This window comes from Pseudomonas sp. 1L-E-NC-VB-C3, assembly GCF_057291535.1.
This window is the reverse complement of record NZ_JBXAWD010000015.1, coordinates 57,274-114,944: the sequence shown is the minus strand read 5'-3', so window position 1 is coordinate 114,944 and position 57,671 is coordinate 57,274. Positions and strand designations below refer to the sequence as shown.

At 55.1% G+C, this 57,671-nt stretch carries 38 protein-coding genes and 1 pseudogene (1 of these 39 running past the window's edge); 14 read left to right on the top strand and 25 right to left on the bottom strand.

Annotated elements, in window-relative coordinates; all coding sequences use genetic code 11:
- The 9 genes from AC0Z5Z_RS22375 to AC0Z5Z_RS22335 form a co-directional block, all read right to left on the bottom strand.
- Positions 1-468, bottom strand: the 5' end (the start) of a protein-coding gene (locus AC0Z5Z_RS22375; RefSeq protein WP_016773788.1) for an alpha-E domain-containing protein. It extends 483 nt beyond the left edge of the window; 468 of the gene's 951 nt are visible here — the first part of the coding sequence; the start codon lies at positions 466-468; its stop codon lies beyond the left edge, outside the window.
- A gap of 12 nt (positions 469-480) precedes the next feature.
- Positions 481-1,890 (bottom strand): circularly permuted type 2 ATP-grasp protein, encoded by a 1,410-nt coding sequence (locus AC0Z5Z_RS22370; RefSeq protein ID WP_485611662.1) that lies wholly within the window; start codon positions 1,888-1,890, stop codon positions 481-483.
- 477 nt (positions 1,891-2,367) lie between these two features.
- Entirely contained in the window at positions 2,368-2,715 is a 348-nt protein-coding gene (locus tag AC0Z5Z_RS22365; protein WP_003223226.1) for a ribonuclease E inhibitor RraB, read from the bottom strand.
- Positions 2,716-2,924: 209 nt separating this feature from the next.
- Complete coding sequence (locus AC0Z5Z_RS22360; RefSeq protein ID WP_056784063.1) at positions 2,925-3,158, bottom strand: hypothetical protein; 234 nt, start codon at positions 3,156-3,158, stop codon at positions 2,925-2,927.
- A 288-nt stretch (positions 3,159-3,446) separates the two neighbouring features.
- Entirely contained in the window at positions 3,447-4,322 is an 876-nt protein-coding gene (gene speE / locus AC0Z5Z_RS22355; RefSeq protein ID WP_016773785.1) for a polyamine aminopropyltransferase, read from the bottom strand.
- Between the two features lie 241 nt (positions 4,323-4,563).
- Complete coding sequence (locus AC0Z5Z_RS22350) at positions 4,564-4,755, bottom strand: PLDc N-terminal domain-containing protein (RefSeq protein WP_016773784.1); 192 nt, start codon at positions 4,753-4,755, stop codon at positions 4,564-4,566.
- A gap of 71 nt (positions 4,756-4,826) precedes the next feature.
- Positions 4,827-5,357 carry a hypothetical protein gene (locus AC0Z5Z_RS22345; protein WP_056784060.1) on the bottom strand — a complete coding sequence of 177 codons (531 nt, stop codon included), beginning with the start codon at positions 5,355-5,357 and terminating at the stop codon, positions 4,827-4,829.
- 158 nt (positions 5,358-5,515) lie between these two features.
- Complete coding sequence (locus tag AC0Z5Z_RS22340; RefSeq protein ID WP_056784059.1) at positions 5,516-6,034, bottom strand: ankyrin repeat domain-containing protein; 519 nt, start codon at positions 6,032-6,034, stop codon at positions 5,516-5,518.
- A gap of 94 nt (positions 6,035-6,128) precedes the next feature.
- Positions 6,129-7,967, bottom strand: coding sequence for a long-chain-acyl-CoA synthetase (locus AC0Z5Z_RS22335; RefSeq protein WP_485611661.1), 1,839 nt, complete (start codon positions 7,965-7,967; stop codon positions 6,129-6,131).
- 385 nt (positions 7,968-8,352) lie between these two features.
- Between AC0Z5Z_RS22335 and AC0Z5Z_RS22330 the strand changes: the two genes are divergently transcribed.
- The gene (locus AC0Z5Z_RS22330) at positions 8,353-8,631 is read left to right on the top strand and encodes a DUF3509 domain-containing protein (RefSeq protein ID WP_016773780.1); all 279 of its coding nucleotides are present in this window, start codon (positions 8,353-8,355) and stop codon (positions 8,629-8,631) included.
- A 175-nt stretch (positions 8,632-8,806) separates the two neighbouring features.
- Here the strand turns inward: AC0Z5Z_RS22330 and mtnC are convergent, their stop codons facing one another.
- The 5 genes from mtnC to aroC form a co-directional block, all read right to left on the bottom strand.
- Entirely contained in the window at positions 8,807-9,490 is a 684-nt protein-coding gene (mtnC, locus tag AC0Z5Z_RS22325) for an acireductone synthase (RefSeq protein ID WP_056784055.1), read from the bottom strand.
- A 4-nt stretch (positions 9,491-9,494) separates the two neighbouring features.
- Positions 9,495-10,040, bottom strand: coding sequence for a 1,2-dihydroxy-3-keto-5-methylthiopentene dioxygenase (locus AC0Z5Z_RS22320; RefSeq protein WP_038861971.1), 546 nt, complete (start codon positions 10,038-10,040; stop codon positions 9,495-9,497).
- Between the two features lie 92 nt (positions 10,041-10,132).
- A complete protein-coding gene (locus tag AC0Z5Z_RS22315; protein WP_024012225.1) occupies positions 10,133-10,759 on the bottom strand; it encodes a methylthioribulose 1-phosphate dehydratase in 627 nt (208 codons plus the stop codon).
- Complete coding sequence (locus AC0Z5Z_RS22310; protein WP_485611660.1) at positions 10,756-11,901, bottom strand: MFS transporter; 1,146 nt, start codon at positions 11,899-11,901, stop codon at positions 10,756-10,758. The genes AC0Z5Z_RS22315 and AC0Z5Z_RS22310 overlap by 4 nt, the downstream gene beginning before the upstream one ends.
- Positions 11,902-11,935: 34 nt before the next feature.
- Positions 11,936-13,027 carry a chorismate synthase gene (aroC, locus tag AC0Z5Z_RS22305; RefSeq protein ID WP_095180813.1) on the bottom strand — a complete coding sequence of 364 codons (1,092 nt, stop codon included), beginning with the start codon at positions 13,025-13,027 and terminating at the stop codon, positions 11,936-11,938.
- Positions 13,028-13,157: 130 nt separating this feature from the next.
- Here aroC and AC0Z5Z_RS22300 point away from each other — a divergent pair, with 130 nt between their 5' ends.
- Both AC0Z5Z_RS22300 and AC0Z5Z_RS22295 read left to right on the top strand, forming a co-directional pair.
- Positions 13,158-14,111, top strand: a complete 954-nt coding sequence (locus tag AC0Z5Z_RS22300; RefSeq protein ID WP_485611668.1) for an alpha/beta hydrolase — start codon at positions 13,158-13,160, stop codon at positions 14,109-14,111.
- Between the two features lie 99 nt (positions 14,112-14,210).
- Positions 14,211-15,002 (top strand): hypothetical protein, encoded by a 792-nt coding sequence (locus AC0Z5Z_RS22295; protein ID WP_125918579.1) that lies wholly within the window; start codon positions 14,211-14,213, stop codon positions 15,000-15,002.
- Between the two features lie 134 nt (positions 15,003-15,136).
- On the opposite strand, the gene prmB is transcribed toward AC0Z5Z_RS22295, so the two are convergent.
- On the bottom strand, positions 15,137-16,045 hold the full coding sequence (gene prmB / locus AC0Z5Z_RS22290) for a 50S ribosomal protein L3 N(5)-glutamine methyltransferase (RefSeq protein ID WP_016773773.1): 909 nt from the start codon (positions 16,043-16,045) through the stop codon (positions 15,137-15,139).
- A gap of 239 nt (positions 16,046-16,284) precedes the next feature.
- Between prmB and AC0Z5Z_RS22285 the strand changes: the two genes are divergently transcribed.
- From AC0Z5Z_RS22285 to AC0Z5Z_RS22275, 3 genes are all read left to right on the top strand, one after another.
- Positions 16,285-16,875 carry a cysteine hydrolase family protein gene (locus AC0Z5Z_RS22285; RefSeq protein ID WP_016773772.1) on the top strand — a complete coding sequence of 197 codons (591 nt, stop codon included), beginning with the start codon at positions 16,285-16,287 and terminating at the stop codon, positions 16,873-16,875.
- 131 nt (positions 16,876-17,006) lie between these two features.
- Positions 17,007-17,327 (top strand): hypothetical protein, encoded by a 321-nt coding sequence (locus AC0Z5Z_RS22280; RefSeq protein ID WP_041479344.1) that lies wholly within the window; start codon positions 17,007-17,009, stop codon positions 17,325-17,327.
- A 74-nt stretch (positions 17,328-17,401) separates the two neighbouring features.
- Entirely contained in the window at positions 17,402-17,959 is a 558-nt protein-coding gene (locus tag AC0Z5Z_RS22275) for a Smr/MutS family protein (RefSeq protein ID WP_016773770.1), read from the top strand.
- A gap of 142 nt (positions 17,960-18,101) precedes the next feature.
- On the opposite strand, the gene AC0Z5Z_RS22270 is transcribed toward AC0Z5Z_RS22275, so the two are convergent.
- The gene (locus AC0Z5Z_RS22270; RefSeq protein ID WP_095180811.1) at positions 18,102-20,147 is read right to left on the bottom strand and encodes an acyltransferase family protein; all 2,046 of its coding nucleotides are present in this window, start codon (positions 20,145-20,147) and stop codon (positions 18,102-18,104) included.
- Between the two features lie 659 nt (positions 20,148-20,806).
- Here AC0Z5Z_RS22270 and AC0Z5Z_RS22265 point away from each other — a divergent pair.
- The 7 genes from AC0Z5Z_RS22265 to AC0Z5Z_RS22235 all read left to right on the top strand — a co-directional run bounded on the left by AC0Z5Z_RS22265 (position 20,807) and on the right by AC0Z5Z_RS22235 (position 32,622).
- Positions 20,807-22,261 (top strand): hypothetical protein, encoded by a 1,455-nt coding sequence (locus AC0Z5Z_RS22265; RefSeq protein WP_095180810.1) that lies wholly within the window; start codon positions 20,807-20,809, stop codon positions 22,259-22,261.
- 1,236 nt (positions 22,262-23,497) lie between these two features.
- The gene (locus AC0Z5Z_RS22260; protein ID WP_485611659.1) at positions 23,498-24,610 is read left to right on the top strand and encodes a hypothetical protein; all 1,113 of its coding nucleotides are present in this window, start codon (positions 23,498-23,500) and stop codon (positions 24,608-24,610) included.
- 542 nt (positions 24,611-25,152) lie between these two features.
- Entirely contained in the window at positions 25,153-25,383 is a 231-nt protein-coding gene (locus tag AC0Z5Z_RS22255) for a hypothetical protein (protein WP_485611658.1), read from the top strand.
- A gap of 460 nt (positions 25,384-25,843) precedes the next feature.
- On the top strand, positions 25,844-26,731 hold the full coding sequence (locus tag AC0Z5Z_RS22250; protein ID WP_485611657.1) for a hypothetical protein: 888 nt from the start codon (positions 25,844-25,846) through the stop codon (positions 26,729-26,731).
- 543 nt (positions 26,732-27,274) lie between these two features.
- Complete coding sequence (locus AC0Z5Z_RS22245) at positions 27,275-29,422, top strand: hypothetical protein (protein WP_485611656.1); 2,148 nt, start codon at positions 27,275-27,277, stop codon at positions 29,420-29,422.
- A gap of 219 nt (positions 29,423-29,641) precedes the next feature.
- Positions 29,642-30,823, top strand: a complete 1,182-nt coding sequence (locus AC0Z5Z_RS22240) for a hypothetical protein (RefSeq protein WP_485611655.1) — start codon at positions 29,642-29,644, stop codon at positions 30,821-30,823.
- Complete coding sequence (locus tag AC0Z5Z_RS22235; RefSeq protein WP_485611654.1) at positions 30,820-32,622, top strand: ATP-binding protein; 1,803 nt, start codon at positions 30,820-30,822, stop codon at positions 32,620-32,622. Before AC0Z5Z_RS22240 ends, AC0Z5Z_RS22235 begins: the two co-directional genes overlap by 4 nt.
- Positions 32,623-33,262: 640 nt before the next feature.
- Here AC0Z5Z_RS22235 and AC0Z5Z_RS22230 read toward each other — a convergent pair.
- From AC0Z5Z_RS22230 to AC0Z5Z_RS22195, 8 genes are all read right to left on the bottom strand, one after another.
- On the bottom strand, positions 33,263-34,951 hold the full coding sequence (locus AC0Z5Z_RS22230; RefSeq protein ID WP_485611653.1) for a nuclease-related domain-containing DEAD/DEAH box helicase: 1,689 nt from the start codon (positions 34,949-34,951) through the stop codon (positions 33,263-33,265).
- The gene (drmB, locus tag AC0Z5Z_RS22225) at positions 34,951-36,804 is read right to left on the bottom strand and encodes a DrmB family protein (protein WP_485611652.1); all 1,854 of its coding nucleotides are present in this window, start codon (positions 36,802-36,804) and stop codon (positions 34,951-34,953) included. Before drmB ends, AC0Z5Z_RS22230 begins: the two co-directional genes overlap by 1 nt.
- Positions 36,794-39,985 (bottom strand): helicase-related protein, encoded by a 3,192-nt coding sequence (locus AC0Z5Z_RS22220; RefSeq protein ID WP_485611651.1) that lies wholly within the window; start codon positions 39,983-39,985, stop codon positions 36,794-36,796. The genes drmB and AC0Z5Z_RS22220 overlap by 11 nt, the downstream gene beginning before the upstream one ends.
- 5 nt (positions 39,986-39,990) lie before the next feature.
- Positions 39,991-41,865: a UvrD-helicase domain-containing protein gene (locus tag AC0Z5Z_RS22215; protein ID WP_485611650.1), complete on the bottom strand. Its 1,875-nt coding sequence runs from the start codon at positions 41,863-41,865 to the stop codon at positions 39,991-39,993.
- 567 nt (positions 41,866-42,432) lie between these two features.
- Positions 42,433-52,737, bottom strand: coding sequence for a hypothetical protein (locus tag AC0Z5Z_RS22210; RefSeq protein ID WP_485611649.1), 10,305 nt, complete (start codon positions 52,735-52,737; stop codon positions 42,433-42,435).
- A complete protein-coding gene (locus tag AC0Z5Z_RS22205) occupies positions 52,725-54,248 on the bottom strand; it encodes a hypothetical protein (RefSeq protein WP_485611648.1) in 1,524 nt (507 codons plus the stop codon). Before AC0Z5Z_RS22205 ends, AC0Z5Z_RS22210 begins: the two co-directional genes overlap by 13 nt.
- Positions 54,249-54,728: 480 nt before the next feature.
- Positions 54,729-55,637 carry a hypothetical protein gene (locus AC0Z5Z_RS22200; protein WP_485611647.1) on the bottom strand — a complete coding sequence of 303 codons (909 nt, stop codon included), beginning with the start codon at positions 55,635-55,637 and terminating at the stop codon, positions 54,729-54,731.
- Between the two features lie 353 nt (positions 55,638-55,990).
- On the bottom strand, positions 55,991-56,593 hold the full coding sequence (locus tag AC0Z5Z_RS22195; protein ID WP_485611646.1) for a terminase small subunit: 603 nt from the start codon (positions 56,591-56,593) through the stop codon (positions 55,991-55,993).
- Between the two features lie 220 nt (positions 56,594-56,813).
- Here AC0Z5Z_RS22195 and AC0Z5Z_RS22190 point away from each other — a divergent pair, with 220 nt between their 5' ends.
- Entirely contained in the window at positions 56,814-57,014 is a 201-nt protein-coding gene (locus AC0Z5Z_RS22190) for a KTSC domain-containing protein (RefSeq protein WP_145598464.1), read from the top strand.
- A gap of 138 nt (positions 57,015-57,152) precedes the next feature.
- Here AC0Z5Z_RS22190 and AC0Z5Z_RS22185 read toward each other — a convergent pair.
- Positions 57,153-57,485 (bottom strand): annotated as a pseudogene (locus AC0Z5Z_RS22185) (phage holin family protein).
- Positions 57,486-57,671: the final 186 nt, after the last annotated feature.

Here is a 57,671-nt window from a genome sequence, read left to right as displayed (position 1 = left end):
GCGCATGATCGTGCCGTATGAGGCGCCACGAAACAGGTGCGAACGCTCCTTGATCCATTCGCAGAACCGGCTCATGCCATAACGACTCAGGCCCTGCTCGGCGATGCCACGAATTTCCAGCCAGGTCGCATTGATGTTTTCCCACATGTCGGCAGTGATTCGCCCGCGCACGGCATGGGCACTGGCCCGCGCTGCACCAAGGCAGCTGTAGATACTGGCCGGGTTGGCCGCGTCCAGTGCGAAGAAATGCAGCAAGCGTTCAGCGTGCAGGTCACCGTGGCGTTCAAGGTAATCGTCCAAGGTGCCGGTGATCAGCAACGGCATGGCGAGTTCATGCAGACCATCGCCGCGCCCGTCCTGCGGCATCAGCGACAGCGAATAGCTGATGTCGAGCATGCGCGCGAGATTCTCCGCACGCTCCAGGTAACGCGACATCCAGTACAGATCCGAGGCAGTTCTACTTAACATGGCAAGCTTCCTTCAATCCTCGACTACCCAGGTGTCCTTGGTCCCGCCGCCCTGGGAGGAGTTCACCACCAGGGAGCCTTCACGCAACGCGACACGGGTCAAACCGCCAGGCACCACACGGGTTTCGCGGCCGGACAGCACGAACGGACGCAAGTCGATATGGCGCGGCGCGATGCCGTTTTCGACAAAGGTCGGACAGGTCGACAGCGATAGTGTCGGTTGCGCAATGTAGGCATGGGGTTTGGCTTTGATGCGCTCGCGAAAGGCATCGATTTCCGCCGTCGTCGCGGCCGGTCCGACCAGCATCCCGTAACCGCCGGAGCCCTGGGTTTCCTTGACGACCAAATCCGCAAGATTGGCCAGTACGTGGGACAGCTCGGACGGGTTGCGGCATTGCCAGGTCGGCACGTTTTTCAGGATCGGCTCTTCGTCGAGGTAAAAACGGATCATGTCGGTGACAAACGGGTAAACCGATTTATCGTCCGCGACCCCGGTGCCGATGGCATTGGCCAGCACCACGTTGCCGGAGCGATAGGACGACAGCAGCCCCGGCACACCGAGCATCGAATCCGGGTTGAATGCCAGAGGATCGAGGAATGCGTCGTCGAGGCGCCGATAGATCACGTCGACCGCTTTCGGGCCATCGGTGGTGCGCATGAACACCTTGTCGTCACGCACGAACAGATCTGCGCCTTCCACCAGTTCAACGCCCATTTCCCGCGCCAGAAACGCATGTTCGAAGAACGCGCTGTTGAAGCGTCCCGGCGTCAGCACCACCACGCTGGGATTGTCGATCGGGCTCGAGCTTTTGAGAGTGTCGAGCAGAAGATTGGGATAGTGATCGATCGGGGCGATGCGCTGGGCGGAGAACAGTTCGGGGAACAGACGCATCATCATCTTGCGATCTTCGAGCATGTAGCTGACGCCGCTGGGTGTGCGCAGGTTGTCTTCGAGAACGTAATAAGTGCCATCGCCATCGCGCACCAGATCGACGCCGGAGATGTGCGAATAGATATCGCGGTGCAGATCCAGACCTTGCATCGCCAATTGGTATTGCTCGTTGGCCAGCACCTGTTCGGCGGGAATAATCCCGGCCTTGATGATGCGTTGCTCGTGGTAGAGGTCGGCGAGAAACATATTCAACGCTTTGACCCGCTGGATGCAGCCGCGCTCGACAATCCGCCATTCACTGGCCGGAATGCTGCGGGGAATGGTGTCGAACGGAATCAGGCGCTCGGTGCCCTGCTCGTCGCCATAGAGCGTGAAGGTGATCCCGGCACGGTGGAACAGCAGATCGGCCTCGCGGCGGCGCTGCGCGAGCAGCTCGTCGGGCGTCTCGGCCAGCCAGCGGGCAAATTCCCGGTAATGCGGGCGGACCACGCCGCCGGCATCGTACATCTCATCAAAATAGGTGCGGATCATGCCGTACTCCTTGTCACTCCGGACATACAGGCCTTCGCAAGGCCCGTGCCATCGGCATAAACGCTTTGATTTCAATCGGTTGTAGATCCACGCCGGAGGCTGCGCACCATTCCTGTGCGGCAAATGCCCCGGCCCGATTGCCCCCGCTTCATTGCGACGCACTGCATCGCCTATCACCAGCATAGTCAGAGTTGATTTCACTGCCCGACCGCGACTGCGGATAATCCGCGCATTCGCTGCAAAACTTCCCCGGCAAGCCGCCGCGAAGGAGACAGCTCAACTGATCTGAACTGCCTTGGCAGCCCCGTCCCGACAGGACTTTATTGCATACCCGTCTTCCCTTTTAGCCACCCTCTCCGGTGGCTTTTTTTTGCCCTGGATTCTTGTTTCAGGATTTTGCCACTGCGATGTGCAGAAGCCAGAAACGACAACGGCCGACCAGAAGGTCAGCCGTTGCCCGACAAACAATGCGCAATATCAATTCAACCGGTAACGATTGCGCACCTCCTGCTTCACGCCCCAACCCTCGATAATGCCGCCCAGCGGTTCGACCACGGCTGAAAAGCCTTGCTCGAAATCGCCGATGTCGTCATAGGTTGCGTACATCACTTTGCTCAATTCCAGCGACCAGGCGCCGTCGTCGCGCGCACTGACCTGGGCATTGATGGATTCACCGCGAAATTTGCCTGCTGCCCTGCGCGCCCGCTCCTCGTCCGGGAAAATTGCGTAGAACTCGATGGGATGGAACCGGGAAAAATCGAAGCCGCCTTCTTTCATGCGGCGCAGAACGTTGCTGCTGATGTCTTCTTGATAGGCTGTGCTCATGAATCGTCCCCCTCGATTGATGGATAGACTTTCCGTATTCCCGCCCCGGGCCTTTTGGCCTAAGTACTACGGCAACGTGGTTGCGCGCGGGAAACAAGCATGTAGCTGACAAGACCAGACCTTAGCGATCCATTCGCTGATCTCGCTTGCAGAGTAGCCCCAAGAGAGCGCCGCTGCCAAGGCCTGGTTTACGAGATGACAGGAAGTGTTCAGACAGGGGTGATGCTGAGGATTTCGATGCCGTTCTGGGTCTTGAGGTTTTTCACCTCGGCATCGGTGGTGCGCCCTTGCAGGTCGTTGAGATCCAGCTGGGCGGCGACCGGAAGAAGCCGCTCCTTGATCAGCCGCGCGGCTTCATCATCGGACGGGCATTCCTCACGTTCGAAGACTTCATCAACAATTTCGCCGTGATCATCCACGAAAGTGACTTTCCACTTTTGCATCAGTGCCTCCTCGATCAACCCGTAAATGGGCTTACCTCTATCTCGACTTTTTTCCGCGATAGTTGGTTCAAAAGGATTACAGCCGCCAACGGTGAAAATAACCATCCGATCGATAGGGCGGACTCTGTGGCGAGGGGATTTATCCCCGTTCGGCTGCGCAGCAGTCGTAATGCCGTCCATTGCGGTTTAACGGAGACACCGCGCAGGCCGGTTCACGGATGCTGCGCATCCCAACGGGGATAGATCCCCTCGCCACAAAAGCTCCCTTGCAGAGCGACTTCAGAGTGATCAGTCGTTGCTTGGCTTGTTGACCGCTTGCAGCACGTATTGCGGCAAGGCGAACGCGCCGATGTGGATTTCCGGATTGTAGTAACGGGTGACGATGCCGCTGCCGATGAAGCGCTGTTGCAGGGTTTCACGGCTGAGCTTGCGGTAGGCCGGGTTGGTCGAGCCCCAGGCGAAGGTCATCGAGCCGCCGATGTAGGTCGGCACGGCGGCCTGGTAGAAGTGCCAGTCCGGGAACAGGCTGCGCAGGCGACCGGCGGTGGTTTTGACTTCGTCGATTTGCATGAACGGCGTGCCGTTCTGAGTCACGAGGATGCCGCCTTCGTTCAGGCAGCGGTGGCACGCCTGGTAGAAGTTCTCCGAGAACAGCACTTCGCCCGGGCCGATCGGGTCGGTGGAGTCGGAGATGATCACGTCGAATTTTTCAGTGGTGGTGGCGACGAAACGCATGCCGTCATCGATCACCAGGTTCAGGCGCGGATCGTCGTAGGCTCCGGCGGAATGGTTCGGCAGGAATTCCTTGCACATGTCGACCACGGTGCCGTCGATTTCGACCATGGTGATGTGTTCGACGCCGGCGTGCTTGGTCACTTCGCGCAACATGCCGCCGTCACCGCCGCCGATGATCAGCACGCGCTTGGCAGTGCCGTGGGCGAGGATCGGCACGTGGGTGAGCATTTCGTGGTAGATGAATTCGTCGGCTTCGGTGGTCTGGATCACGCCGTCCAGCGCCATCACCCGGCCCATGCGCGGGTTCTGGAAGATCACCAGATGCTGGTGTTCGGTGCGCACTTCGTGCAGCAGTTTTTCCATGCGAAAACGCTGGCCGTAGCCTTCGTAGAGGGTTTCCAGGTACTCGCTGGTCTTGGTGACGGTCATGGTCAAGTGCTCCGATAAATGCGCGGGCGCCATCGTGGGGACGATTGCCCGGGAAAGGCGCGCATTCTACGTTGCCGAAGATGACAGGTCGAACCTCCGGTTGTTTTTTACCAGCGCAAACCACTGTGGGAGCGAGCCTGCTCGCGAAAGCGCAGCATCAGTTGCCGGTGATGGCGACTGACACAACGTCTTCGCGAGCAGGCTCGCTCCCACAGGGATAACAGTGTGATCGAAAATCAGCTCAGATCCGGACGTTACCCCGTGGCCCGGCAATCGCCCAGATGATCAGGCCCAGCACCGGCAGGAGGATAATCAGCAACACCCAGACGATTTTCATCCCGGTGGAGGCGCCGCTTTTGAGCACATTGATGATGGCCCAGATATCGAGGGCAAGGATGATCAGGCCAATCAGACCGTTGAACGTGGAACCCATGGTGTCGCTCCAGAATAGTGGCATGCACTTTTAGGATAGACGGTCGCGCGCAGGGTTCCCTTTTATTGCGTTCAGACGTGAACAGCGACCTTCAAGGCTTCCAGTGCCGGCGCAGCGGCGATGCCGACCTCGGCGCACAACTCCAGCACGCGGGGTACGTCGTTGCCGTAGACCAGGACCATTTGCAATTCATCGTCGAGCAACTGGCTGAAGTTCATCAACGTGTAACCGCCGTTTTCCTTGTTCAGGCTGCTCATCTGCACCTGGATGCGGTTGAGTGCGGTCAGTGCTTCGGTCTTGGCCAGTTGCTTGGGCTTGAGGTTGAAATCCACACCGGGGCCAAACGAAGCAACGATTTGTGCGAACAGATCGACATAGGTATCGGCCTGGAACAGCACAGTTTCCGGCAGGCTGCCGACCACTACCCACTCACCCAGCGGGATCGGGAATGTGTCGTCGTAGTTGATGTCCGGATTGGCGGCCAGAAAAGCATTGGCATCGGCGTAGGCCTGCGCGGCTTCGTCGGCCACTTTCAGGATCTCGTCCTCGCCCATGCAGCCGGAGCTGATTTTGCTGATGAGTTCGACGAGTGCGGCTTTCATGAGGGCGGATCCTGTAGTGACAGTAGAATTTCGGGCGCGAAGAATAGCGCAGAAAAGCAAAAGATCGCAGCCTTCGGCAGCTCCTACAGGTCCTGCGTTCACTTGGCGAACGCATCAAGTGTAGGAGCTGCCGCAGGCTGCGATCTTTTGATCGTTTATCAGGCCAACAACTTTTCCAGCTGCGCAGTGGTATCGACTGCACCCATGGTCCGCGCCGCATCCAGCGCGGTCACGCCATTGGCGTCCTTGGCTCTCGGGTCAGCACCCTGGCCGATCAGGTAATCGACGATTTCAACGCGATTGAACATCGCCGCCATCATCAGCGCCGTGCGGCCGTCGAAGGAAGAACCTTCAATCTCGGCGCCCGCCTCAACCAGCGCCTTGACCACCGCCAGATCGCCTTTGAACGCGGCGCCGGCAATCGGGCTCTGGCCGTTGCCATTGCGCATTTCCGGATCGGCTTTGTGTTTAAGCAGAACCTTCACCGCATCAACATGGCCGTAGTAGCTGGCGAGCATCAACAAGGTGTCGCCCTTGCTGTTTTTCAGGTTCACCGGCAGCCCGGCGGTGACCAGGCGATCAAGCATCTCGGCATCACCGTCGCGCGCCTTGTTGAAAACCTGCTCGGTGAATTCGGCAGCTTCTTCAGGGGTCATCTGGCGGCTTTGGTCAGACATGTGGCACTCCATTTCGGTCTATCGGAAGCCGACAGTTTCCCGAGCGCGACGGTGCCTGTCACTCGGTTTTTTCCGAGCGTCCCGATAGCCACGCTCAATACCGATGTTTGCCTTGTTGAATTTCAGCGAGGATTTGCTCACTGACATGCACATAAGTTTCGCTGCCCGGCAGCCAGGCGAAGATCGGGTCATCGCCCGTGAGGCCGGGATCGAAGCCTTCTGTTTTCAGGCGAGTCTTCTGGTACTTGAACGTGCCGGTGGTTTCCATTTTCACTTTCACCCGCAGGAACAACGGCACGGCATAAGCCGGCATACGTTGCCGGACGAAACTCAGCAATTCAGCGAAATCCAGCGTGGCCAAGGATTCCGCAGGAGTGATGGCGGCCATTCCGGCGCGCCCGTTGGTGTTGGGGATTTCGACACCGTAGGCCACGGCTTCAGCAATCAATGGATGTTGCAGCAACAGGTTCTCGACTTCGGTGGTCGACACGTTTTCACCCTTCCAGCGATACGTATCGCCGAGGCGATCAACAAATTGAGCATGGCCGAAACCGATGTTGCGCAGCAGGTCGCCGGTGTTGAAAAAGCGATCGCCCTTGTTGAACACATCGTGCAATACGACGCGGGCGGTTTTCTGCGGATCGGTGTAACCGTCCAGCGGCGCTTTTTCGTCGATCCGCGCCAGCAGCAGGCCTTGCTCGCCCTTGCCGACCTTGCGCATGAAACCATCTTCGCCGCGCAACGGCTCGCCACTGTCATGGTCGTAAGCGACCAGTTCCCAGGCCATCAGGGAAAACCCGACGGTGTTGTCGAAATTGAGGATGTTGGTGAAACCGATGTTGCCGTCGCTGGCCGCGTACAGCTCACAGATATGCTCCACCGCAAAACGTGATTTGAACTCGGCCCAAGCACCAGGACGCAGGCCATTGCCGATCATCTTGCGCACATCGTGACGGCTGTCATCGACGCTGACCGGTTGCTCGACCAGGTAGCGGCACAATTCGCCAACATAGCCGATGGTGGTCGCGCGATAGCGGCGCACATCATTCCAGAACTGGCTGGCGCTGAATTTGCGGCGGATGGCGAAACCCGAGGCGCCGTTGATCGCCGATCCCCAACACACGCACAGACCTGTGGCGTGATACAGCGGCAAGGTGCAGTAAACGACATCATCCGGGCGCATATCGAGGGCGATCATGCCGAAGCTCGCCGAACTGCGCATCCACCGTCCGTGCTTGAAAACCCCGGCCTTGGGCAGACCGGTGGTGCCGGAGGTGTAGATGTAGAAACACGGATCGTCGAAGAATACTTGCGCGCTGCTCGGCGGGTTATCGCTGCTGGCGTCAGCACTGGCGCTGATCAGATTGACGTAATCCTCGGGCGCGATGCCCGGGTGGCTGTATGTGTCCTGATCAGCGACAAACCAGGTGCGGGGCGCTGCGATCGCTACCTGATCACGCACGCCGGCATAGGCAGCGGTCAGTTCTTCCCCGACCACGATGGCCGCAGGCGCAACCAGATTGATGCTGTGAACAAGCGTGTCGCGCATCAATGAGGTGTTGAGCAGCGCACTGACCGCGCCGAGCTTGGCCAGCGCCAGGATTGTCACCAGTAATTCCGCACGGTTCTCGATGAACACCGCGACCACATCGCTTTTGCCGATACCTTGCTCGCTCAGATAATGCGCAATGCGATTGGCCCACTGGTTGACCTGTGTGTAGGTCAACGCCACGTCGCCCTGCAATAACGCCACACCATCGGGATTGCGCAGCGTCGCCTGCTCGAACGTCCAGCCCAGGCCACACGTTTGGGTCGGATCCGTAACGTTGGCCACTTTCATGCCTTTGACCACCCGGGGGATGGCCTTGGCGATCATCGGCAGTTTGCGGAGCATCATGCCCCAGGTAATCGTGTCGCTTGGTGCGTGACGCATGAAAGCTCCCCGTTCGATCTTGACGTGCAGACCGCTGTTCTTGTTATCGGGTAATGACTGCGACCGACGCGTTTACGCCATGGGTCGAGAAGGAAAGTACGTCAGTGCTCGCGGGGCTGTACACGCGGTTTTTGCAATGATTTGTATCCCGTCGCGCCTCCGGGGAAGAGCGGATTCTGGTACGGACGTTTGGTTCCGTTGTACGGAGAAAAATCACGCAAAATGCAGGATGCACGATGGCCATTCATGCAGATTGCACGACGCCTGCAAAATGCACTACTTTCAACTCGTTGATTTTAAAGGGAATTTATTCGCATCAATACTGGCACAAACGCTGCAACTACCTCCGCATGCTTGCCATTCAAGTACATACGGAGCTGATGACATGAGCCTGATTCAAGAAAAATTTACATCGCTGTTCTCCAACTACGAAGTCAGCACTGCCCCGCGTCCTGACGGTGGCATCCTGCTCACACTGCGTAGCAGCGACGGCAAAGTCTTCAAACGCGCCCTCTCGTATCAGCAACTGCATGCCGGTGACCAACTGTCGTGGGCGATCAGCGCGATCCGCCGCGACCTGGCCGAACAAGCCAGCGAGCTGCCGCAAATTGCGATGCTGCAGAGCCAGCAGCGTTTTGCTCTGCCGACCTATCACTCGCTGTAATTGGCTTTAAACAAAAACAGGCCGTGGAGCATGCGCTTCACGGCCTGTTTTTATGTGCGCATGATTTTTGTAGGAGCTGCGGCACGCTGCGATCTTTTGATCTTGATTTCATGCGTAAATCGAAAGATTGCAGCCTCGTTTCACTCGACAGCTCCTACAGGGATGTGTGCAATGGTCAGAACGCTTCCGGTTCGATCCCGGTAAAGCTGTCCACCGTCACGTGTCCTGCCAACTCACCGCCTTCACGCGCCAGGCCACAGGTTTTCATGCCGGCTGACTGGGCAGCGTCGAGCTCTTCGACGATATCCGAGAGGAACAGGATTTCATCGGCTTCAACACCCACCGCCTGTTGAATGTTGCGGTAGGACTGCGCCTCACGCTTCGGCCCTGATGTGGTGTCGAAATAGCCGCTGAACAGCGGTGTCAGATCCCCCGCCTCCGAGCAACCGAAAATCAGTTTCTGCGCCTGGATCGAGCCGGATGAGTAAACAAACAGTTGATAACCGGCCGCATGCCAACGTTGCAGCGCTTCAACAGCATCCGGATAAACATGCCCTTTCAGCTGCCCGGCCTGATAGCCCTGCGCCCAGACCATGCCTTGCAACGCCTTGAGCGGCGTGGCTTTGCGGTCTTCAGCGATCCAGCTCAAGAGGATTTCAACAACCCGCTCGACATCGGCCTGCGGCTCGTTGCTGTCTCGGCGCACGGCGTCGAGCTGTTCGGCGACATCAGCACGCGAAGCGTTCTGGCGCACAAAGTCGGGCAAATGTTCGGCGGCGTAGGGAAACAGCACGTCGAAGACGAAACTCACCGCGCTGGTGGTGCCTTCGATGTCGGTGAGGATGGCTTTGATCGACACGGTTTCAGTCCTCCAGACGCGGGAAACGACCGGCGATGTCTTCGCCGGTGAAATTGGCAACCCAGCCTTCCGGGTTGTTGAACAGACGAATCGCTACGAAATGCGGATGCTCGCCCATGTCGAACCAGTGCTTGGTGCCGGCGGGAACCGAGATCAGATCATTTTTCTCGCAAAGCACGGCATAGACGTAATCGTCGATATGCAGGGTAAACAAGCCACGACCGGCGACGAAAAATCGCACTTCGTCTTCGCCATGGCGGTGCTCTTCGAGGAACTTGGCGCGCAGCTCGGCTTTTTGCGGATGATCACTGTTGAGGCTGATCACATCGACCGTAATGTAACCGCGCTCAGTCATCAGTTTGTCGATCTGCTCTTTATAAGCGCTGATGACCTCTTCCTGACTGGCGCCGGGCTGAATCTTCGCGGCGGCCTGCCAGCGGTCGAAACGCACGCCCTGCTCGGCCAGCGTCGAGGCGATATCTTCGAAATGGGTCAGCACCTTATTGGGAATCTCAGGGCTGGAAACGTGATAAACGGACAGGCTGCTCATGGGCAATTCCTCGGTAGCGGCGGCGCCGTCCGGCTCTTGAAGACCGGTCGGGCGCCGCATGGCATCAGGCAAACAGGCTGTTTCAGATGAACTCAGCCTTGGCGGTTCATGACGCTGCGGGTTTTCAACTCGCATTCAAACAGGAATTCAAAAGCCTCGATCTGCCGCAGCGCGTCGCTCATCTGCGCGCCCCATGTGTAGAGACCATGGCCGCGAATCAGATAACCGACGCAATCGGGATGGGCGTCGAGCCAAGGCTGCACCTTGGCGGCGAGGCGCGCAATGTCCTGATCGTTGTCGAAAATCGGCACACGCACCCGTGATTCATGGGTGGAAATACCGCTGAAGGCTTTTTGCAGTTCGTAGTCTTCGAACTCGATGAAATCTTCCGGGGTCAGGCGCGACAGCACCGTGGCATTCACCGAATGGGTGTGCAGCACCGCACCGATTTCCGCGCGCCAACTGTAGAGCTGGGTGTGCAGCAAGGTTTCGGCGGAGGGTTTCTTGCCCGGCTCCAGGCTATTGCCGGACAGATCGGTAGCGAGCACGTCATCCACACCCAACTGGCCCTTGTGCTTGCCCGATACGGTCAACAGCGCTTCGCTCGGCGACAGGCGTGTCGAATAGTTGCTGCTGGTAGCTGGCGACCAGCCACGGCCATATAGAAAACGCCCGGCGTCAACGATCTGCTGGGCGAGCTGTTCACGACTAAGGCTCATGGCCTGTCCTCTTGCATACATGTGGCAATGATAACGGCAGCGGCAAGCGCTGCGAGACTGGCAATACTAAAGGTCAATGTTGCGCCGAGGGCATTCCAGCTGTAGCCGGAATACAGCGCGCCGAGCGCCCCGCCGGTGCCGGCCAGTGCCGCATACAGCGCCTGGCCCTGGCCTTGCTGGCGGGCGCCGAAACTACGTTGCACTAAAGCGATGGCAGCCGCATGAAAGCTGCCGAATGTCGCTGCATGCAACACCTGGGCGAACAACAACACCCAGAGAAACTCCGCAAACGAACCGAGCAGCACCCAACGCAACGCCGCCAGCAGGAAGCTCGCCAGCAGCACCCGGCGCAGGGAAAAGCGCGCCAGAATGCGACTCATGGCCATGAACATCAGCACTTCCGCCACCACACCCACGGCCCAGAGCATACCGATGACGCCACGGCTGTAACCGAGGCGTTCAAGGTGCAGAGTCAGAAAGGTGTAGTACGGCCCGTGGCTGACCTGCATCAGCGCGACGCAAGCATAAAACGCCAGCACGCCGGGATGACGCAATTGCTTGAGGAAGCCCTCACCCGTCGGCCGATTGCCTTGCGCGGGCTGCGCATTCGGCACCCACAGGCTGCTGAGAACGATACCGGCCATGATCAGCACCAGCGCAGCCGGGTAGATGTCCAGACTCAGCCATTCGAACAGCCGCCCCAGCACTACCACTGTGATGATGAAACCGATGGAGCCCCACAGGCGAATCTGGCTGTAGCGCGATGTTTGCCCCTGCAGATGCGCGAGGGTAATGACTTCGAACTGCGGCAGCACTGCATGCCAGAAGAACGCATGCAGGGCCATGACCATCGCCAGCCAGGCGTAGGTCTGGCTGACGAAGATCAGCGAAAAGGTCAGCAACGTGCACACCGCACCGAAGCGCACGATGGCCAGACGCCTGCCGGTGTAATCGCCGAGCCAGCCCCAGATGTTCGGCGCCACGCAGCGCATCAGCATCGGAATCGCCACCAGCTCGCCGATGCGTGCGGCGCTGAAGCCGAGGTGATCGAAGTACAGCGCCAGAAATGGCGCTGTCGATCCGAGCAAGGCGAAATAGAACAGATAGAAACTGGACAACCGCCAGTAAGGAAGCGCCGCCACGCCGGTTATGCCGCGACGGCTTTGAGCGCGGCCATCAGAGCTGGCCCAGCACCGGCGTGCTCACGCGCACATCGGCGTTCTGCCCACGGTGGCGCAGCAGGTGATCCATCAGCACGATGGCCATCATCGCTTCGGCGATCGGCGTCGCGCGGATGCCGACACAAGGATCGTGACGCCCCTTGGTGATCACATCGACCGGGTTGCCATTCACGTCGATCGAATGCCCCGGGGTGGTGATGCTCGAGGTCGGTTTCAATGCCAGATGCGCAACGATTGGCTGGCCGGACGAGATGCCACCGAGGATGCCGCCGGCGTTGTTGCTGAGGAAACCCTCCGGCGTCAGTTCATCGCGGTGTTCGGTACCACGCTGGGCGACACAGGTGAACCCGGCGCCGATCTCCACGCCTTTGACCGCGTTGATGCTCATCAGCGCGTGGGCCAGTTCGGCGTCGAGGCGGTCGAAAATCGGTTCGCCAAGACCCGGCATCACGCCTTCGGCGACCACGGTGATCTTCGCCCCGACCGAGTCCTGATCGCGGCGCAACTGATCCATGTAGGCTTCCAGCTCCGGCACCTTGTCCGGGTCAGGACTGAAGAAAGCGTTTTCTTCGACACAATCCCAGGTCTTGAACGGAATTTCGATCGGGCCGAGCTGGCTCATGTAACCGCGAATGACGATGCCCTGACTGGCCAGATACTTCTTGGCGATCGCACCGGCCGCCACGCGCATGGCGGTTTCCCGTGCCGAACTGCGGCCACCGCCGCGATAATCGCGTTCGCCGTATTTGTGGTGATAGGTGTAGTCGGCGTGAGCCGGGCGGAACAGGTCCTTGATCGCCGAGTAGTCCTTGGACTTCTGGTCGGTATTGCGAATCAGCAGGCCGATCGAGCAACCGGTGGTGCGACCCTCGAACACGCCGGAGAGGATTTCGACTTCATCGGCTTCCTGGCGCTGGGTGGTGTGGCGGCTGGTGCCAGGCTTGCGGCGATCGAGGTCGCGCTGCAGATCTTCCAGGGAAATCTCCAGGCCCGGCGGGCAGCCGTCGACAATGGCGACCAACGCCGGACCATGGCTTTCGCCAGCGGTGGTGACAGTGAACAACTTGCCGTAGGTATTGCCGGACATGCAGGACGCTCCGTGAAATCAAACCCGAATTCTTGATGCGCGCCAGTATACGCAGGCTAACCGAGTAGTTCATCCTCGAACCTTAGTGGTGCTGGCGAGTCCAACCGGCACCTTGACCAATGATGGCGTGATGATGCTGCGAGTTCTGATCTTGAGTCTTACCCTCTTTACCGGCTTTGCCCAAGCGACAGTCCTACAGCGCCCGGTCACTCTGGACACCGGCAGCGGCGAACTTTTCGGTTCGCTGTTGCTGCCCAAGTCCGACAGCCCGGTGCCGATTGTTCTGATGATTTCTGGCTCAGGTCCTACAGATCGCGATGGAAACAACCCCGACGGCGGACGCAATGACAGCCTCAAGCGCTTGGCCTGGGTGCTGGCCAAACACAACATCGCCAGCGTGCGCTACGACAAGCGTGGCGTTGCGGCAAGCCTGGCGACCGCTCCCGATGAACGTGATTTGTCTGTAGAAGGCTATGCGGCGGACGCCGTGGCGTGGGGGCAGAAGCTCAAGGCCGATCCGCGTTTCGGCAAACTGATTCTGCTCGGCCACAGCGAAGGCGCGCTGATTGCCAGCCTCGCCGCGCCGAAGCTGGACGCAGCGGCGGTGATCTCGCTGTCCGGCAGCGCGCGCCCGGTCGACCAGGTCATCCGCGAACAGTTGGCGCGCAGCCTGCCGCCACCACTGATGCTGCGCAGCAACGAACTGCTCGACAGCCTCAAGGCCGGCCACACCGATGACAACGTGCCGCAACCGTTGCAGGTGATCTTTCGCCCGAGCGTGCAGCCGTACCTGATTTCGCTGTTCCGTCAGGACCCGGCGCAAGCCTTTGCCCAGCTGAAAATGCCGGCGCTGATTGTCCAGGGCAGCAACGACATTCAGGTCGGCACCGAGGACGCGAAGCTGCTCAAGGCGGCGAAACCGGACGCGCAACTGACAGTGATCGACGGTATGAATCACGTGCTGCGCATCGTCCACAACGACATGAAGCGGCAATTGGCCTCCTACAAGGACCCGAATTTGCCCCTGGCCGCCGAACTGGGCGCCGCCGTCATCGAATTTATTGACGGAATTCGTGCAAGTTAACTGCGTTTTACCCTCCAGCCTCACAGAAAACGGCCGATAAGCCTTTGTCGCCAGCGCAACGTCTGACGGCAAGCAGGGCTTGGACAGGATCTCGCCGTTATGACTGAAACCCAGACTTCACCCGACACCAGCGCTGAAAAAGACGCACCGCCAGCGGTCGAACTGCCGTGGGCGGACGTTCAGGCCGAGCACCACAAGATGCTCCGCCTGGCGCCGCTGCAGACCGACCGCAATACCGGCGGCCGGCCGTTGCGCTTTGTCGAATTCGGTTACGCCGAGCGCAACAGCAAAGAGCGCAGCCTGATGCGCATGGCGATCAAGCTGCCCAACCAGCGCGTGCGCAAAGAGCAGAATCATCTGGATGTGTGGGTCGACCACGCGAGCAAACGGGTGAGCTTCGGTCCCGATAGCGGCTTGCAGATTGAACCGCTGAATCGCGGTATCGGCCGCTTCATGGCTGCGCAAGGCATCAATTGGGCGAAAAAACGCTGGCCCGGCTACACCGTCGACGGCATGGACCTGAACAACAAGGACGCGCTCAACGAAGACACTCGCTTGCGCCGCGACCATTTCCTGCGCGTGCACGGTTTCGATGTGGCTTACGCCGATGCCCAGCATTTGAAAGGCAGCATCAAGGCCGTGCAGGTCGGTGATCTGCTCGGTGACTGGAACAGCGAAAAGCTGCAGATCGTCGAAATTCTTGAAGCCGCGCAGATGCTCCAGCAGGCCGAACAGAACCTGGCCGAGCAGGAAGTGAAACTGAAGAAGCAGGAAGAAAAAGTCAGCAAGTTCAAGCGTGAAGACGCCGGGCTGCGTTTCACCATTACGTGCCTGGTGGCATTTGCGGTGTTTCAGGCGGGGTTGTTGATCTGGATTGCTACGCACCGCTGAGGGCTTGAGCGCGTACTGATCGTTCCCATGCTCTGCGTGGGAATGCAGCCCGGGACGCTCCGCGTCCCAAAAGCGGACGCAGAGCGTCCATTGATGCATTCCCACGCGGAGCGTGGGAACGATCTGTCACAACCTTAGACGCGGGAGGCGAACAGGGCCTGATGCGCGCGGCACTGCTCGGCTGTGAGCATGAACACGCCATGCCCACCACGCTGGAACTCCAGCCAGGCGAAATCGACTTCCGGGTACAACGCCTCGACGTGCACCTGGCTGTTGCCCACCTCGACAATCAACAAACCTTTCTCGGTCAGGTGATCCGCCGCTTCGGCGAGCATGCGCCGGACCAGATTCAGACCATCATCACCGCAGGCCAGACCGAGTTCAGGCTCGTGCTGATACTCGTCCGGCATGTCGGCGAAATCTTCCGCATCGACGTAGGGCGGGTTCGACACGATCAGGTCGAAACGCTGACCCGGCAAGCCATCGAAGCCATCACCCTGCACCGTGTAGACGCGCTCATCGACGCCATGGCGCTCGATGTTCTGATTGGCCACTTCCAGCGCTTCGAACGACAGATCCGCGAGCACCACTTCGGCATTCTGGAATTCGTAAGCGCAAGCAATGCCGATGCAGCCGGAGCCAGTGCACAGGTCGAGAATTCGCGCCGGTTCGTTGCCGATCCATGGCGCAAAGCGGTTTTCGATCAGTTCACCAATCGGCGAACGCGGGATCAACACGCGCGGGTCGACGATGAACGACATGCCGCAGAACCAAGCTTCACCGAGCAGATAGGCGGTCGGAACGCGATCCTCGATGCGGCGCTTGAGCAAGCGCTGCAGATTGACCAGTTCGTCATCTTCCAGCGCGCAATCAAGATAGCTGTCGGCGATTTCCCAAGGCAGGTGCAAAGCGCCCAGTACCAACTGGCGCGCCTCGTCCCAGGCGTTGTCGGTGCCATGACCGAAAAACAGATCCTCCCCATGGAAGCGGCTGACGGCCCAACGGATGTGGTCGCGCAGGGTACGAAGTCGGGAAGTGATCACGGCGTAGAACTCCAGAAAAAACGACTGGCGATTCTAGCAGCCAAAACGCGCGACGACGACGCAGGAAAAACCGCGTGGTAACGGTCGGAGATTTCTTTTTTTTGCATCAGGCATTGAACGGAACGTGTAACTTGACAAGGCTGCAGGCCAAGAACGACGGCGCCTACGATGGTAGCGATTCACAGAACCGCTCAGCCAGAGGACAATGTCGCAAAAGCCCCACCCCGAGGAGCCCCAGAATGTCCGTTCCAAAAACGATGTTTCAACTCAGCGGCCGCGGTTACGCAGCGGCCACACTGAGCCATGCCACCGTGGTCATCATCGATGCCCAGAAGGAATACCTCAGTGGCCCGCTGGCCCTGAGCGGCATGGACGCGGCCGTCGCGAACATCAAACAAGTGGTTGCCGCAGCCCGTGCCGCCGGTCGGCCGATCGTGCACGTGCGTCATCTCGGCACCGTGGGTGGCCTGTTCGACCCGCAGGGCGAACGTGGCGAGTTCATCCCTGGTCTGGAACCACAGGGTGATGAAACCATTATCGGCAAACTGCTGCCGAGCGCGTTCCATGGCACCGAACTGCTCGAGCGCCTGCAGAACCTCGGCTCGCTGGACCTGATCGTTTGCGGTTTCATGAGTCACTCCAGCGTCAGCACCACGGTGCGCGCGGCGAAGAACCTCGGTTTCCGCTGCACTCTGGTCGAAGACGCCTGCGCGACCCGCGATCTGCCGTTCAAGGGCGGCGTGCTCAGCGCCGAACGCGTGCAGGAAGCGGAAATGGCGATCATGGCTGACAACTTCGCCACGCTGGCCAAGACTCAGGACCTGATCTGATCCTGCCCTTGTGAGCGGTGCATTGGCGCCGCTCATCCGCTATATCCGCTGATTTGCCGCAAATGCCATAGCCTCAGGAACAACCCGGTCAACTCCCGGTCGAAGGGCCGATACCATTGAGGAAGGTCGGAATGAAGTTATCCGATGGATTTGACGCACGCCGTTTGCGGCCCAAAGGCCAAAGCAACTGGCGTTTTCGATTTGGCGCGGCGATCTCGGCCATTCTGGCTACGTTCGGCGTGCTGCTGGCGATGGCCGGGGCAGCCAGCCTGCTCGGCCGCCCGCCGGCGCTGGGTGACCTGAACGCATCACCGCTGGGCTCGGCAATCATGCTCGCCGTCGGCTTGCTGTTTCTGTATTTCGGCGTTGCCCTGTGGCGCCGCTGCCGCCGTCGCGCACGGCAATCGCGGGAACTGAACATGGCCCCGCATCTGATGAAAAAACACGACTGACCCAACGGCCTGGCTTTTTGCCGGGCCGTTTTCTGTCGACTTGGGTAAACTGGCCGCCCTTCGCGGAGGCTGACATGCAAGACGACGATTTTTCTCTGTTCAAAAGTGCGATCCAGGGCGTCAAGCCGATCAAGCACGACCGCGCCGACACCGGCAAACCCAAGGCTGACCGCGCGCAGATTGCCAAGCTGCGTCAGTCCGCCACCGTGCGCAGCGACACCACTATCATTGATGGCTTGTCCGACCAGTTCGTGATCGACGTCGGCCCGGAAGACGAACTGATGTGGTCCCGCGACGGCGTGCAGGAAAGCCAGATGCGCAAGCTCAAGGTCGGGCAGATCCCGTTCGAAGGCAGCCTCGACCTGCACGGCATGAGCGTGGAAAAGGCGCGGGAAACACTCTGGGCCTTTCTCGCCGAAGCAACCAAATTCGAAATCCGCTGCGTGCGCGTGACTCACGGCAAGGCCGTGCGCCTCGATGGCAAGCGGCCAATGATCAAAAGCCATGTCAACACCTGGCTGCGCCAGCACGCCCAAGTCCTCGGCTTTTGCTCCTGCCAGGCCCGTCACGGCGGCGCCGGCGCGGTTTATGTGATGCTGAAACGGACGATGATGGAAGGTCGCGACGAATAATTGCGTTACACCAAATTTGCGGGCTGCGAAAACTTCCACAGATAGTTCGATAGATCTAGAACAGAATCATACCCCGGTTCTAGAAAGCCAAGGCAATAGTAAAAAGCCCGCATATCTGCGGGCCCGGCTAAAAAAGTACTAACTATTTATCTTCTGCGATATCTTTCATTATCAACGGAACCAACGTCGTCTGCGCAGCATAAACAGAAGCAACTGGAGATAGATGGCTATTATCAAATGTAGTCATTCCAGTTTTTCGATCAGAACCTAAATAAGTTCTGCATCCTTTATCAGTACACAACAGGTCAATCATCGAAACATACTGAAATCCACCCTGCCCATCGCCATACTTGCTTTTGAGCACAGCTTCGGAATCAAGAACATGCTGGACGACGCCATCTTTTAAGTAAGTCGGCGTGGACTCCCAATGTCTCTGTAATATGATCTGATTAAGCCTCCCGTCCCACAACGGGACTGGGCCCATAACAATTACATGCTTGACGCCGTAGGAGGTCAATGCAGTCGCGAGTTGAGGGAGACTGGCGGAGACATCGTGCCAGAGTACCTGACCTATAATTACCACATTAGGCCTTTGATCCTTTATCGTCTGAATCGCAAATTTATTGGATTTTTTGCAATATTCAGTAGTTGAAGCGTCGATTTCCGGAAGGTTAGGCAAACAACCGGAAGTAGCCACACTGAGAACCCCAATCTCTTTAGGTAACTCGTGTGTCACTCCGTAAATATATTGTTGCGCGTGTGAATCCCCCCAAAAAACAAGCTTCTTGGATTTGTCTGACTTGAAACATTTTTCTGCAATATTGGAAACTGGAATATTTGTGGCTGAACCTTTGAGAAAAGCATCCATATTGTACCAGTCACAATCGTACCTGAACTTACCAGGAATGTCCTGTTTCATAAAATATTGCCAATCAGGTTTTACATTTGCAAAGTACTCCGCGAACTGCTCTCTTTCGTCTTGACGAGATGGAAACCCATTTTTAGAAATGGTCGCCGCACCAATACTTATAAACACCAGAGCCCCGCAGATCAGAAGTCTGAACGCTGTGCGACCGGATATTTTTTGGCGCATAGGTATTTCGATAAACCTATAGGTCAACCATGCGAGAACTACAGATAAAACTACCATAGCACTGCGCAGTGGGAAGTCGGGTGTGCCTGAGAAAAAAATGTAAGTAAAAGAGAATATCGGCCAATGCCACAAGTAGAGCGGATAGCTGATCAAGCCAATAAAGACCAAGAAGCGTGACGACAATACTTTTTTATTAATCCAAGCGTCAGGCCCTGAAAATATTAATAGTGCTGAGCCTATGACGGGAAGCAGCGCCCAATAACCAGGAAATTGTTTATTTTTATCAATAATAGATACTGCTGTAACGACGAATGTTATACCCACAAACGAGGCCGCATTACGAAGAACCTGAGATCGAATTTTACACGAATGGGGCGATCCGAACACCGTATTGTAAGCTAACAAGCTACCAAACAGTAACTCCCAAACCCGGTATTGAGGTAGAAAAAAAACGCCCGCTGGTGTGTCGGAGATATAAAGCAAGCCGAATCCAAATGAACATAGGCCAACGAATGTTACCGCTATTGCATACGCCAACCTAGATGCGACTTTGGAAAGAACGATTATAGAAATTGGGAAAAAGAGATAGAATTGCTCTTCGACGCCCAATGACCACAAATGCATGAGAGGTTTAGTCTCAACGGTTGCGTCAAAATAACCCGACTCGGAATACATCATTAAATTCTGAACAAAACTTAAACCAGCGATCATATGCTTGCAGAGAACTTTAAACTCTGCCCCCATCATGATCACCCAGGCTGCGATAAACGACGAAAGCAGAACTATCAGGAGCGCTGGGAATATACGCCTCACACGCCGCACGTAGAAATCATAGACACTGAAACTATTTGTCGATACACCCTTGAATATAATATTGGATATCAGATACCCGGAAATCACAAAAAATATATCTACACCTACAAACCCACCCGCGAGCACGGTCGGGAACGCGTGATATATAACTACAGCAAGAATTGCGAGCGCTCGCAGCCCATCGATATCGGGACGATAACTTAAAGGTCGAACATAAAGATTATTCTCCCTCTCCGACAAAGCCTCCTTTGAACTCAAATTTTGCGCAGCACTAGAACCCATTAAATTATTTCCTTGTCAAATAATTAGCAGCACATCGCGCTGTAAAACGAAGGCTAAAAAATTGGCGAATTGTACTTTCCGAACGAAATAAATTCCAATAAAATTCAAGATAAACCAATTCCGAACGGCGCCCAACCGCCCTGCACATGATTGCAGACGCTTGAAGCACTAACTTCCAACACCCGCGTGAGCTTCACTTTGCTTTTGATAGTCGGCCGATTATTAGACACCTGTCCATCGATCACCTCGCATCTGCGGCGAAATATGATCACAGGAGCGGCTTGCACGAGCAAAATTCATAGTGCTGTTCCTCCACCCACTGAGCGCGCTCGGTTTCGAGCACAGACCTGCGGACATTCAGCTCCCCGAGCGGCTTTCTCTGGATGCGCTGATCTATTTTGACAAAAATGAGGACAAACCACCAACTCTTCTCTCAGGCCAGTTTTTGGCCACCTGCATCGGATCCTGCGTACGGAGAGAAACATTTCATGCACTGCTAAGCGACGATTCGTCCTCCCTCAGAAAGAAAAGCTCCAGGCAAAACTTATGGTAGGTCGATAAATCCGAAATTTATGCTGTAGAATTTACCAGCACATGCCCAACACCTAAAAGCTCGAGCACGTTACAGAGTTTAAAATTAAAACATCCGGAAATTAAGAATGGACACTGGCAGTTACAAGAAACCACATACTTCTAAAATCAAAACCATGCTTAAAGCCTTTAAGCACCATGAAGAGCTTTCTGCATTTTTTTTAACTTTACTTATTATTTTCACCACCCAATTCTGCATAGGCGCTATTAAATTCGTTGGCGATGCTAACGCCTACTGGCATTACAGCTCTTTCATTCTAGACTTGGATTTTCCAAAAACCATGCGAGGATATTTTTATCCTCTGGTGCTCGCCATTCCAAGATTTATAGCGAATTCGTGGCCCTCGTCCGGCTACATTGGATTTTATGTCATACAAGCGCTACTGTTCTCCTACATTTTTTCCACATTGTTACCCTATGTATTCACACGACTTATCGGAGGGAAACTCTCGATCTCCCGCCGAATACTTCCACCACTTCTCGTTGCGATATTTTTTCCAGGTCTAATGGCCTATCCGCTAAGTGATCTCCCGGCGCTATGCATGATCGTGACGAGCCTTTACCTAGCCTTAAGAGCGTCTAAACAGAAAAACCTGGCCTCATCGTTTCTATTTTTGTTTTTAGCAGGCATCACCGCTTATGGCGCCTACAACATTAGAACAATATATTTGTTCCCATTACTAATTTTAATCCCAATCATCCCGGCATTATTACTGAAGAAAAACAGTCACATCGAAAAACTTCTGCTAACAGCTTCTTTTATTGCCGGAGCGACTTTTGCTTCGTTGCCACAGATAATAATCAACTTTAAACACCTGAACTCGCCGTCACCATTTGTCATAACGGATAACAAAAATACTTCGCTGTACGCCAATCAGTTAAAGTGGGGAGTTACCATACAAAGGTATGAGACTGGATACAACTCAGAAACCGGGGGTATATATCCGATTTATTACATAGACCCTTTGGGCGAGCGTTTATTTGAAAATGCAAATCTTGGCGAAGGCGTTATTACTGTTCCAAAAATCCTTACTGCCATTGTCAATCACCCGCTTTCGTTTTTGCGAATTTATACCAAGCATTTCATCAATGGTATGGATGTCAGAGATCCGGACCCGTACACATCAACATCATCAAAGGATAGAAATTTCCGTTCTTTTACGAGCTTGTCATTGTCTGTACTAGGTGCATTTTTCTTAGTACTCGTGGTTGCCAGATCTGAAACGGGCCGAAATCCTTGGCCTCAAATACTGTCAAAAGTCACTTGGCTCGTTTTATTGTTGCTACCTGTTTTGGCGATCACACCAGGCGCGATAGAAACCAGATTTTTCCTACCATTTCACTTGATAGGCTATTGCGCCATTTCTTACGGTTTCTCAAAAAATCTGAAGAATAAATTTAGCACTAAGGAAGCATTGCTCGCTGTAGTAATATATTTGACATTAGTCTTGTCTTTTTATAACAGCGCTAGAGAGTCAGTGCAACATCCGAATTCAGCTATCAAAAAGGAATATTTTGAATAACGTATTTCTTTAGCCTCTATGTTCAATTGAAGCGCCGATCACATCAGTTGACTGATTCCGTTAAAGGAAAATCGTGGGAACTGAACAACGAGCCGGGCGCACGCTCGCGAGCGCGGTCCTTTTACCGAGAGCCGCAATCCCGTCGTAAGACTTCCCAGACCTCAAGAGGGCTGCCTCAATGATTGTCAGCGGAACGTGGCACAGTTCTAGACAAGGCCAACCTTTATTCAGGGGCTTAGCTTCGTCAGAATTCATCGCTTCGAATACTCCGCCGTCGGTATCCTGGTGCGTCTCCCTGCCCTGAAAGGTGACACTCACGAATCGGCTAAAGCTCCGCAGGGATTGCAATTTCGACCGAGGGCGCAACGCAATGCGCCCCTGGCAGACCTAGTGCCCCCCATGTGCAACAGCCACCTCTTCCACAAGGGGTCGCGGGAACCTCACACGGATGTCCGCCCCCGGCTTGCGCCGCTCCAGTCAGGTGCATGACGACACGCTTCTCCGACAAGCCGATCGTGGTCATTGAGGCGCAAATATCCAATGTCCCACCTATAAGCGCTGAGTGATTACCGTGTTTGGGCTGCCAATCAAGATTTTTGAGTTTGTCTAACACGCAAGAATGACTGGCAACAGCAGCCAAGCGGCCCCTGCTGCACTCAATATCAGGGCCAACTGGCAATACAACTACGTGCATACTTACGCTACCATAAGCCCCATGACATGCATGAACCTCGATTTCATCCCGAATCAGTTTGGCCGTAGCGTGCAAATGCCGCTTCGACTTATGCCCGTTGGATCAATCACATTCATGACTGAAGCGAAGCCGGGGCGCTTGACCAAATCCTGATTGGTACTGACAGGAACCGTCCCTCCTCTAGAACCCATACGGAATAAAGCTCTGTGACACTGGAACAGAATTACACCGCCATGTTTAGGGGTATTCAATAGGTTCTCAGGGTCAATGAAATCAGGGGCTTAGCACCGAGGAAAATCCAGAAATTCATGCTAATACACAGTTACTGGTACAGAAATTGGTACGGGATTCATATCCCACATACATCGAAAAAGCCCCGCATTACTTGAAACGATGCGGGGCTTTTTCATTGTTGAATCATGGCTTGACCGTAAATCGAATGGCGGCTATCGACCTAAAGCAACCGCCCGGGATTGCCGCCTCTCGACCGATCGCAGTCCTCCCCGGAATCGGCTTTGACGTCTAGTACAAGGACACACTAAATGAGCTTGCTGACCACTTTTGGGCCTCTCCGAGATATTCCCCTAGACAACATCGAGCAGCTAAAGGAAATACTTATCCGGTCTGACAAGAGCAGAATGCTTGAAGGATTGGTCATTGAGGCTGTGTTCAATGAGTACCTCGGCAAGCTGGTTGCTCAAGGAATCGATATTTTACCGGTTTCTCTCGTAAGGACTCTGACAGTAAAGGAAAATTCACAACAGAAATTCGTAAACTCTTGGTGGGTGTGGGACCACTCCGAGACCGGTCTAGCAGCAGCGGACCTGCGCCATCTTCTGGCCCCTTCGTCCGGTAAGGTTGAGTTCCTGTTTGATTGCTATTACGACGAGATGAGCCGTGATTTCTTCATCAAGAAATGGGGAGAGCAAACCAACATCCCTATTCAGTCTTTCATGATGAAAAAGCGAAAGCAGTCGTCTCCCCAGTTCAGGATTCCAGCGGATTCGGTGATTGACGAGAATCGATCTCAGCAAGCCTTCTGGGCCGGTCTTTCCAGCCACTATAGCGATGATCTCTTTAAGCAGGTCGTTCTTCATCGGTTGTTTAAAAACTGTGCTATACAACCTTTTTTCGAAGGTGTCTGGGACATTGACAGCTTGGCGCGATGGCCAGACAACTCTCTCATGCAGTTAGAGGTGAAGCACAAGTACCCGCGTATTGAGAAAGACTCAGGGAAACTCTTTTTTGGCATTAACAATGGTCAGTTGCAAGTAATGCAGGATTTAGCACGTCGAGGAATCAAGACGCTGCACATGATAATGGTGAAGCCAATCTGGGACAAAAATCTTGGGACGGGCTATCTCTTAAATAGAATTGGAAACCGGAAGAACGTATTGCTGTTGGCAAAGTTATTAGATGGAGGTACGTTGCGCGAGATTCGATCCAGGCCGTCATGGAAGACGGGAGAAGAGCAGTCCTTCACCGGCAAGGATGAACAGAAGGTCCGCTACGTTGGCGCGTCTGAGTTTCAACTCCTTGGCACGCTTGATGATCCAGTTGACGCCGTGGCAAGAAACATCGCCCTTGCCGCCACAGGCGCCCTCAACCAGCCTGTCACTGATCAGCTTTTGATTGATAACCAGATTCAGCGGTAAAAAATACCGGGGACAGATCACGATATTGATGCTAGCGGAGTAATCTTAGGATGACTCTGATGGCAGCGAGTGACTGCTTCTGGCCAATTCTGTTGAAAAAGTCGGTATGTCCAAATGGCCTGATCATTGACTGATGAAAGCGCCTTTTTTTCACGCCGCCACGTGAAATCCGAGCCCGGAAACCTCTGCCAGAAGTAAAGATTTCAATCTCGAACCCGTACTTTTCTGATACGCAAACTAACGCCGACTTTTTCAACAGTATCGGCCGAAAGCGGCCGCTGGCTGGCTCAGATGATGGATTCGGTGAAGGAAGCCCATCGGACCGTGGCCCGGTGGTCTAAGGTGCCTAGAGCTCGATGCGTTGTAACAATTTTCAAGCACTGCACAATGACTTCTCATCTTGCTAAATTGGCTTGCTCCGCTAATCCGTTTAGATCGTTAAAATTTGAATCTCTCCTTTTCCGTGACATTGCGAAAAGCAAAGCCTTGATTTCCAAGAAAAGATCTTAACCTTCCTAATCTTTTACTCAGGGACAATCGACATGCCTGGTAACTCAGACTCCAACATCATCACGGCCGATGTTCTGACACTGCTATTGCACAACCAGCATGCGCTAGGTGCCACGATAGAAGAAGTCACCCAGTGGATCTCTGGAACTGGCGCTAACAAAGTTGTCGATAACGCCATTGCGGCTCTGGAAACGCTAGATACTGATGCAAAAGCGATCACAGATGCGATTATGCGATTACGGCAGTGCTCGGGAATCGCGTAACGGACTAAAACTGCCCATAGCAGGCGCTCTCTGCCTTCCGCCATTACGGACATTGACCACCCCCAGCTACCGGCCACGACACATAACTAGCTGACGATAATCTTCGGTAGGAAGAGTGCAAGCAATTGTAAAGACTCACGCAGCATAACTTTATACAAGTAGAAGCACTTTGGCCCTAGCTCGCCGCAAGGCGGCAACGCGAGTCAGTTCAGTAAAGCAATAGGCAGAGGGTATCCACAATTTCCTAACGAGGTTAAGGACAAAGCAATTAATGCAAAAAAATACCGCCAAATATTGAAGCTAGATTTGGCTAAAACCACCTTTTTGCATTCCACACCAAAATCGCAGCGCACTCGGCCAAGTCGGTATTTGAAGACGTGGTAGCAATGTGATATACATAGCCATCTACCTAACGTCACTCACCCGGCGTGTAACGTATGCCGCCCAACATGGAGGTTCTATGCTGCTTTTAACTTCAGCTCTCTTTAGTACTTTAAAACCGCTAACTGATAAAAAGGTGAAGTACTACAACACTTTCATATCACAGTATTTGATGATCACAACATCAACACTTGTTGCGCAATGTAATTTGATGCCAGAGATGTTTAATGAACCAAAAAAAGTGATAGATGATCACATTGATGGCTTTATCAATGGTATACCTGAAAGATCAGCAGAGATAACAAAAACTTACAAAACTTACTGCAAATCGATGCATATTGATCCCGGAAAAGTCGTCCAAGAGGATGAGTCAAGGGTCTTTATTTCCAACTCCTTCGCGTCCAAATCGACAGCATATGGAATCTCCAACCGAGAATTGGTTATTAGAACACTAAATGCTTCCGCATTTTTAGAGTACTTCTTCCTATTTGAAAGTGCAATCACTAAGCTATATAAGGACAGGTATCAGCCAGCAGGTGAACGAAACCTCATGCTGGGAGGAAAAGACGTCATATCAAAATGTTTAATGGAAAAGTTGAAGCGTGATGGAACGGAGGCAGCATTCTTCGACGACCTCAAAGGGCGGAGTCAGTTAATTACTAACAACTCGCAACTTTCCTCAATATGGAGACTTTTAAACTTCATAAGGAACCAGCAAGTTCACAGTGGCGGAGTCTACTATGGGCGCGCAAAAAAGATTTTCGGTGCGCACGTTGAAAACATTTGCAAGACATATGACGGCCATGATGACATGACTACGGCCATTAATTTATTGCTAGATGTTCTAGAGCCAATACAACAGCAAATTGAAAAGCACGGTCACATTATCTTCAATAACTCGCTTGAAAATATCATGAGGAATTTTTCTTTATTCGTTATGGAGTCACTGTATTTAACGGAGAAATAACGCGCAAGTTAATTACCCTACATAACGCGATAATGATGTCATAACCTTCGCTCGTCATCAGTTCGTGTTCCGTGGAGCAATGCCCTTCATTTAGGAATGGATCTTTTGACGCCGTTTTAGTCAGTAGAGCCCCACACCTAGGCTAGGTGTGGAGGCTTTCTTAGAGGTGTTCGTAAATCCGTCTTGGTGACTCGTATACCATCCCTAGAAATCGGCACCCTTTGATTGAATGATGTCACTGATTCTATGGATAGGGATTCGAGCCCCTTCTGCAATCTTGCAGGCCGCTTTAGGCCACCGAAAACGGCGCTTTTGCCCTTCGCCGTTGGCGTCCAGTGGACCCAAGCGGCCTCAAATATGCCCTACTTTTGCACTAAACTGTAACGGCGGCTTTCGGCCAGAAGCGGACGCTCAGTAACGATTGATTCCGGCCAGAAGCAGACCTACATCTGAAACGCCTACTACAGAATTCGCCATGGAGTGCGACTAACTTCAAAATTATCGCTATCGTTGTAATCTCAGTTCCGTTCCCAAGGAAGACTCATGAGCGCATCGTCGATACCACTGGAAAGCGAGGTTGCAGCCTGGCTGGTACAACTGATCGAAAGCGAGGGTTTGTATGACGCTATCGCTGGAAAGGAAGACTTGGTATCAATAGCCGAAGGCGTGCGCCAGGCCCACTTCATACCCTCATTTGGTATCGACTATAGATCCAGATTAGCCTCCGCAGACGCAGCTGAGCATGTGCTCAATCAGCTGACATTGTTAGAAATCATGTCCGTCAATATGAGCATCTCTCTTACAACTGGAGAGGTGCTTCGACCGGACATTCTTTGCTTCAACCCGGAGTCAAGAACGCTGGTTGTTTTCGAGATCAAGAGAGCAGCAGAGACTGAGCGACAGACAGTCACTGAACTGGGAGGCTATGAGCAGGAGTTGAGAAACCTTCTGCCATTTGTAGGTGACTACGATATCTGTTTCGTGGTGGTAGCCACTGAGTGGTCGACCCTTTTGAACCACGCGGTTGGCGCATTGAATGCGTGGTCGGGCAAACGATGCCTCGCCCTCAAGCTTGCTATCGATGTACCCGGCAAGAATTTAAGTCTGAATTGCCACCTCCCGGAAGCTTGGCACCTAACCGGAAGCCTTGCACTCGCCCCCGACGCATTACAGACCATTAACCTGTATTTGGCAGAAGATGACCCAGACATGGACGAAAACTGGCCGCCGAGGTCAGTCATTACCGCCATGGATGTGATAGCTCGCGCTGGTGATCGAGCCGGGTCTCACGGCTTCATGATGCTCTGGAAAGATGTTAACGGTATGGGGAGAGGTGTCTGGGGCTTAACCCTTTGTGGCATTGATCCATACGCGATGTATGCATGGTGGAGAAACCATGGTTTGCCTCAGCGCGATTCCGACATCGCACTCTTCTTCGATAAAAACCTAGACGATATGCCCGGCTTGGTACCAAACTCCGTTTTTGCACACATCGATGAGGCAAGAACTCTGCTCTCTCATCGCTACGATCTTGAGCTTGGCGACGCATTTAGCTGGGAGATGCAACTCAAGGCTCTGCGCATGCAAGCCCTGCCGAGACGATTCGAGTTTTGGGGCAGCCTCGGACAATACGCCCAGAAGTTTGTCTGTAACCCAAGCGTTCGCGACCGGTATATGCCCTACATCGGGCATAATGATCTGGACTGGACAGATCCAGACGTAGCACTTCCGCTTATCCAAAATCTCGCGCAAGGCACTCCATTTTCAGGAGGACAGATAAGTTGTAGCGACGCGTTCAAAGCTGGTACCGCTATCGGGACACTTATCATAGCTCTGAGGAATGCAGCGGCCAGCGAAGCTGCGGCGTTGAAACTAGAACCGTTCGTTTGCTGGTCTCAGTACGAAGCGCTTCGTTACGCGATTGAAATGCAGCAAATCAGTGCCGGAACTGATGATATTGAGGAGCCAATTCCTACCCTGACGAATAATCCCCAGCAAAGGCTGCAGGCTGCGGAGGCGATGAGACTCTGGATTTTTTCCCACCTCCTTGGGGATGACCATCCTTTCCATCAGCATTGCTTTGAACTCGGGTGCAGCGGACCATTTCTGTTTGGAGACTTGGCTCTACGACTAGGCTATCAGCTTCCCCCAGAGCCCCGAGGGCACATGCTTGGTGAGCTCCGTGAAATCATGAAGCGAGCGATCCCGAAGGTTGCGGCCAGCGTGGGGTATCAAGTCCGCAGTGAAGCCTACAAGGCGTTTGCAGACTATCTTTCCCCCTATCTTGATATTGGGTCTTGTCACGACGAAACGTCAGTGGGGACTGCGGTCGATGCGATGCCCGATGATGAGCTGATTGCTCAGTTTCCCAAGCAGATTTTGAAAGGTATCGACATCATTATCCCTTTGGTTTTTCACCAGGCAAAAGCGGTTCCGATCTCTGCAGTCGACTGGGATTGGCTCAAAGCAGGGATTCGAGCTTTGTACGATGCTGGTAACCATCACGGAGCAGTCATCCGCCAACTGGATGGAACCATTGGCACTGGATGCATCGACAAAGGCATGACCGGCTTGCTAGTCCCCATTTCAGATCCAAAGGAGGAAGTGTACTTCTATGACAATCTCGCAGGGCACGCCATTATGGCGAAAATCACGTGGCGGAAGCTGATTGAAACGGTTACTTCCGATTAACGTGCTCCCCCCTTTTGGGCCACGGCGGCGACTCGCGCATTCCAGCAGATGACTGGCAGGAACTGGCCATTAGCTGTCGCTCGAGCTTAGCGGTTAATGTCAGCCACAGGGGCCGTGTCTTTAGCGCCGCAGTTATTCATGGCCTCCCCAGTGGCACTCTGCCCACTGCGAGATGTATCGTCTCCTTTCGTCATTATGCGCAGCCAGGGAGGATAGCCAGTGATTTCTATCGGCGATATTTACAATCAAGACATCAACTTCCTCTTCGGATCAGGAGCATCATTCGGCCTGCTCCCGACCCTCCAGCTGCAGGTCCAGACTGGAGAGGGCAACTCGCGCTACACGTTGGAGGATCTAGCCACCAAGTTCGAACGCGATGGCGACCGGCGTCTCATTCCATTGTTTATGCACTACTACGCCAGTTGTATCCGCCCTGCCGAGCAAATTAGCCTGGAACAGGCGGTGGCCGAAGAAGCAGGTGCCACGGTTATCAAGAACTACCGCACCTTCCTTACGACAGCACTCGAAATGGTAAAGCGGCGCAAAGCGCTGGATCGCCGTTGCAATGTGTTCACGACGAACTATGACGGTTGCTTCCCGCTCGTGGCTGACGCGCTTATCAAGGAGGGCCACATTGACTTCGTGCTAAATGACGGTGCTCGAGGATTCTCCCAGCGCATGCTACAGGCCCGAAATTTCGGGTCATACCTTTGCCAAGCCGGTGTCTTCGGCCGTCATCAGAGCAGCATTCCTCAAATCAATCTGATCCATTTGCATGGGTCGGTCTACTGGAGCAAGTCGGATGCCGCGATTCAGGTTGGCTACGACCTGTCTAGCCGCGAAAGTCTGCTGGATGCTGACGCTATGGCGATGTTGCAACCATTTTCGGCTGCGCTTACTAACCCTGCATCGATGCTTGCTGATGTCCCTGTCACAGATTTTTCCAATGAAGAATTGGTGTCGTTCTGGGACAGATATGAACAGATTCCTATCGTCAACCCGACCAAGTGGAAGTTCCACGAGACGGTCTACGAGGAGCATTACTATCAAATGCTGCGGCTGCTCAGTTATGAGCTTGAGAAACCAAACGCCGTACTCATCACATTCGGGTTCTCGTTTGCCGACGAGCATATCCTCAACCTCGTCATGCGTTCTCTCTCCAATCCGGGGCTGCAGGTGTTTGTTTGCTGTTACAGCCAAGCTGGGCACGCCGAAATGGAGGAAAAATTCAAGGGCAACCGTAACGTCAAGTGCCTCATGCTGCAGAGTGGGGTGATGGATTTTACCGCATTCAATGAGCAGGTATTGGCTTGGCCGGAGGCTACGGCTCTTGCACCGGCTACGCCCATAGCTCCAGCGGCTATTCCTATGGCCGACGCAGACCTCGAGAATCAGATATGAGTATTCGCGTTGGCGAGGTCATCGCCGTCCAAGGAACAAAATTGGTTCTGAAGATAGATGAACAGTCGAGCAAGGAAACCCTGTTCTATGAAGGAGAGAGATACAAGGGAGTCTCAATCCGCGAATACCTATCCATTCAGCGTGGCTTCCGCGAAATCATCTGCATCGTCGAAGGCGAGTATCTGGATGAAAGCCGCACTGAGATGCATGATGGTCGGCAAACGTTTGTACGAAAGGTAGAGGCTAGGCCGATTGGATACTTCGACCGTTCTGGTTTCACTCAGGGCATCAAATATCTACCGATGATCCAGGATGGGGCTTACCTGCTTCCCGAGGAGAAAATCAGGTCCATCTTCGACCGCAAGGCGGACAGTGATTTCAGAATTGGGACTATGCTGAAAGAGGAAATCGCGGTTGGGTTGCCGTGGAAGCGACTCTTCAACAGTCATATCGGTATCTTCGGCAATACCGGAAGCGGCAAGTCGAACACTCTGGCAAAGCTCTACACTGTTCTTTTCGACCAAAAGTTGCCTCTCATTACAGGTAAGAGCCGTTTCGTCATCTTGGATTTTAATGGTGAGTACGGCGGTGAGCAGCTCGTCGTTGCGGATCACAAAACCGTCTACCAACTGTCCACGCTTACCGCTCCAAACCTGAACGATCTAGCTTCACGGTTTCCGCTGGCAATGCAGGAATTCTGGCAGCTCGAGACTATGGCTCTGCTTTTTCAGGCTACCCCGAACACGCAAAGGCCATTTCTCAACCGTGTCATCTCAGGCAGGGAACGCTATAGAGCCATTCCTAGGGCACTCGCGAATTATGCGAAGCTGATGTTCCACACTTCGTTCTGCGCCGGAGAGGTCAAGACGGCGACGCTGGATTTGATGCGCACCGTCTCGCGGCTCATGGGAAATCAGCAGGTCCAAGACATGCTGGCGGATGTGGTCTGGCACCGGCTTGGCGGGCGCTTCACTTACCAAGGGCGGTTCATAGGTACCGATGGCGCACAGTACGCGGCGGATATCGCTTCAATTGTAGAAACGTTAGACGCCGCAGGCCTCGATGAGTTTGACCAGCTTGTGCTACGCGTCAACTTGCAGCTGATGTCAGATCTGAACGCCGGATACGTTCAGTTTGAGCATATTCAGCCACTTCTGAAGCGCGTCGAGTCTTCACTCGACAACCTGCGTAAAGTGTTGTCTGTTTCGGATGAGGCACCAGATGAGCGGCTGCTCACGGTCATCTCGATGCGCCGCTGTAACAACGAGATTAAGAAGGTTCTGCCTCTACTGTTCGCGAAGCACTACTACAACAGTCACAAGGCTACGGTCACCAATCCGCCCGACCGGACCATCCATCTCATCGTCGATGAGGCACACAACATCCTGTCCGATCAGTCTGCGAGAGAAAGTGAAACCTGGAAGGATTATCGGCTCGAACAGTTCGAAGAGATCATCAAGGAGGGGCGCAAGTTTGGGATGTTCATTACCATCGCCAGCCAGCGTCCAGCTGATATCTCGCCCACAATCGTCTCGCAGCTACACAATTTCTTCATTCACCGCTTGGTGAATGATCGGGATCTTTACTTGATCGACAATACAATATCTACGCTGGATTCTCTGTCTCGTAGCCTCATCCCGGGACTCTCACAAGGGTGTTGCGTGGTCACTGGTACTGCTTTTGAGCTGCCGATGGTCATCCAGGTGGATAGACTGCTAGATGGTAAGCAACCTGCCAGCGAGGACGTCGATCTCGACAGGCTTTGGAGTGATGCTCTGGCAGTTGGGGCGGAGGAATAGAGCCAGTCGCAGCAGTAATGGTGCTACACAACCTTATCTCACAGGCTAAAGCGGTTAATCCAAATAACTGCTGAGCGACTGCTTCTGGCCGTTAACGGCCTACAAAGTGACGTTTGCACACAATCAAAGCGGAACACTTGGGGTCATAACCCATTGAAATTACTGTTTTAGTCATGGACTTGAAAACTGTCGACTGTACTAGGTCCATGAGTTCGAATCCCATCGCCTCCGCCATCTTTATACGACAAAGCCCTGAATATTCAGGGCTTTGTCGTTTCTGGAATTCGGGATTGGTACTCCGCCTTCTCGATCGTTTCCGCATATCTTGGACCATTTCCGCAACCCAAACCTTCTGAACCTGCCGCGTTCCGCTCAAGCCATCTGCTGGAAACGACATTTGTCGAGATATTGGCCATGTTCGATAAACAGTTTCGGCCGAGTAGCCATTCAGGTACAGCAGCTTTCGAACACCAGTTCCATCGCTCACCGAAAGAAACCCGCCAAAAGCATACATCCCAATACTATAGAATCAGGTGCGTATCACATGGTGCATCCGTCCTAGCAGGCCCGTTATGAGCACTCGCATGGGCAGCCAAGCCTTTTACTTGTTGTTACATATGGAAGCCACTTGGGGAGTCCGTCAATCGTTGCGACTTTCCGTTTCTGAAAGCCACCGTGCGTCATCTACGGAACACACAACGCACAAATAAGCCCGCGCTCTCGAGAATGCGACATACGCCAGTTCGCGACGCTCCATTTCGTCGCCGCTGACGATAAGAATTATTGCGGGACGTTCCAGCCCTTTGAAACGTCGCACGGTATCAACGACGACGTTTTCTAACACCATTGTTTCAGCGTCTGTAAGCGGAATATTTGTTCCGCTGCTTTTTTCGAGAAAGCTTGTTCGGGCAGCAGTCCCATTGACAAGGACAGCTATGTCGCCAGGAGCCACCTCCTCGTTATTTACGAGCCGTCGAAGCTCCTTGTACGCAGCTTCAATTTTCGCCCTTGGATTATCAGCGTTGATCCAACAGACCTCGAGACCTTCGGGCCCATCGGCAATTATCTCAAGGCCCGAATAATGCACCGAAGCAGCCTTATGAATGTTCTTTGTGTTGCGGAGATTTCGGGAAAGCCGAACGGGAACCACACTCAGATCATGAACACCACTTCCAGCGCTGTCGTAGACCCGCTGATTGCTATCCATGAAAACTCGTAGGAGACCATTGCTGTTCAGGCAGGCATCGATCGCGACCCACCATTCGGCACGGAAGTCTTGGCCTTCATCGACAATGATCGTATCCCACTTAAGCGCAGGCTTGATTTCCATCGCACTGTAGAGGGCTTCAGGCAGCACGTTCTCATAGAGTTCCCTTTCGCTGATGACTGTAGGTGTATGGACACCTGCCTGATTTGCCATGCGCCCGCACAGCACATGAAAGCCGGCGACCGTTAGGTTCTCTACGGCTTTCAGTCTTCGTTCAAGGTCAATTCCTAGCGGCCGACTATAACAAGTCAAGAGGGTCTTCTTGCCAGTAGCGGCGGACCGCAGCGCTTCTTCGATTGCCACTACAGTCTTGCCTGTGCCTGCCCCCCCCTGAATCAGTGCCCGAGGGATATCCGCGATGGCGTCGAGGATATAGTACTGGGAAGGCTCAAGGACACGAAACTCGCCTTGAGCTTCCGCAAGTGCGGCGCCGATCCGGAAACTTAGAGTGAAGGGATGGGCCAGCAATCTCTCCAGCGCCGCTATACCGTCGCGGCCGAGAGACTCACAGTTGTCAGGTCGCTGTCCTTCCTTCAGCCTGTCCGCGACCCACTCTTGCAGGCCGTGCTGAAACTGATTGGAACAGCAGAATATGTAGGCTGGGCGATCAGCTCCGAGATCGCCACGAGGAGACCCTGCACTAGGGAAGATAACTCCATGAGCAGCATGTATCGCACGCTTTGCCCCCCTCAGTGATTCATTAAGTCGCTTAAGAATCTCATGCTTTGCGCTACGAGCCTGCGACACTGGATCTTTGATCTTGTGAACGAAGCCACCGTGATCTGTACTGCGCCACTGAGCATCCACCGGGTCGAACGAAATTTCCCTTCCCCCTTTTACCTCAATCGCGAGGATGCCGTAGCGGGAGTGTGCTATCAGGAAGTCGCATTCGCCGTCCCTTTCGTTTCCCAACCTATCGGTACCCAGCCAAGGACTCGAGTAAAAGACATGATAGGTGTCGTCGAGAACCTCGGCGAGGCGGTTGTACACCTGAACCTCCGCCCGGCGCTTCGAATCATCCAATACCGAACGTGGCAAATTCCTCGGCCAGAGCACAGCCATCAGCCTCTCCTAAGCATGTGTTCGAAGTATCCCAGTCCTGAACCTGTCCCGTCACCGACCAAGAGAGCGCGGTCAAGGAAGTTGTTGAAAGCTTCGCATGATGTCTCGGGGGCAAGACAGCAGGCATGGCAAACTGAGTGAGAATAGCTGTTGATCGCCCCCATCATATCCGTAATGCAAAGTGGATCGGATGAGCACCACTCGATCGCGTCGATTGCACGCTGCAGAATGCCTTCGATACGCCCTGCCTTTCCTTGCCGCTCAAGACCACCAAGAGTTCCGTCCGAGTCTGGTGTCGCGGTATAGATCAGAAGCCCAGCCATCCGCTCATCGCCAATCCCGGCATAAATCCTCTCCTGCAGCGATGCGGAGGAGTAGCCGCACTCCAGCGTCAGCTGACGCATAAGGGCGTGTGCAAGGGTGTGGCAGAGCATGTATCTCGGGGTAATTTCCTGAGGCAACTTTGCTTCGTCTCCGTACCGTTCCTTCCAGTGCGCTTGGTGCTGAGCCTCACACTCGGCGACTCGCGCAATGACATCGAATCGAGCCTCCCAATCGGACAACCGCTTTTCACTCAGTGCAAGGAAGATGCCTTCACCACGAACCTCGATCGCCGGTAGCCAATCAAGCGGAACCTTGGAGAGCCGTGCTACTTCGGGCGAGTCCGGATCGCCCGGCGGGTTGATTCGTGTGAACCCTTTGATAGCACGGACCTCACGGAGGCGCACAGCCCGCACCACTCGGGAGATCCAAGGAGCTACTTCTGAGGATACGACTTCTCTACGGGTTTCGAAGTCGGGGGTCCGACTGCGACCCAGTTCGGTGACGAACTGCCGATATTCTGCCGGACGCAGGTCGTCAGTTTGCAACTGCTCGTACGACGTGAGGCGGATCCGGATCGCATCTGCCAACTCCGCCGGCGACATCTTCAGTTCCCGCAGAATGCTTTCCAAATCCCCCTTGGCAAGGAACCCGATGTACTCCTCCAGCCTCGACGGGTCATCAAGATTCGTGAAAGAACTCCACCATTCTCCCAGAACTTCCTGAAGACGGTCAGACCAAGGAGGGATGCTGAGAGCTGATTCTGTCACCGCAAAGTACAGGTTGGATGCACCTCGCTGAACGGCATACTGCTCCCTGCCGCATGTTTCGTCGCCGTCGCTCAGCCATGGTCGATGCCCCCGACACTTCGGACCTTGCTTCCATGTTTGCTTCGAGAAAACGCCGTCCATCGACCGACGCGCGCCACATTTTGGACAACTGAGAATGAGACCGGCAAGCCCTGGGCTTTCCGCTCGAAGCACCAGACCGGGATGGCGATCCGGATTATCACGCTTCAAAGTTGAGCACTCAGACTTGTGCGCCACCCACCAGTCCCAAGGAAACTCGTCTAAGTGACCATGTTTGCAAGCCATAACAAAGCGAACCGGGATGACGAAGACCTTGCCGAGTCCGGGAGACTTTTCGGTGCAAGTCGGACAGTAGCGATAGGCTTCGCCTGGATCGTTTGCCCATCGGCGTTCCGGCTTGATGATGTCGCAGCGTGGGCATTGCAGCCATTTAGGAAAACGCACGGCGACAAGACGCCGGGTATCTGGTTCGTCATCTTTCCTCCGCTCAAGCGTGACAGGAGGAGTCCTGAAGCCTTTAACACCAAGCATCTTCTGCAAGCGTGGCTCGCGGGTCACCTGCGAGTGGGCCAGCCCAGCAGGAGGAAAGGAGCGGTCCCATTCTTCCAACCCAGCTGCTATGCCCGAAACAGCTCCCCCACCAGCCCTGAAGTCCACAACCGAGCCTGGGCCAAAAGCTGAAACAACTGCGCTACGTCGCAGATCCTGAAGTTCATTCTTCATGCGTGTCATCCTTTGCTCTGAGAACAGGGGCCATCCTGAAAGGGGTTCCAGCTTCGACGGTCCGCATGGAGTTGAGGGTTGGCCAAGCAGCTCCTGTTTCGCGGTTGGCAGCTCGACGAGCCGCGGCGCGCTCTGCACTCTGGAGAAGGGATCCTCCTCCTTTGTAGTCGCTCCAGTACACCGCAGGGGATCTTGCTCTCCATGTGTCAAGACGGCGTTCAAGCTCTTCCCTAACGGCCGTCTCCTCGGGGTCGACCCGCTTCGCGCGCTCGACGATCAGGTCGATGAGATCCATAGCCTCGTCCTCTGCATCATCATCCATTCGTGGAGAGTCGAGCATGTCGCCAACAAGATGGCGTACAGCAGCCACTAGCGCTGCATGCAGTGCCCTATCGCGAGCTCGTGAGGCGAATGGGGTGACGCTCGTTGCCTCCACATCCCTGTAGAGTGTGCGATGCCAACTGCAGAACGTCTCGAAGTGTGAACGGTCCCGCGCCTTGGCGTTATTAAGCACAGACACCACAAGCCCGCTCACCTCCCCCCGACCGACGCGGCTGGTGGACTGGATGTATTCGGCTATGGTCTTGGGCTGCCCATTGACCAGCATCAGTCCTAGCCGGGAAATGTCCACGCCGACACTGACCATATTCGTCGCTAGCACCGCATCGACTGCGCCAGGAAGCCCGACTTTAATGCCCAACACTTCTAGCATCCCACGGATTTCTTCCTGCGTTCTTCTGGAAGTTAGCTCCTCAACGTTGCTGAGGGGTCTTTTCTCTTCGAGGCGCGCGTTAGCGTAGAGGGCGATACTGTCAGTAACGTCGTCCTGCATGAGGACAAGCGCGCCACCAAGCTCCCGAATAGAGTTGAAATACCCGACAAGCGTCCAGTAAGCATCACGGCGAACATCATCGCTGAATGCCGCGAAAGCAGTTTGCAACAGAGAGCCTGCAACGGCCTGTAGGGTGAACTTTGCCGATCTACCGGCCGTGGTGATACCGAGATAGCGTCTTCCCATCGCTTTTGGCCGTCGATCTCGGACTGCGAAGCCGGAGTCGTCGTGATCAATTGCTGGCGGGGGGAACTGAAATGCTTCACGATCAAACAGTGCCAGCACTTGCTCTGACGCCCGACGAATTGTTGCTGTAGAGCCGATGACCTTTGCGCGATATCCGCGCGCAGCGAACATCAGGTCAAATGCAGTCTCATATAATCCAGCGATCGTCCCGAGAGGACCGGAGATAAGATGCAGCTCGTCCTGGATGACGAGATCAGGTGGGGATCCATCTGAAACACCGAACAGCCTATTGGTTCTCTTCTCGCGGACGATCTGCGCGAACTTGTCGGCAGTTCCGATCAACAACGTAGGCCGGTTGTCATAGACATCATCGTCTACTGTAAAGACAGGCAAAATACCGCATATCATGCACAAGCTATTCGTGCATTCCGCGTCAACGGGCGAGGTTGCACTCCCCATCGACCATTGCAGTTTCTCGCCACATGCGGGGCAGCAAGTGAGCTGCTTCGGCGATGCGACCTCCGACGCACCTCGAAGAGAAGCAAATGCATCTGCGCGCTTGTTGGGGGTTGCATCTCCTCCGACCCAAAGGCCAATCGAGAATGGCGCATCACCTTGAAGTGGCAAGCCATCAGGAGACACCGCCCGGCCAGAACGTATCGCCTCTAATGCCAATATCATGGCCGCAGACCGTGCGAACTGCTGCGTCGTCAGTAGTCGTAGTGTGTAGCGCATAAGGGCGCAGACACCACTATGGTCAGCCGGGTCTTCGGAGAGCCGACGATATACAGCAATGCATGCGATCAGTGCGAGATAGGCCTCGGTCTTGCCTCCCCCGGTGGGGAACCAAAGGAGATCCATGATTTCTCGATGCTTGTGTTCACGGATAACTGAGGACGGTGCACTCAGCAAAAGAAACCCCAGTTGAAAAGGACGCCAGCGCAGGGGACCGTTTCGGCTCTTGGAACTGTCCCACGAGTGCTGCAAGTGCATGGCCAGATTCGCCAGCTGAAATGCTCTCCGAAGCCGCGGATTAGCAACGAGTTCGAGAACAGATGCCGAGATGCGCTCAAGCGCCTCCTCACATCGGGCAAGATGTGCCTCAGCAACATATTTCAGCTCGGAGCTCACCTCCCTCACATTATCGAGTCGCTCGCGCTGCACTCGTATCCAGCGCTCGTAGGTACCACAGAAGAGTTGCAGTCCCTGCTGGAGGGATGTTATGTCGGCGGAAGCCAGAGATTCAGCTGAAAGCGGGTCGAAGGCTCCGCGCTCCTTTCCAATCTCCGAAAAGAAGACATGACCATTCGGATCGACGCTCTCGACGATAGCAGAGGGAAGCCACGTCGTTCCCACCCATAGTGCACTGGGTCGAACACCGGCTGCATGGTCGTCAGGCTCCCATTCGGCCGAGCAGACGTGCCCAACAGCGAACTCCGCCACGTTCCTGTATAGCAGTGCCCCGCTTTCCTCGTCGCTGACTGAGCCGGTCCCCCCACCTCCTGCTTGAGGCAGCGAGATGACACGCCTAGGAGGCTTCGGTACCAAAAGAGTGCCCTCACAGGACTCAATGCGAAGCTCCGTCTGGAAGAGCGATGCGGCTTCGATCTGGTTTCGGTCCTGCTCCGGCACGACCGAATTCACGAGCGTCAGAGTAGCTAAGACGGCATCCGCTGCGTTGATGGATCGGATACTAAGCGAAACGTCGGGTAGCCCCTCGCTGAGCGCGGCAAGCGCGATCACACGCGTCGGGCCGACCGATAGATCGAGACTTGGAATATCGACACTATGTGGCTGTCGAACCCAAATATCGACGTCGTTGAGCTTTTCGATCCGGTAAGTGGCGAAGCTACAGATGACTCGCACTCGTGGTGTGCCGCTGGAGGCAACGCTGAACGATATGCCTGCCACGGACGGTTTTTGGAGCGACCCAGTTCTGACTACCTCTGCCTCGCCGTCGCTCTCCTCGCCCGAACCAGCTCCCGCAGACCCAAGTCGCTCATCATCTTCCCCGAACATTGCCGTGCGCTGGGGCCAGAGGATGCCGGTGAGATAGACGTCGGATGGACGTGTCGTAAGCTCCTCACCCTCTGTACGTGGCCCGACCAAGTCCTCGGCAAGCCTTTTGGCAACGATATCTCTGTCCTGCGATTTTTCCTGCATGGGCGCTACCTCCGGCCGTGAAAGTAGAAGGGGGGGAACGCCGCAATTCTCGGCGCAAGGACGAAACCAGAAGAGGCCCAAGGCTCATGCAGGGTCTCGAGATCACTGTCATCGGGGCTCAGAACGATCGTTGCACAGCCCTGACCTCTTACATGCTTCACGCTCCTCGGCGGCCTATGGCTTTGCCTCTGATTTCTGTTCGCAAGTATCTCCCAGAGGTCGTACGTAAGATTGCGCGACAATGCACCAACACAGAGGCCATCGCTGCCAGTATGGATTCTGTAGCGCCAATCCAGATCCGGATCGGCTTCCAGAAAGTAGGTGGTGACAACATCGGCGACCTTAGTCAGAAAGGCTTGGCCAGCCGAGGCATCAGCTGCGCTGAACTCGCTACGCCCGACAAGTCCACGCGACGTTATATCGCCGTCACGGCCAATCTCGACCATTACCGACTGGCGGTTTCTCGTCGAGCGATGACCTCGGCCCGATCGCAAGATTGATGCTCTGACGGAGCCAGACTCCCCAACAACGAGGGATGTGCGCGCGCGCGTGGCTCCGACAAAAAGCACACGGGCCTCTTCGACCTCATCTTCAATGCACTCGAATTTCGCACTATTCGACAATACCAGAACGACGTTGCTCGCCTCTCGTCCTTTGCTCGCGTGAATCGTTCCTACGATCGGTCCGTGAAGGCCGTACTCCGGGAGAGTCAACTCTACCGGGGGGCGGGCCTGGCCAAGCCGCCGCCTCAGTTTCTGTATGTCGATGGCCCCGTCTTGGCGTCCTGCAATGCGCATGAGATGCCGCCAAGCTTCGGCAGGCCCATACTGAGGCGCGGCCTGTCCCTCAATTCGCGTGGCCCAGAGGCTGAGAAAATGCCGCTCTGCGAGGAATGGCTCAACAAAATCAAAAAAGCAGATCGCCAGCCAAGCCGGCAGGGTTCCGCCATACCCTGATAGTCGCAGCCGATGGGGAAGCTCACAAAACTGCGAGGCCATAAGCACTTCAGCACGAGTTCTGAATAGGAGAAGATCGTCGCTGGTGAAGCTGGCGACCTCCATAGTGTTCCACTTTAGCCCGCTCTTGTCGGCCAGCTCCCGGATTCTCTCCGCTGTCTCGGCATGCAATCCGTCGCGGTGCTTTTGTTTGTCGAGGACATCCTGGCGCAATTCCGAGAAAATCTTCTGAAGTCCGGGAGAGGAAGTACGATAAATCTCCTTCAGGGCAAGCGTAGTGAAACCAAGAGTTTTCTCGTCACGCAAACGGCCGAGCAGCGACTGACCGGGATCGGAGCCCCCCCCTTTACGACGCCCGATGCTGTTGTCAGAGAAGCCATAGATTGCTTGGGCCTCGTCGGAGAAAACCGTGACACCACAGTCCGAAGGCAACCGCTCGACCAGAGCCTCGATCAGGTCCGCTCGCCGCCCAACGAGGTCCTGCGCCTCGTCAATCACGACGTGCTCTATCTGAGACAGCTCGTCTGCCACATCTAGGTCAGCTTTCAACAGCTCGATGACTCGATCTATGTTCTCTTCGTACGATCCCGTCAGCCTGGCATTATCGTCATGCCCGGAGTGGATGGACCACGCATGCGAATCAACGGTCGCAATCCGGATAGCAAAGGATGCATCGCCAACGTAAGAGTGCAACCGCGCACGAATTTCCGCTACTGCGGTCCTCGTGAAGCTGATCATCCAAGTGTTGCTGGGTTCAAGATCCTCTTGAGTAATCAAATAGGCTAGCCGCGCGCAAGCGACAGCCGTCTTTCCAGTTCCGGGGCCCGCTTCGACAATAAGTCGAGCATTCGTATCCCCCTTGATCACCCGAAGCTGATCTGCATCCCAGCTCAAATCCATAAGAGTATGTCCAGCAGTATTCATGGCTAAAGAATTCCTTACTTCAGCTCGGGGCTTGCGTACAGCGCGAGGAGTAAGAGCTTTCTCTTACTAACACCAGCATTCGGTCTGCTTGGCCCATTGGAGACTATTTCAACTAGCAGATGACCTGCAAGGCCACTTTATGGCATCGGCGCGCAAAAGGCTTTCATCATTAACAGCCTTAAGGATTGGATCAGGAAGAATTCCCGCAGAAAGGGGCTGGAGAGAAAGTTCTTGGTGGGCGATTTAGGATGAGATATCACCGAGGGTTGAATAGTCCCCGCGCTCCTAGAGTCCTGATAACCCATCTCCGCTTAATCTAAGTTAGTCAGATTTTGGAGCCAGCCCTTCATAGTTCTCTCTTGGATGGGTGAAGCATTGAGTCTTAGGCTGCTATAGCTGATACTTTGCAGGATTTTATGGCTGCCCGTAACTGTTCGCTAAGCCATTTTTTTACACAGCCTCGGCCATGTGCGGACGCTACTCGCTCTACGGTCCACTGGATCATTACCTTAATGAACCAGCCAATCAGCAGTTGGCAATCGTTGATCGCGACGGGAAATCTGCGAGTCATCCAGGTGATTTCACTTCCGCGTCGGAATATACGATAAACAGAGCAATGTCCCCCTCTTGCCCATCGGCTTCGCCCGGCGGATTGTACTGAAGAGTTTTGCCTTGCTGCTGGACGTGCAAGTCCGTGGCCTTGAACTTCATGCTTTCAATGCCTGTCCACGCATGAGCGGGAAGATATCCTTTTCTGCCTAAATTCACTGGTTCGAGCGACCAGAAAGCTGCTTGCTCGATAAGGCGATCGGCAAATGCCCTAGCGTTAGCTGCCACGTCAACGCAATCCACCCATACAGATTTCAAACGTTCATCTTTTAGTTCATCCCCAGTTGGAAGCGGCCCTACTGTGAGCAAGTTCATCGAAGGAACGTTCGCTTGAACAAGAGAAGCAATCTGAGCTCTCACAGCCGATATAAAAGCTTCTCCTCCTTTTTGAGAAGAACGAAGATCCTTGGTCAAGGCGTACAGCAGCGCTGCAAGATCCTGCGGGTGAGCCACCGCCGGCGGCATACTCCCAAACATGGGGGCAGCAGGCACGATCAAGGCCCAAGGTATCCAGACTTCCTTAACGGTTAACACTGGCAGGCTGCCCGCGTAAACTTCCGCGTAGACCGTAATTTCGATTGCGACGCCCGAAGGTGTTGCATCTTGACTTTTGGCGGACACCTCCACCTGCACCGGCGCGGACCATTGTTCAAAGAGAGCTGTCCACTCGCCAGGGCGGGCACTGCATCCCTTCATCGCCCCAACGGGATAGGTGTACTGCTCTGGCTGTCCCTCTCGAAAAGGAGTACGCAGCTTAGCGACCGCGTCAACCGACAAAGGCTGCACCGCCCCGTCGAACAGCTCCGCAGCCATGGCCGAGAAGTGCTCTTTCAGGGTCTTGCGTCCCGCAAGCGCGATACGACCCGCGGCACGGAGCTTTGGAACCAGGCGCGTGCTGCTCGACACGCTTGTGGTGTAGACAAATTCCTTCGACACCAGCACCTTGCCCAGCTTCTCGTTGCGCTTGGTGAAGATCTCTGGGACCACGGTTGCATGGAGGAACAGATCCAGTCCATCCAGCGTGAGACGCCTGCCCGACAAACCGGCCAGGCCGGTGACGGCTTCTTCACTCGCATAGTATTCACTGTAACCCTCCTTCCCGATAGCCGGCCCCACGATGGGAGCACTGGATTGGGCTTTCACGTCCGCGGGTATCCCACCGACGAGCAACCGGGTCGAATCGACGAGCTCAACCATCGCCGTGCGTTTGGGGTTTCCGTCCGCCGCCATCTTGGTGCAAAACCCAATGCGGTCCCGCTGGGCACGGCCGTCGCTGGCCAAGCCATACATCTGCTGCACACGTACGATGGAAGAGGTGAAAATATCAACCTGAGGTTCACTCAGCTTTTTCACAGACACATAATGAACATGCTCTTCAAATCCTCTCGCAAGGTCTTCCACAAAATTGGCTAGTCGCTCGCATTCCTCGACGGGAGCATCGGCCGCGGTAGCGATGTCCCATTTCTGCACTTGCGACATGCTGGATGCCAATAAGGCCGAGTAGTGTTCGAAAGTCACCAACACGTCGAAAAGATTCCGGCTGGAGGTTCTGAAAAGAGTCATCGCTGGGCCAGCCTGGTAGTGGACCGAGAAAGTGACCTTATCCTGCTCTTCGCCCGGAACCGCACAGTTCAACCGATACTTCCAAGCTCTGGCTTGAGTCAAGGTCTTGGGTGCACCATGTGTTGCAGTACCATCCTGCCCATAAATATGGGCAGGCTTGGGAAGCTGGCGCAGCGGCAATGGAATGCTGACGCCGTCGGCCAGTTGGATGGGTCTAGGCTGCGTGGCCATTGCGCTCAACAATTCGAACCAGCGTGACGGGATGTAGTCGCCGATGCCACCATTGCCCTCAGTCCATTTGACTTCAATATAACGCGGCGCGAAATTCAGCTGGGAGCCCTCAACGCTGGCAATCCGCCGCGATCCTTTCCAGAAGACAACCAGCGGAGCGGATGCCGCATCGCGTGTTGGCAGGCGGAATTTTGTGAACTCGAAAGCGTCTGAGATGGGGTTGAGCAACTCCAAATCCCCGTAGACCTTGGAGGCGGGCTCCGTCCCATTCACGTCAACACGCTGTAGATCGCAAACTGCGCCAATGCGGTAGACGTGGCGCAAGTCCGCCAGCGCCATGTTGGCGAACTTCGTCTTGACGACATCGGGACACACCGCTTGCGAGTTGGCCTTTTCGATAGGACGCAGCTGTTGCGAGAACCATTGCGCGATGCGCTTTTTGGCCCGGACGATACGGTCGAAGCTGACCGGTGATGCAATGCACATACGGGCAGCAACGGCGGGTGCGAGGATGGCCTCCATCACATCCAGACTTCGGTGTGCCATCTCGTCGAGATCCACCTCATTGACCGGCTTGGTTTGGAGCGTGACTGGCGGCAATCCGTCGGGACCTAGTAGGCGCGCCTCACCAGTGGCGAACTCCATGGCAAGGGGTTTTGGTGCGTAAGAAAGAATGGCACGTTTCGCACCCAATGGGTTCGTCAAGGACGCCGGCTGCGTTAACCAGCAGCTTTGGTCTGAGGTGCTGTCCTGCAGCAGCAACAACAGTGCGGCCGGTTGGTTGCCGTCCTTGACGGCGGCTTCAAAGTTATTTGCGAAATCAGCCCACTGCTGACGAGTACCTTCTTTAACGTCCGGCAACGCGGCGCTGGTACTGATCTGGATAGTCGCATCATGCTTGACGAGATCATCATCGCAATACAAGGGGTCACGCTCGATCACGACTTCCACACGGAAAAGCTGGACGTCCGCGCCATCCTGCAGAACACGCTTGAACTCGGCGGGTTTCATCTCGAAGGTCGCAACCAAGGGCGGCATGTTGACCTCGGAGTCCCTCGAGTCAGTGGGAGGCGCCTGCAACAGACTTGCCACCTTCGCTGCAAACTGGGCGATGTCACCTGCCAGGTCCTTGGGCGATGTGTCGAGCACCAGCTCATGAGAGCCTAGCATCGCGCGGCCAAAGACCTTAGTTGCGGGTCCGCGCACCACCCAGCCAAGGCGTACAAACTGCTTGACCAAGCCGGCACGGCGGTCTTCCGGCAGCTTTTTCAGCTCGTCTAGCTTCATGGACCAAGTCAGCGACAGTCTCAGGCTACAAGCCGCGCCGCTTGCCGAAGCGCTCCATTTCAACGCGACGCCGGGGTAGGCATCCAAGCGTTGGAGCGAATCGGAATACAACTGCCGAATCGCAGAAGGGAAATTCAGCCGCACCTCAAAGGGAAAGCGATGTCCGCTTTCATCGCGCAGGCAGAAACTGGCATCCCGCTGTATATCTACACCGATGGCAGCAAACGGGTTGCGCGCTTGCGAATCCTTCAGAGTACCGTCGGGATTGCGATTAACCTTGGCCAGCTGTAGCAGCGGCAAGAGAAGTGTGTGCGCAAATTTTGGTGGCTGCTGCACCGCTAGGATTTGGCTCTTGTCTAACCCCTCGGGTTCGTCCACCGGAGCCGGCGAACTCTCATCCGGCTGCAGCGTGATGATGGTCGGAAACTTGTCTCCATTGATGCCCCACTCGAGGAAAGCATAGCGCGAATAGAACTCGCGAGCGTCGTCGCCGAGAGCCTTAGCGGCGGGGTTGACAGCGGGATTGTCCCTCTGAACCGACAGTTTGATAAAACCCGGGGGCACACTGTTGGCCAGTTCCATCTGGCCTTCGATCTCCACCACCACGGTGGACTTTTCGGGCAGCACCCTTTTGACGAATAGATAGCTCTCATATGGATGCAGCTTTCCTTGGCCACTGCCGCTTTCAAATGCGGACCGCAGCCACAGCAGCGGGAGATCGACCGAACCGGTTTTGTCCAGCAGCGACTCGATCTCCGCCACCAGTTGCGGCGATTGTGCAGCGTCGACATGGACATAAAAGCCTTCGCTGTTGACCAGCGTGGCCTTCCAGAGAAAGTCGCGGACAGCTTCCGTGTTTGAAATCTCCGCGATCGTCGACGCGTCCGCGCGCGCCCCTCTCACCATCGCGGCCGCATCCGGATTGGCTTCGGTCGAAAGATTGGTCGCGAAGAAGCGCACACCGTCCTCGACGAGGCGGTGCATGGCCTTCGGATCACGCGGGTCAGGCACCTTCCCATCGCACACGGGGTTCCATAGCAAGACAAATTGCTGGGGCTCGAGATCCGATAGCTCGTTCATCCAAGAACTGAGAACAAGCCTGGCAGATTCGCCGCCACCGGCAAGGCCGTAGATGCCGCGCAAGGAGCCAGGCTGCTGGGCCGCGTCGGATGGGGCCGAATTACCGGTAGGCGTCTGATGGTAGAGGCGGCGTAATTTGAATCTGAAGGTGCCACCAACGAACAAGTCATTCATAGGTAGCGCATTGGCGTCCAGTTGTTCATGTCCTTCGCTCATGAGATCGCGCTTGTCGGCCTCCGAGCCCATACCCGAGAACTTCCAAGCCAAGGCCTTGGTCGGCGGAGAGCCCGGTTCGCGCTTTTGTAGCTGCCGCAGCGCGCCCGGCACTTCATAGACCGCGCCAAGGCGTTTTTTGCCATCATCCTTGGCCAAGCCCAACGCTGCGACGAAGGCTGCTTCTTTCGTTCTGGTCATCCGAGTCTGCTCGATTGTCAGTTCCACACCAGCCGTCTTGATTTCGGCCGACGCGCCCTGAAGGGCCGCGAACGCCTTGCGGCCATCGATGCCGGCTTCGAAAGTCACAGTGACGGAATCTGAAATCCAAGCAACCTGCGAGTCCACGAAGACCGCGGTGTCGGTCTCCTGAACGCCGTCGGGCCCAAATGGCACATCCAGCCCGGCCATGGACGGAAGGCTGGTCCAGCCGCCAGCCACCGGCAAGCGTTGTGCGTGAACGAGCACCGCGGCCGCGTGCTGTGCAACCTCGACAGCGGGCGAGGCTACCGCGGCGTCCGGCACAGTGCGCAATGCCTTGATCAGCACGGGAAAGTCCAATTCCTTTATCTCTGTCTTCTCGCTGTCGAAGACGCCGATGGCTCTGTGGATGGCACCTTCCACCATGGCGACGAACCAGTCCTCCAGCACCACATCAAGCAGCGACCGCAATTTTCCACTGGGAACGCTCGCGAGTGCGCCAACGGCGATCGCAGCATTTCGCGAAGGATCCAACGCATCAAACTCAGGCCGCCCTTTGACGCCGGCCTCGCGGGCCGTAGCCTCCCACGCCTCATCGATCACTAGGTATTTGGTATCCGCAAAGGCCCTGATAGTGCGCTTGCCCCCATCACCGGACAACCGCAACTCCTTAAGCCACGGCATCGGAATGCCCTGCATCACGTTTTCCGCGAGCAGCCGCGCATCGCTGTCGGAACGTATTCGGTTCAGCAGTTGCGACTTGGCGTCGTCGGAAACCATCAATATGAACTGCACGTTCTTGTTGAAAAAATCGCGGATCTCGACTTCATCGAGAGCTCGGTTCATAGAGCCGGTAAGCGTCTTGACGCGCCAGCGAGACGCACTCAGGCCTTCGGGGCTGCGCATCTGGCGCTGCAGACGGCGCAGCTGGGCCTGCGTGACCTTGGCTGGATCGACGCCGGCCAGCCCCAGACTTAGGCGAACCGCCCACGTGAACGCAGCAATGACTAGGTCGGCGACCGACTCGCCAGGCAGTGGGGGCAAGCCTTGAGGGTACGGATTGACAAAAGCGAGCACCGGACTGAGCACCGGCCGGCCCGCGTCATCCAGATGTGCGTCCAGACTGACCATAAGGGGCAGGGACAGCTTTTTGTTGAGACCGATCTTCTCCGGGATCCAACTGAGCGGGTCGGGCCAAGTCTCGACCGGTTGCGCTAGAGCCAGGCTAATTGCCTCGGGATCGGCTCCCCCGATACGCATCGGCAATGTCGTGCCGATCCTGAGCTTGGTCGCGAAGGAAAAATGAATGGCGATCTCTATGCTTCTGCCAAAAACCCGAAAACGCGCGACAACGAAACGCACGTAGACGCTGACACCGACTTCAGCATAGATCGCGATATCTTCCCAGGTCTCGGCGATAACACCCGTTTCGATCCAAGCGCGGATGCAGACAGCTGCGCTGATCACCGCAAAGTTCACTTCGCCGAAGACTTCTAGCAAGATGCCCGCCGCACCTGCGATCTTGATGTACTGCATGCCGGCCGACTGCGACCTTGTCGCCTTCCCCAATGCGCCTTGGAAGACTCCATAGATCGTCAGAGACGCACCGGCGGACAGGATGCCTTGCTGAATCTGCTTGCCGAAACCGAAACGAAAGGCGGTTTGCATTTCGTAGACGGGCTGTAGATCCAATCTTCTGTATCGCTCAAGCAATTTGCTGGACGCACCGGCGGCCAGGAATTGGCTAGAGCGGCCGGACAGTTGCCCCAGCTTCAGCGACGCCGACCCCAAGAACGGCAGCATCTGGAATGTGCCGGCCTTGCTGAAGTCGTTACCTAGGAAACCGAAGTTGAAAGCCCAGTCGCCGTTGGAATACTTCTCGAATCCAAACATGGGCAGCGTCAAGCTACCCACACCCAGTTCAATGTTGCGTAGCCCCTTGAGGTCGACCTCGATAGAGAATACGCCGAGGTCGTCCTCAATCTTCTTGTAGAGTATGTCGAGGCCGATCCAGGACGACTGGATAGGTGCGTCCACGCGCAGACCGTAAACCGAGATATCGTCTAGGAAAGCCAGTTTGAAATCGGCGACGTTGGACTTGATCTGTCCGCTTGCCACCAGATTCCATTTGCCCGACGGCACCTTGGGCCGCAGCTCGTCAAGCCTCTCCGTCTCGAACTTCTCCTTCAGCCAGGCTTTAGATTTGGTAACCGCATCACTGGCCGACTGCACGCTCGCAAGATTTCCGGGATCAAGCATCCGAACGTTTTGTCCGAATGCCAGGTAGTCCAGTTCGATAGGACCCGCCGACGCACCGTCGCCCAATGCGACGACCCATGTCGGCATATTGTTTGGAGAGCCGGTCTCGATCACCACGGCCATCTCCAGGTTGACCGGGTTTTCGGGTATCTGGTAGCCGAATGCGTCGAGCTGTGGCTCGATCAAGCCGATTCCCAGCAACTTTCCACTGGCGTATTGCCGCAGAATGACTTTTTTTGCCCGCAGCCTCAAGACGCCCTGGATGCCGATGTCCAGAGGCCCCGAGCCTCCCTCAAACTTGAACCCGATAGAGAATGCGCCAAAATCGCGGCGCCCGAAGCCAAGCCACCCGAACAACACCTTGGACCGCAGCAACCTGGTTGCATCGGTCATGCTGCCAAAGCTACCCAGGTCTATGTCGAACTCCAACCCAAAGTCGAATCCGACGCCTGTCGGCAGGCTGGGCATCAGTTTGCTAAAATCGAACTTGGCGAAGCCGAACTCTGGTAGTTCCATTTCTTTTGGCCACAACCCTGACGGTAGCGCAAAGTCCGCACCACCCCAGCGAAAACCGGAAAGTTTGATTGGAAACTCCTTGAGCCAGCCCGGGCCACTAGCTGGTTTTTCCCAATCGACCGCCACATGTCCCGCATCGAACTTGAACGACGCGCCCTCGTACTTAGGTTTGACCATGGAGATGGACAGGTTCTCGAAACTCACCGATTTGGCGCCGGTGGCTTCTTCTATAGATGAGCCGAACGTAATTTCTCCCCACATGCCGATCCTGCCATGGACGGTACCCTGCTCCTTTCGCGAGCCCAGTTCGAGGCGCGTGATCTGGATGCGGTCGATCACGTCCTTAGTCTGCATCGCGACCGTCTGCTCTCCCAGAGCCCTTATCAGATACTGTGGCTTGCCCTCGGGGGACTTCCCTTGGTAGCTGCCCTCAATGCGAATGAGCCGATTTTTACCGTCTTGGGTGGACGTATTGCTCGCTTCGACGCCCATCAAGGTGCTGACCCGCAATTGCGCCTTGGCCACAAACATCTGCAGCGCCGAGTTGTTGAGCGTCACATCCAAGTTCTTGAGCTTCATACCAAACGCATGGTCATCCGTTTCAAGGTCGTCTTTATCGAAATAGTGGATGCCAGCAAAAACCGAAGGCGCCTGAACTGGTGCATCGGCACGAGCGCCACCGGAACTCTCCTGAACCTTTGCGAGGTCAATGCCCAGACATGGAACCCAGAATCCCTCCGTTTCCACTTTCTCGGACAGCCCCCCAGAGAGCACCGCTACATCTTCCGGCAGATCGTTGACCCCGCTCGTGGCATTGAACACCACCACGCCGTTCCATTCAGGGTCCATGAGTTTCTCGCGCAAGATCCCGTATGAGTCACGCGCCTGATCCGTGATACGCAAGCCGCCCTCGAAAAGAGGCGTGATGCCGTCGGCCAGCAACTTAATGCCTTCCACAGATTTTTTCAGTTCTTTGGCGGCAACAGCAGGGGTCGCATTGAAGACTTCGGGAAGGCTCCAGTTGGAGGTGGTAGACATCAGATCGACCACTGACTTGGCCCCACCGAGCTTGATGACCACTAGGGGCTCCGCAAAACGGTCTCTCGTCACTTTGCTGCCAGCGAAATCCACCTTGACTTTCCACTTGGCGACTTCGAATTCCGCCTCGAAGGGTGTGTCGGGTCCATTGCTCCCGTCCAGGCTTGGCATGCTCGCTGGAAAGCGCGTGGCAACTAGGAATGTAGAAGACCTAGCAAGTGATTCCTCGATTGGCCACCGCTCCACATCCAAGCCATCCTTTTGCGGCCTGTGCAAAGTCAGGGTCGCCTTGAGATCGCCCACGGCAACCGCAAAAACCACCTCCTTCCATTTGTTGGACGGATCTAGCGCTACTGAAAACCCCTGCGGCATGACCACCCATCTCAGCGGAGGAGCGCTTTCGGCCAGCAGCATCAGTAGGGGAACACGGGCCAGCGCCGCAATCCTGCGACGAGTCCGGCCAAGAACACGTTTTTCGAAACTACGTGTTGCCGCAAAACCATCGGTGTTCAGCGTGCGGACTGGGACCCAGGGCATCGCAGCGCTTTTTTGTAGATCTTTAGGGTCCAGCAGGCTTACCGAGGTCGGTGCGGGATCGAACTCCATGCCGGGCACATCGCGCAAGCCCGTCAGCATGTTCCTGTTATCTTTGACATCCTTGAGCGCGAACAGCGGTGCCTCCTCCGACTGGGACACATAGTCGTACGACGAAGCGCCGTCGCCGCAGGGAACCACCCAGGCGGTCAGTGCGGCACGGTTAAGCTCCGACTGTCCTGAAGGCAGAAACGCCGGACAGTCTGTGACAAATCGTATACTGCTGGGGAGCTCATTGTTTCCGTCGCCGAACAGCACAAATTCCGTTCCGGTCAATCCGGTCATGACTTCCATGACCTCGGCACCCTTCCCGTTAACGGTACCGCCACGGGTCTTTTTGAAGACAAGGCCAAACTCACCAACTGGGCTCATGTGCATTTCGGAGCCCGTATTTGGCGGATTTCGCAAGAGTCGGAAACAGGCGCTGGTCCTCGTCAACAACTCAACCTGGCGGCCGGCGGTATCGAGAAAATGCGAAGCGAGCGCTGTGTCCTTACTCAGAGTGAAGCGTGTATGAGATTTATCCAGCACGTAGGGATGGACCAGCGCGGCAAGGGAAGTCTTTTCCAATTCGCTTCCCCTCGCATCCAGGTCGAAACATGGATATGGCGGGATATCCAACCTCGCATCCATGTACCTGATGAGCGGAGGCGATGCCCGCAGGAACTTGCGCGTTGCAGTTGATCGGACTTGAAATCGCCATGAGCCGCTCTCATCCGATTGGTCCGTGACAAGCAGCTCCATGACTGATGCCAATTGACCTGTAGGACGCTGCCACTCCAACTCCATCGGAAAGCCACCCATCATGACGATGAAGGGTGGTTTGCTGTCATCAGGCGATACAAAACGCAGGCCGGATGAGGTTATCTGCCCTGAAAATGAGACTCCCTTCGAAGGAAGCAGAAACAGATTTTTCCTATCTGAAGCGTTCGTACCTATGGTGTATTGAAGTAAGCCCGAGCCCCAGTTGCCATCTTGGAAAGTCGAGTCAACATTGAACCGCAGATAGGGCGGCGGGGATTGGTGACCTTTTTTCCACGCTATAAGCTTGCAACCTGCCAAGCCATAAAGATCCCAAATATTTCGAGCAAATTGCAAGATGTCCGCCTCGTCCTCATCTCCAGGCGCGATGACAAAAACGCCTCCGTCAGTCCAGGCTTTGGCGAGGGTGACGGGGGTCGCTGCAGCATCTTTAGCCCAATAACAAAAGCGTGCGCGAGCAGCAACTTCGGGAAACGATTGGTGGATTCCAGATCCAGGTGGACGTGTCAGCGTGACCATGTGATTTCATCCCCCGTCTGAAGAACAACTTCCAACAACGCCGCATTCGATTTGGACGTTGCACTCACCTGCACGAGATCACCTTCGAACCGACGCCTCAATGTGAGATCCTTGGAGGCTCTTTCCCAATGCTGGTCCCGACGCAGCCTCATCAAAGTCTCCAAGATATCCTTGCGATCCTGTTCGTTGTCTTTTCCTGCCAAAGGTGAGCTGAAGTGTCCTTGAAGCTGCCCAGTGGAAAAATGCTGGAGTAAATCGAATACTGTCGTGCCGGGTTCGATCCAGACCATTTCCCTATTCACAAGTACGGGGATCTCGAGGGAAATCACGGCCCGGTATCGAAATACGATGCAATCGACCGCTCCGACAGCACCATTACATGCTTTCGTCAAATTCGGGCCATGCGCTCCAATGTTGCCTTCCATTGTTCGAAGCATTTCTTCGAGCTTGGCCCTAGTAGCTGAACCAACGAGAGTGAAGCCAGGATATCCATCCAAGTCACTCCAAAATGTTTCCTGTATGAGGGGCGCACTCGCTACCTGCAACTTGGTTCTTGGAGAACTTGGCTCGCGTTGCTCTGGTGTATCTCCCTTGAGCAACGGCGGCTGGACATCGATCAAGCTCGTATTGACGCAATCCGTGTCGCAAGGCACCACCGGAGTAACAATTTCCGGTTTGCTCATTCGATCGGGCACGAACAGACGCCAGAAGCGGGCCTGCGAATCCAGATCGTTCCAACCGCTCACGGAGCGCCAAGACGGATGTGTTCCCAATAATCTCGCACTGTCCGGTTGGTTGAACCCTAAGGACTTCAAGAACTTGGACCACTGGCCTCTACCCGGATCTTCTGGTCCGGCTGAAGCCAGTTCTAGATAGATCGGTGCCGCCAAGACTCCAGGATGAGGCTCCGCCGCGTTGCTCGAATCTGCGGTGAGCGGCAGCTCAGGATTAATCCTGATGCGCATGCCGGGCACGATATTGATCGAGTGCGTCGTTTTATCGAAATCGTACTGGTCAATCCATGAGGATGTAGCGGTGGTGGGCAAGCGCTCGGCGACAAGAATGTCCAGTAGCTGGCGTGGAAAGTTAATTTCTGAGCTGGCAGCTTTGGGTATAGCAGACGAATCCGGCCCGAGCACCAACCTACACCCATTAGTGCTAGTAGCAGTAGCATCATGCAGAAGGGTATGGGGTCGCTTGTTCGCAGCAATATCTTTTAAGTCCTCAGGCCTAAAACGGACCGTCGTTTCCCCGAACCACTCAGTCTTCAAAGACCAGCTTACTTTTGAAGGCCTATGATTGAATTCAAACCTCCCATCCGAACAACCTTCGACGCGAACCATGGGGATTTTTATCCACACTTCTTTTGCTCTATCGACTTGCTTGAAAAGCGTACCGGGCTTGTAGACCGCTACTTCCTCCCCATCCTTCTGCACAACGTAATCGGTCGGAAAACACACACAACTACACAGACAGACCGTTAGCACGGAACCGCAGAATGCTCTGAACATGATTCATTCCCCTATGCTCCATGCGAAAAATCCGGTTGCGCTTCGTAAGCTCTGCTTGGTTCAGTGCTCAGCCAACTTAAGAACTACCAATTTCCCGAGACTAACAACGCGCTGGGTAGACATCGCGACCCACAACCGCATGACCAACACATATAGTTAAACTCCAGATGCGCCACTCTGCTACTAGAAGTGAATGTTCTTGGCTTCAACTTGTAACAACTGGAGCAACGCGCCCCCCAGAAAAGTCTTACTAAGCTTGCTCATGAGCACATTGGTTCAGTGCATCCTGGAAAACCGAAGGTGACCTCAATCGTTCTGGCAAGGTATAAATCAATGCACAGGCTCTTTCCAGAAAATAGCGTGTGAAGACTGCTTCGGATATTCCTCCCTATTAGAAAGACTATGTTTGGTTGATCCACCATCGAATTCGCCCCAAACCGCGTCGTACTGGACGTATAGCGCCCTTGGCACATTGCAGACTCAGTCGGGTAGGACTATTTCCACAAGAATCCCTTCCCCGCCGCCGCCAGTGAACTCTAGGGTACGCATATTTGGCGCATTCAACAGGATGCGTATCAAGACGTTCGCCGGTTTGATCACCTGCTGGTGAATAACAGCTCCTGACGAATCTAGTGCTGTAACAGTGATAGCCCCTGCAAAGCCTCCGGCATTCAGTAGCAATCCATTAACTGGTCGACACAACACAACCCGCAATCCGGACGCGTCGAACTGCAGGCCGCGATCATTGGCGGTGTTGTTCACCATTAGTCGCCCATTACCACTGATGGATTCGAATCCGACCCCAGCGATCGCGAAGTCGGCAGGCATCACGTAGTTATCAGGATAGGTCCGGAAATCCAACAGCATCAGCCCACCCGCCCTTGTTGGTGGCGCTGCTGTGGCGGTTGATGCATGACCCAGTGGCCGCAGCGCGCGGACCAGAGCCCTCGTTTTAGTCGGATTTGCCGGCGCTTTTAAAGAAAAATGGATATGGTCACTATGTGCATTTAGTGTGGCATCATCAAAATTGTGCTTTACGCCAATGTCGAAGTTCCACTTATTGCGGTCATAACTGGAATCCGCCTTGCTAGCGTCAAAGATGATCTCGTCGATCTTCCATCGTGTAACTTCCGCGACGGACGCCACCTTCGGCAGGATCGTTCTTGCGATCTCCTCATTGCCGATATCGAAAGCCCGCCCAGAGCCGTGATGCCCTTCCTCCCTAATGATAGAGCTGAGACGAAGCTTTTCGAGGGTAGAGAGATGGTGAACTAAAGCTTGCAACTCCTCAGTTACATCTTCACCTAGAAGTTGATCCTTCAATTCTGCCTTATCGAAGATGATGCGGTTCTTGCTGATCTGGCCCTTCAGGTCGTCAACGATGCTCATCGCATCTCCTTCGCAACTTTGCGCTTTACGGGAGCGACATATTTCACGTCGCTTCTATCAAGTTACCGTTCGGCATAGGCAAGTTTATTCTTAGCAGCTAAACACACTACAACTTATATTCTTTCGCTATACCATTATCTCGAAAACTAGCCGAGAGCGCCGCCGCTGTCGAAATTTTCGTACTGCATTTAGATGTGGCAATCACGTTGCGCACGTCTGTAGGAGCCGCACGTTGCCAATGGCTTAATAGTCATATCCAGAAATTAGCATCGCGTTGCGGTTACCACTCTTAACCGAAAGGAGGCCACCCCGATCGATGCTGTCAGCCAATGACCATTGATGAATTTCAACGGTTAGTACTGATCCAGCGCAAATCCGAAGTCGTCGCTAGATACTTGAGCTGCCTCGTTAAGTCGTTGGCGCAGCGCAGCAGTCAGCTGTCGCTCTACTTCCCATGCGTCCGATAGCGCAGCGAGCTGAGGCGCCAACTGCGGCGACATGCTCATAAGCGATTGATTGAGTGAACGCGCCGTCTCATACGCGGCCTTCTGCACAAAGCTGATCTCCACCAACTCCCCCTGCGCCTTGCGAAACTCCATCTCTGCCATGCGCGCCAGATAATGCTCTCGATGCGCTCGTGCTTTCTGAAAGTCCGGAGTCTGCCCTTGCGCAGGATCAGCGGGCGGCGGCGCAGCCATGTTTGTCGGCTCGGATTGAGCTGCGACATGTCTGTACACGTCACGCTGAAGCCGATCCTGTTGGTGGCGAGCAGCGACGGCAGCCTTGCTCGGGTCGGAGGTCTCGCGGATCAACGCCTCAGTGGCCAACACGTCCACCTGCTTGCCGTTGGGCGACAGGACCAGTCGGCCATTCTCTTTCAGCCAGGTGATGTAGCTCGGTGATCGGCCGATGTGCGCAGCGAAGGCGCTCTTTGACAGGTAGGTAGCTGTGCTCATAAGCCCTCCTTTTCAGCGGCTTTTCAATGAATCTTTTCAAGATTTCAGTGGTTTGAAATTTCAGTAAGCTGGCAGACCTCCCACTAACACGATCCCGCGGGTTTCCGACCCCGTGTCCTTCGAAAGTCCTCAGGGTCCCCGGCGACTTTTCGGTGGCCTGGCTGCAGATCCGCCTCGCTCGACTAGCATCAGTGGACGATCCGTCAGAGGGAGAGATGTCATGGACATGATTGCCGTGCGTTCCAGCGCAATGACCGCCGTTGGCTACGACCCAGCAACGAGACGAATGAGGATCCGCTTTGAACAGGGTCACTCTTACGATTTCTGCGGCGTCCCATCGGCCATACACAACGGCTTGATGGCCGCGGTGTCCAAAGGCGCCTACTACAACCAGCACATCCGTGATCGTTATCAGTGCTGAGACCCGTCTTCCAATTGGAAAGACGGACATCCCTGCAAGGGTTTCAGCTAGAGAGATTCCGCGAGTTCGATAACCCGTGTAGGGGGCGGCCCTCAGGGAGGACCCGTAAAAATCGGCGCCCTACCCGGCCTGCCCGGCTCATGCCTTCGGCTCGGCCTTGCTCAGGTCCAGCCGCTTGGCCACCCAGCGCTCGTACAAGCCGATGGCGACATCGGCGCTGGCCATCGCGGTCAGGCAACCCAGGGCGCCCGCTGTCCAGATCGACAGGCCCGCACCGAACAGCAACATCATCGCCGACACGCCGCACACGATGCAGGCACCGGAGCGAAGTGCTAGCCGGCGCAGTAACGCCCAACCTCATGCTCCGTCCTTGTCAGCGCGCCACATCTCGCCGGACACACCGCCCACCAATGACAGGGCAATCACCAACCCGATCGGCATCTCTGCCAGTGCCTGTTGCTCGTTCGTCATGGCCCTGCCCCTTAAACAAAAAGACCCGGCGCCATGGCCGGGTCAGGTGGTGGGTGGCCTGCCGCGCTTTGCGGTCGCACCCATCGAAGATGGCCCCTTTTTACAGGTTGATTCTGGTGGCAGCAAGACCGGTTTAATGCCATCCGGTGAATGTGTAGCTTACGTCCGGTGAACGGCTGGCGAATG

What these genes read in the sequence shown, in the direction of transcription:
- AC0Z5Z_RS22370 (WP_485611662.1), bottom strand. Translation starts at nt 1,890, where the DNA reads ATGATCCGCACCTATTTTGATGAGATGTACGATGCCGGCGGCGTGGTC.
- AC0Z5Z_RS22365 (WP_003223226.1), bottom strand. Translation starts at nt 2,715, where the DNA reads ATGAGCACAGCCTATCAAGAAGACATCAGCAGCAACGTTCTGCGCCGC.
- AC0Z5Z_RS22360 (WP_056784063.1), bottom strand. Translation starts at nt 3,158, where the DNA reads ATGCAAAAGTGGAAAGTCACTTTCGTGGATGATCACGGCGAAATTGTT.
- speE (WP_016773785.1), bottom strand. Translation starts at nt 4,322, where the DNA reads ATGACCGTCACCAAGACCAGCGAGTACCTGGAAACCCTCTACGAAGGC.
- AC0Z5Z_RS22350 (WP_016773784.1), bottom strand. Translation starts at nt 4,755, where the DNA reads ATGGGTTCCACGTTCAACGGTCTGATTGGCCTGATCATCCTTGCCCTC.
- AC0Z5Z_RS22345 (WP_056784060.1), bottom strand. Translation starts at nt 5,357, where the DNA reads ATGAAAGCCGCACTCGTCGAACTCATCAGCAAAATCAGCTCCGGCTGC.
- AC0Z5Z_RS22340 (WP_056784059.1), bottom strand. Translation starts at nt 6,034, where the DNA reads ATGTCTGACCAAAGCCGCCAGATGACCCCTGAAGAAGCTGCCGAATTC.
- AC0Z5Z_RS22335 (WP_485611661.1), bottom strand. Translation starts at nt 7,967, where the DNA reads ATGCGTCACGCACCAAGCGACACGATTACCTGGGGCATGATGCTCCGC.
- AC0Z5Z_RS22330 (WP_016773780.1), top strand. Translation starts at nt 8,353, where the DNA reads ATGAGCCTGATTCAAGAAAAATTTACATCGCTGTTCTCCAACTACGAA.
- AC0Z5Z_RS22320 (WP_038861971.1), bottom strand. Translation starts at nt 10,040, where the DNA reads ATGAGCAGCCTGTCCGTTTATCACGTTTCCAGCCCTGAGATTCCCAAT.
- AC0Z5Z_RS22315 (WP_024012225.1), bottom strand. Translation starts at nt 10,759, where the DNA reads ATGAGCCTTAGTCGTGAACAGCTCGCCCAGCAGATCGTTGACGCCGGG.
- aroC (WP_095180813.1), bottom strand. Translation starts at nt 13,027, where the DNA reads ATGTCCGGCAATACCTACGGCAAGTTGTTCACTGTCACCACCGCTGGC.
- AC0Z5Z_RS22300 (WP_485611668.1), top strand. Translation starts at nt 13,158, where the DNA reads ATGATGCTGCGAGTTCTGATCTTGAGTCTTACCCTCTTTACCGGCTTT.
- AC0Z5Z_RS22295 (WP_125918579.1), top strand. Translation starts at nt 14,211, where the DNA reads ATGACTGAAACCCAGACTTCACCCGACACCAGCGCTGAAAAAGACGCA.
- AC0Z5Z_RS22285 (WP_016773772.1), top strand. Translation starts at nt 16,285, where the DNA reads ATGTCCGTTCCAAAAACGATGTTTCAACTCAGCGGCCGCGGTTACGCA.
- AC0Z5Z_RS22280 (WP_041479344.1), top strand. Translation starts at nt 17,007, where the DNA reads ATGAAGTTATCCGATGGATTTGACGCACGCCGTTTGCGGCCCAAAGGC.
- AC0Z5Z_RS22275 (WP_016773770.1), top strand. Translation starts at nt 17,402, where the DNA reads ATGCAAGACGACGATTTTTCTCTGTTCAAAAGTGCGATCCAGGGCGTC.
- AC0Z5Z_RS22270 (WP_095180811.1), bottom strand. Translation starts at nt 20,147, where the DNA reads ATGGGTTCTAGTGCTGCGCAAAATTTGAGTTCAAAGGAGGCTTTGTCG.
- AC0Z5Z_RS22265 (WP_095180810.1), top strand. Translation starts at nt 20,807, where the DNA reads ATGGACACTGGCAGTTACAAGAAACCACATACTTCTAAAATCAAAACC.
- AC0Z5Z_RS22260 (WP_485611659.1), top strand. Translation starts at nt 23,498, where the DNA reads ATGAGCTTGCTGACCACTTTTGGGCCTCTCCGAGATATTCCCCTAGAC.
- AC0Z5Z_RS22255 (WP_485611658.1), top strand. Translation starts at nt 25,153, where the DNA reads ATGCCTGGTAACTCAGACTCCAACATCATCACGGCCGATGTTCTGACA.
- AC0Z5Z_RS22250 (WP_485611657.1), top strand. Translation starts at nt 25,844, where the DNA reads ATGCTGCTTTTAACTTCAGCTCTCTTTAGTACTTTAAAACCGCTAACT.
- AC0Z5Z_RS22245 (WP_485611656.1), top strand. Translation starts at nt 27,275, where the DNA reads ATGAGCGCATCGTCGATACCACTGGAAAGCGAGGTTGCAGCCTGGCTG.
- AC0Z5Z_RS22235 (WP_485611654.1), top strand. Translation starts at nt 30,820, where the DNA reads ATGAGTATTCGCGTTGGCGAGGTCATCGCCGTCCAAGGAACAAAATTG.
- AC0Z5Z_RS22230 (WP_485611653.1), bottom strand. Translation starts at nt 34,951, where the DNA reads ATGGCTGTGCTCTGGCCGAGGAATTTGCCACGTTCGGTATTGGATGAT.
- drmB (WP_485611652.1), bottom strand. Translation starts at nt 36,804, where the DNA reads ATGAAGAATGAACTTCAGGATCTGCGACGTAGCGCAGTTGTTTCAGCT.
- AC0Z5Z_RS22220 (WP_485611651.1), bottom strand. Translation starts at nt 39,985, where the DNA reads ATGCAGGAAAAATCGCAGGACAGAGATATCGTTGCCAAAAGGCTTGCC.
- AC0Z5Z_RS22215 (WP_485611650.1), bottom strand. Translation starts at nt 41,865, where the DNA reads ATGAATACTGCTGGACATACTCTTATGGATTTGAGCTGGGATGCAGAT.
- AC0Z5Z_RS22210 (WP_485611649.1), bottom strand. Translation starts at nt 52,737, where the DNA reads ATGGTCACGCTGACACGTCCACCTGGATCTGGAATCCACCAATCGTTT.
- AC0Z5Z_RS22205 (WP_485611648.1), bottom strand. Translation starts at nt 54,248, where the DNA reads ATGTTCAGAGCATTCTGCGGTTCCGTGCTAACGGTCTGTCTGTGTAGT.
- AC0Z5Z_RS22200 (WP_485611647.1), bottom strand. Translation starts at nt 55,637, where the DNA reads ATGAGCATCGTTGACGACCTGAAGGGCCAGATCAGCAAGAACCGCATC.
- AC0Z5Z_RS22195 (WP_485611646.1), bottom strand. Translation starts at nt 56,593, where the DNA reads ATGAGCACAGCTACCTACCTGTCAAAGAGCGCCTTCGCTGCGCACATC.
- AC0Z5Z_RS22190 (WP_145598464.1), top strand. Translation starts at nt 56,814, where the DNA reads ATGGACATGATTGCCGTGCGTTCCAGCGCAATGACCGCCGTTGGCTAC.